At 73.2% G+C, this 54,365-nt stretch carries 60 protein-coding genes (2 of these 60 only partly in view); 22 read left to right on the top strand and 38 right to left on the bottom strand.

What is annotated here, in order from left to right:
- Both ACQPY0_RS12865 and ACQPY0_RS12860 read right to left on the bottom strand, forming a co-directional pair.
- Positions 1–1,192 carry the 5' portion of a right-handed parallel beta-helix repeat-containing protein gene (locus ACQPY0_RS12865; protein WP_432988261.1) on the bottom strand. Its footprint begins 47 nt before the window's first position, so 1,192 of the gene's 1,239 nt are visible here — the first part of the coding sequence; the start codon lies at positions 1,190–1,192; the stop codon falls past the left edge of the window.
- A complete protein-coding gene (locus tag ACQPY0_RS12860; RefSeq protein WP_432988259.1) occupies positions 1,189–3,045 on the bottom strand; it encodes an RNA-guided endonuclease TnpB family protein in 1,857 nt (618 codons plus the stop codon). The genes ACQPY0_RS12865 and ACQPY0_RS12860 overlap by 4 nt, the downstream gene beginning before the upstream one ends.
- Positions 3,046–3,281: 236 nt before the next feature.
- Here ACQPY0_RS12860 and ACQPY0_RS12855 point away from each other — a divergent pair, with 236 nt between their 5' ends.
- On the top strand, positions 3,282–4,994 hold the full coding sequence (locus tag ACQPY0_RS12855) for an ABC transporter ATP-binding protein (RefSeq protein WP_432995210.1): 1,713 nt from the start codon (positions 3,282–3,284) through the stop codon (positions 4,992–4,994).
- A gap of 51 nt (positions 4,995–5,045) precedes the next feature.
- Entirely contained in the window at positions 5,046–5,282 is a 237-nt protein-coding gene (locus ACQPY0_RS12850; RefSeq protein WP_432988257.1) for a hypothetical protein, read from the top strand.
- 403 nt (positions 5,283–5,685) lie between these two features.
- Here ACQPY0_RS12850 and ACQPY0_RS12845 read toward each other — a convergent pair whose 3' ends face one another.
- A complete protein-coding gene (locus tag ACQPY0_RS12845) occupies positions 5,686–5,967 on the bottom strand; it encodes a hypothetical protein (RefSeq protein ID WP_432988255.1) in 282 nt (93 codons plus the stop codon).
- Positions 5,968–6,657: 690 nt separating this feature from the next.
- On the opposite strand from ACQPY0_RS12845, the gene ACQPY0_RS12840 reads away from it, so the two are divergent.
- Positions 6,658–7,134: a MarR family transcriptional regulator gene (locus ACQPY0_RS12840; RefSeq protein WP_432988253.1), complete on the top strand. Its 477-nt coding sequence runs from the start codon at positions 6,658–6,660 to the stop codon at positions 7,132–7,134.
- Between the two features lie 22 nt (positions 7,135–7,156).
- On the opposite strand, the gene ACQPY0_RS12835 is transcribed toward ACQPY0_RS12840, so the two are convergent.
- The 4 genes from ACQPY0_RS12835 to ACQPY0_RS12820 all read right to left on the bottom strand — a co-directional run bounded on the left by ACQPY0_RS12835 (position 7,157) and on the right by ACQPY0_RS12820 (position 10,820).
- Positions 7,157–8,038, bottom strand: coding sequence for a glycoside hydrolase family 88 protein (locus tag ACQPY0_RS12835; protein ID WP_432988251.1), 882 nt, complete (start codon positions 8,036–8,038; stop codon positions 7,157–7,159).
- 3 nt (positions 8,039–8,041) lie between these two features.
- Positions 8,042–8,479, bottom strand: a complete 438-nt coding sequence (locus ACQPY0_RS12830; protein ID WP_432988249.1) for a nitroreductase family deazaflavin-dependent oxidoreductase — start codon at positions 8,477–8,479, stop codon at positions 8,042–8,044.
- Positions 8,480–8,491: 12 nt separating this feature from the next.
- Positions 8,492–9,778, bottom strand: coding sequence for an AI-2E family transporter (locus tag ACQPY0_RS12825; RefSeq protein WP_432988247.1), 1,287 nt, complete (start codon positions 9,776–9,778; stop codon positions 8,492–8,494).
- Positions 9,779–9,839: 61 nt separating this feature from the next.
- Positions 9,840–10,820, bottom strand: coding sequence for a hypothetical protein (locus ACQPY0_RS12820; RefSeq protein ID WP_432988245.1), 981 nt, complete (start codon positions 10,818–10,820; stop codon positions 9,840–9,842).
- Between the two features lie 282 nt (positions 10,821–11,102).
- Between ACQPY0_RS12820 and ACQPY0_RS12815 the strand changes: the two genes are divergently transcribed.
- Positions 11,103–11,402: a DUF3040 domain-containing protein gene (locus ACQPY0_RS12815; RefSeq protein WP_432988243.1), complete on the top strand. Its 300-nt coding sequence runs from the start codon at positions 11,103–11,105 to the stop codon at positions 11,400–11,402.
- 200 nt (positions 11,403–11,602) lie between these two features.
- Positions 11,603–12,349, top strand: coding sequence for a 3-keto-5-aminohexanoate cleavage protein (locus ACQPY0_RS12810; protein WP_432988241.1), 747 nt, complete (start codon positions 11,603–11,605; stop codon positions 12,347–12,349).
- Between the two features lie 10 nt (positions 12,350–12,359).
- Here ACQPY0_RS12810 and ACQPY0_RS12805 read toward each other — a convergent pair whose 3' ends face one another.
- Complete coding sequence (locus ACQPY0_RS12805) at positions 12,360–13,190, bottom strand: NAD-dependent protein deacetylase (RefSeq protein WP_432995208.1); 831 nt, start codon at positions 13,188–13,190, stop codon at positions 12,360–12,362.
- Between the two features lie 707 nt (positions 13,191–13,897).
- On the opposite strand from ACQPY0_RS12805, the gene secA2 reads away from it, so the two are divergent.
- Positions 13,898–16,225 carry an accessory Sec system translocase SecA2 gene (secA2, locus tag ACQPY0_RS12800; protein ID WP_432988239.1) on the top strand — a complete coding sequence of 776 codons (2,328 nt, stop codon included), beginning with the start codon at positions 13,898–13,900 and terminating at the stop codon, positions 16,223–16,225.
- A gap of 137 nt (positions 16,226–16,362) precedes the next feature.
- On the opposite strand, the gene ACQPY0_RS12795 is transcribed toward secA2, so the two are convergent.
- The gene (locus tag ACQPY0_RS12795) at positions 16,363–18,504 is read right to left on the bottom strand and encodes a diguanylate cyclase domain-containing protein (RefSeq protein WP_432988237.1); all 2,142 of its coding nucleotides are present in this window, start codon (positions 18,502–18,504) and stop codon (positions 16,363–16,365) included.
- 86 nt (positions 18,505–18,590) lie between these two features.
- On the opposite strand from ACQPY0_RS12795, the gene ACQPY0_RS12790 reads away from it, so the two are divergent.
- Together ACQPY0_RS12790 and ACQPY0_RS12785 are read left to right on the top strand one after the other, a co-directional pair.
- Positions 18,591–18,941: a hypothetical protein gene (locus ACQPY0_RS12790; protein ID WP_432988235.1), complete on the top strand. Its 351-nt coding sequence runs from the start codon at positions 18,591–18,593 to the stop codon at positions 18,939–18,941.
- An 11-nt stretch (positions 18,942–18,952) separates the two neighbouring features.
- On the top strand, positions 18,953–19,432 hold the full coding sequence (locus tag ACQPY0_RS12785) for a GNAT family N-acetyltransferase (RefSeq protein ID WP_432988233.1): 480 nt from the start codon (positions 18,953–18,955) through the stop codon (positions 19,430–19,432).
- Positions 19,433–19,480: 48 nt separating this feature from the next.
- Here ACQPY0_RS12785 and ACQPY0_RS12780 read toward each other — a convergent pair whose 3' ends face one another.
- The 11 genes from ACQPY0_RS12780 to uraD form a co-directional block, all read right to left on the bottom strand.
- A complete protein-coding gene (locus tag ACQPY0_RS12780; RefSeq protein WP_432988231.1) occupies positions 19,481–19,972 on the bottom strand; it encodes a flavin reductase family protein in 492 nt (163 codons plus the stop codon).
- A 421-nt stretch (positions 19,973–20,393) separates the two neighbouring features.
- Positions 20,394–21,359, bottom strand: a complete 966-nt coding sequence (gene alc / locus ACQPY0_RS12775; protein WP_432988229.1) for an allantoicase — start codon at positions 21,357–21,359, stop codon at positions 20,394–20,396.
- A complete protein-coding gene (gene allB, locus ACQPY0_RS12770; protein ID WP_432988227.1) occupies positions 21,356–22,672 on the bottom strand; it encodes an allantoinase AllB in 1,317 nt (438 codons plus the stop codon). Before allB ends, alc begins: the two co-directional genes overlap by 4 nt.
- Complete coding sequence (locus ACQPY0_RS12765) at positions 22,669–23,832, bottom strand: DUF6986 family protein (protein WP_432988225.1); 1,164 nt, start codon at positions 23,830–23,832, stop codon at positions 22,669–22,671. Before ACQPY0_RS12765 ends, allB begins: the two co-directional genes overlap by 4 nt.
- 1 nt (position 23,833) lies before the next feature.
- On the bottom strand, positions 23,834–26,092 hold the full coding sequence (pucD, locus tag ACQPY0_RS12760; RefSeq protein WP_432988223.1) for a xanthine dehydrogenase subunit D: 2,259 nt from the start codon (positions 26,090–26,092) through the stop codon (positions 23,834–23,836).
- Complete coding sequence (locus tag ACQPY0_RS12755) at positions 26,089–27,426, bottom strand: 8-oxoguanine deaminase (protein WP_432988221.1); 1,338 nt, start codon at positions 27,424–27,426, stop codon at positions 26,089–26,091. Before ACQPY0_RS12755 ends, pucD begins: the two co-directional genes overlap by 4 nt.
- Complete coding sequence (locus tag ACQPY0_RS12750; RefSeq protein WP_432988219.1) at positions 27,423–27,881, bottom strand: (2Fe-2S)-binding protein; 459 nt, start codon at positions 27,879–27,881, stop codon at positions 27,423–27,425. The genes ACQPY0_RS12755 and ACQPY0_RS12750 overlap by 4 nt, the downstream gene beginning before the upstream one ends.
- Positions 27,866–28,723: an FAD binding domain-containing protein gene (locus tag ACQPY0_RS12745; protein WP_432988217.1), complete on the bottom strand. Its 858-nt coding sequence runs from the start codon at positions 28,721–28,723 to the stop codon at positions 27,866–27,868. The genes ACQPY0_RS12750 and ACQPY0_RS12745 overlap by 16 nt, the downstream gene beginning before the upstream one ends.
- Complete coding sequence (pucL, locus tag ACQPY0_RS12740; protein ID WP_432988215.1) at positions 28,711–29,568, bottom strand: factor-independent urate hydroxylase; 858 nt, start codon at positions 29,566–29,568, stop codon at positions 28,711–28,713. Before pucL ends, ACQPY0_RS12745 begins: the two co-directional genes overlap by 13 nt.
- A gap of 4 nt (positions 29,569–29,572) precedes the next feature.
- Positions 29,573–29,875 (bottom strand): hydroxyisourate hydrolase, encoded by a 303-nt coding sequence (gene uraH, locus ACQPY0_RS12735; protein ID WP_432988213.1) that lies wholly within the window; start codon positions 29,873–29,875, stop codon positions 29,573–29,575.
- 169 nt (positions 29,876–30,044) lie between these two features.
- Positions 30,045–30,533 (bottom strand): 2-oxo-4-hydroxy-4-carboxy-5-ureidoimidazoline decarboxylase, encoded by a 489-nt coding sequence (gene uraD / locus ACQPY0_RS12730; RefSeq protein ID WP_432988211.1) that lies wholly within the window; start codon positions 30,531–30,533, stop codon positions 30,045–30,047.
- Between the two features lie 170 nt (positions 30,534–30,703).
- On the opposite strand from uraD, the gene ACQPY0_RS12725 reads away from it, so the two are divergent.
- Positions 30,704–30,985 carry a methylenetetrahydrofolate reductase C-terminal domain-containing protein gene (locus ACQPY0_RS12725; protein ID WP_432988209.1) on the top strand — a complete coding sequence of 94 codons (282 nt, stop codon included), beginning with the start codon at positions 30,704–30,706 and terminating at the stop codon, positions 30,983–30,985.
- 4 nt (positions 30,986–30,989) lie between these two features.
- On the top strand, positions 30,990–31,136 hold the full coding sequence (locus ACQPY0_RS12720; protein ID WP_432988207.1) for a hypothetical protein: 147 nt from the start codon (positions 30,990–30,992) through the stop codon (positions 31,134–31,136).
- A gap of 198 nt (positions 31,137–31,334) precedes the next feature.
- On the opposite strand, the gene ACQPY0_RS12715 is transcribed toward ACQPY0_RS12720, so the two are convergent.
- Positions 31,335–31,547, bottom strand: a complete 213-nt coding sequence (locus tag ACQPY0_RS12715; protein ID WP_432988206.1) for a hypothetical protein — start codon at positions 31,545–31,547, stop codon at positions 31,335–31,337.
- A gap of 98 nt (positions 31,548–31,645) precedes the next feature.
- Between ACQPY0_RS12715 and ACQPY0_RS12710 the strand changes: the two genes are divergently transcribed.
- A complete protein-coding gene (locus tag ACQPY0_RS12710; protein WP_432988204.1) occupies positions 31,646–31,960 on the top strand; it encodes a hypothetical protein in 315 nt (104 codons plus the stop codon).
- 63 nt (positions 31,961–32,023) lie between these two features.
- Here the strand turns inward: ACQPY0_RS12710 and ACQPY0_RS12705 are convergent, their stop codons facing one another.
- Together ACQPY0_RS12705 and ACQPY0_RS12700 are read right to left on the bottom strand one after the other, a co-directional pair.
- Entirely contained in the window at positions 32,024–32,443 is a 420-nt protein-coding gene (locus ACQPY0_RS12705; protein WP_432995206.1) for a PPOX class F420-dependent oxidoreductase, read from the bottom strand.
- Between the two features lie 143 nt (positions 32,444–32,586).
- On the bottom strand, positions 32,587–33,153 hold the full coding sequence (locus ACQPY0_RS12700) for a TetR family transcriptional regulator (RefSeq protein ID WP_432988202.1): 567 nt from the start codon (positions 33,151–33,153) through the stop codon (positions 32,587–32,589).
- 104 nt (positions 33,154–33,257) lie between these two features.
- Between ACQPY0_RS12700 and ACQPY0_RS12695 the strand changes: the two genes are divergently transcribed.
- Positions 33,258–33,659, top strand: coding sequence for an ester cyclase (locus ACQPY0_RS12695; RefSeq protein WP_432988200.1), 402 nt, complete (start codon positions 33,258–33,260; stop codon positions 33,657–33,659).
- A gap of 114 nt (positions 33,660–33,773) precedes the next feature.
- Here ACQPY0_RS12695 and ACQPY0_RS12690 read toward each other — a convergent pair whose 3' ends face one another.
- Both ACQPY0_RS12690 and ACQPY0_RS12685 read right to left on the bottom strand, forming a co-directional pair.
- Positions 33,774–34,418, bottom strand: a complete 645-nt coding sequence (locus ACQPY0_RS12690; RefSeq protein WP_432988198.1) for an NAD(P)-dependent oxidoreductase — start codon at positions 34,416–34,418, stop codon at positions 33,774–33,776.
- A gap of 187 nt (positions 34,419–34,605) precedes the next feature.
- Complete coding sequence (locus tag ACQPY0_RS12685) at positions 34,606–35,610, bottom strand: patatin-like phospholipase family protein (RefSeq protein ID WP_432988196.1); 1,005 nt, start codon at positions 35,608–35,610, stop codon at positions 34,606–34,608.
- A gap of 176 nt (positions 35,611–35,786) precedes the next feature.
- Between ACQPY0_RS12685 and ACQPY0_RS12680 the strand changes: the two genes are divergently transcribed.
- Positions 35,787–36,380 (top strand): TetR family transcriptional regulator, encoded by a 594-nt coding sequence (locus tag ACQPY0_RS12680; RefSeq protein ID WP_432988194.1) that lies wholly within the window; start codon positions 35,787–35,789, stop codon positions 36,378–36,380.
- A gap of 50 nt (positions 36,381–36,430) precedes the next feature.
- On the opposite strand, the gene ACQPY0_RS12675 is transcribed toward ACQPY0_RS12680, so the two are convergent.
- The 5 genes from ACQPY0_RS12675 to ACQPY0_RS12655 form a co-directional block, all read right to left on the bottom strand.
- Positions 36,431–36,898 (bottom strand): ester cyclase, encoded by a 468-nt coding sequence (locus tag ACQPY0_RS12675; RefSeq protein ID WP_432988192.1) that lies wholly within the window; start codon positions 36,896–36,898, stop codon positions 36,431–36,433.
- 34 nt (positions 36,899–36,932) lie between these two features.
- Positions 36,933–38,360, bottom strand: a complete 1,428-nt coding sequence (locus ACQPY0_RS12670; protein ID WP_432988190.1) for an MFS transporter — start codon at positions 38,358–38,360, stop codon at positions 36,933–36,935.
- A gap of 105 nt (positions 38,361–38,465) precedes the next feature.
- Positions 38,466–39,221: an SDR family NAD(P)-dependent oxidoreductase gene (locus ACQPY0_RS12665; protein ID WP_432988188.1), complete on the bottom strand. Its 756-nt coding sequence runs from the start codon at positions 39,219–39,221 to the stop codon at positions 38,466–38,468.
- Between the two features lie 51 nt (positions 39,222–39,272).
- Positions 39,273–40,205: an oxidoreductase gene (locus tag ACQPY0_RS12660; RefSeq protein ID WP_432988186.1), complete on the bottom strand. Its 933-nt coding sequence runs from the start codon at positions 40,203–40,205 to the stop codon at positions 39,273–39,275.
- A 105-nt stretch (positions 40,206–40,310) separates the two neighbouring features.
- On the bottom strand, positions 40,311–41,210 hold the full coding sequence (locus tag ACQPY0_RS12655; RefSeq protein ID WP_432988183.1) for a patatin-like phospholipase family protein: 900 nt from the start codon (positions 41,208–41,210) through the stop codon (positions 40,311–40,313).
- Between the two features lie 199 nt (positions 41,211–41,409).
- On the opposite strand from ACQPY0_RS12655, the gene ACQPY0_RS12650 reads away from it, so the two are divergent.
- Both ACQPY0_RS12650 and ACQPY0_RS12645 read left to right on the top strand, forming a co-directional pair.
- A complete protein-coding gene (locus ACQPY0_RS12650) occupies positions 41,410–42,009 on the top strand; it encodes a TetR family transcriptional regulator (RefSeq protein ID WP_432988181.1) in 600 nt (199 codons plus the stop codon).
- A 488-nt stretch (positions 42,010–42,497) separates the two neighbouring features.
- On the top strand, positions 42,498–43,388 hold the full coding sequence (locus tag ACQPY0_RS12645; protein ID WP_432988179.1) for a CPBP family intramembrane glutamic endopeptidase: 891 nt from the start codon (positions 42,498–42,500) through the stop codon (positions 43,386–43,388).
- Here ACQPY0_RS12645 and ACQPY0_RS12640 read toward each other — a convergent pair.
- On the bottom strand, positions 43,370–44,017 hold the full coding sequence (locus ACQPY0_RS12640) for a response regulator (protein ID WP_432988177.1): 648 nt from the start codon (positions 44,015–44,017) through the stop codon (positions 43,370–43,372). The genes ACQPY0_RS12645 and ACQPY0_RS12640 overlap by 19 nt on opposite strands.
- A complete protein-coding gene (locus ACQPY0_RS12635; protein WP_432988175.1) occupies positions 44,005–45,243 on the bottom strand; it encodes a sensor histidine kinase in 1,239 nt (412 codons plus the stop codon). Before ACQPY0_RS12635 ends, ACQPY0_RS12640 begins: the two co-directional genes overlap by 13 nt.
- A gap of 109 nt (positions 45,244–45,352) precedes the next feature.
- On the opposite strand from ACQPY0_RS12635, the gene ACQPY0_RS12630 reads away from it, so the two are divergent.
- The 3 genes from ACQPY0_RS12630 (at position 45,353) to ACQPY0_RS12620 (ending at position 47,016) form a co-directional block, all read left to right on the top strand.
- Positions 45,353–45,523 carry a hypothetical protein gene (locus ACQPY0_RS12630; protein WP_432988173.1) on the top strand — a complete coding sequence of 57 codons (171 nt, stop codon included), beginning with the start codon at positions 45,353–45,355 and terminating at the stop codon, positions 45,521–45,523.
- 325 nt (positions 45,524–45,848) lie between these two features.
- Positions 45,849–46,253, top strand: a complete 405-nt coding sequence (locus ACQPY0_RS12625; RefSeq protein ID WP_432995204.1) for an ADP-ribosylation/crystallin J1 — start codon at positions 45,849–45,851, stop codon at positions 46,251–46,253.
- A gap of 4 nt (positions 46,254–46,257) precedes the next feature.
- On the top strand, positions 46,258–47,016 hold the full coding sequence (locus ACQPY0_RS12620) for a GNAT family N-acetyltransferase (protein ID WP_432988171.1): 759 nt from the start codon (positions 46,258–46,260) through the stop codon (positions 47,014–47,016).
- A 297-nt stretch (positions 47,017–47,313) separates the two neighbouring features.
- Here ACQPY0_RS12620 and ACQPY0_RS12615 read toward each other — a convergent pair whose 3' ends face one another.
- Positions 47,314–48,717, bottom strand: a complete 1,404-nt coding sequence (locus ACQPY0_RS12615) for an MFS transporter (protein WP_432995202.1) — start codon at positions 48,715–48,717, stop codon at positions 47,314–47,316.
- A 108-nt stretch (positions 48,718–48,825) separates the two neighbouring features.
- On the opposite strand from ACQPY0_RS12615, the gene ACQPY0_RS12610 reads away from it, so the two are divergent.
- Both ACQPY0_RS12610 and ACQPY0_RS12605 read left to right on the top strand, forming a co-directional pair.
- Entirely contained in the window at positions 48,826–49,203 is a 378-nt protein-coding gene (locus tag ACQPY0_RS12610) for a MarR family winged helix-turn-helix transcriptional regulator (RefSeq protein ID WP_432988169.1), read from the top strand.
- Entirely contained in the window at positions 49,203–50,093 is an 891-nt protein-coding gene (locus ACQPY0_RS12605; RefSeq protein WP_432988167.1) for an aldo/keto reductase, read from the top strand. The genes ACQPY0_RS12610 and ACQPY0_RS12605 overlap by 1 nt, the downstream gene beginning before the upstream one ends.
- Here ACQPY0_RS12605 and ACQPY0_RS12600 read toward each other — a convergent pair.
- Positions 50,057–50,554, bottom strand: a complete 498-nt coding sequence (locus ACQPY0_RS12600) for a DUF2306 domain-containing protein (RefSeq protein WP_432988165.1) — start codon at positions 50,552–50,554, stop codon at positions 50,057–50,059. The genes ACQPY0_RS12605 and ACQPY0_RS12600 overlap by 37 nt on opposite strands.
- 21 nt (positions 50,555–50,575) lie before the next feature.
- Between ACQPY0_RS12600 and ACQPY0_RS12595 the strand changes: the two genes are divergently transcribed.
- The gene (locus ACQPY0_RS12595) at positions 50,576–51,124 is read left to right on the top strand and encodes a TetR/AcrR family transcriptional regulator (RefSeq protein ID WP_432988163.1); all 549 of its coding nucleotides are present in this window, start codon (positions 50,576–50,578) and stop codon (positions 51,122–51,124) included.
- Here the strand turns inward: ACQPY0_RS12595 and ACQPY0_RS12590 are convergent.
- The 4 genes from ACQPY0_RS12590 to ACQPY0_RS12575 all read right to left on the bottom strand — a co-directional run bounded on the left by ACQPY0_RS12590 (position 51,094) and on the right by ACQPY0_RS12575 (position 54,236).
- Positions 51,094–51,804, bottom strand: a complete 711-nt coding sequence (locus ACQPY0_RS12590) for a class I SAM-dependent methyltransferase (protein WP_432988161.1) — start codon at positions 51,802–51,804, stop codon at positions 51,094–51,096. The genes ACQPY0_RS12595 and ACQPY0_RS12590 overlap by 31 nt on opposite strands.
- Before the next feature lie 19 nt (positions 51,805–51,823).
- Positions 51,824–52,225 carry a hypothetical protein gene (locus tag ACQPY0_RS12585; protein WP_432988157.1) on the bottom strand — a complete coding sequence of 134 codons (402 nt, stop codon included), beginning with the start codon at positions 52,223–52,225 and terminating at the stop codon, positions 51,824–51,826.
- A gap of 77 nt (positions 52,226–52,302) precedes the next feature.
- Entirely contained in the window at positions 52,303–53,553 is a 1,251-nt protein-coding gene (locus ACQPY0_RS12580) for a HAMP domain-containing protein (RefSeq protein ID WP_432988155.1), read from the bottom strand.
- Complete coding sequence (locus ACQPY0_RS12575) at positions 53,550–54,236, bottom strand: response regulator transcription factor (protein ID WP_432988153.1); 687 nt, start codon at positions 54,234–54,236, stop codon at positions 53,550–53,552. Before ACQPY0_RS12575 ends, ACQPY0_RS12580 begins: the two co-directional genes overlap by 4 nt.
- A gap of 48 nt (positions 54,237–54,284) precedes the next feature.
- Between ACQPY0_RS12575 and ACQPY0_RS12570 the strand changes: the two genes are divergently transcribed.
- On the top strand, positions 54,285–54,365 hold the beginning of the coding sequence (locus tag ACQPY0_RS12570; RefSeq protein ID WP_432988151.1) for a hypothetical protein. Its footprint extends 372 nt past the window's final position; only the first 81 of its 453 coding nucleotides appear in the window; the start codon lies at positions 54,285–54,287; the stop codon falls past the right edge of the window.

Here is a 54,365-nt window from a genome sequence, read left to right as displayed (position 1 = left end):
GCTGGGTCGCTGGGTCGCCGCGGTCCCAGATACGCTGGTTGCGGATCGTCGCCCCGGTGACCCGGGCGTTGACGGTGATGCCCGCGGCCGGGTTGGTGGCGGTGCCGTTGCCCCGGATGCGGTTGTTGACCAGGAACGGGTCGATCAGCGCGCCGTCGATGCGGATGCCGTCGCCGGCGTTGTCCCAGATGTCGTTGCCGTCCACGACCATGTCCGCGGCCGGGATGCGGATCGCGCCCGGGAGGTTGTGCTGGCGGTACCCGTGGCCGCCGTTGCGGCTGATCCGGGTCGCCGACACCGTGTAGCCGCCCGGGGTGTTGCCGATGCTCACGCCGTCGCCGGGGTTGTCGTCGATGAGGCAGCCGGTGACGACACCGTAGCGGCCGGCCACGTGGGTGGTGCCCTGGCCGGAGACGTCGAAGCCCGCGGTGTCGTTGTCGATCATGGTGCAGCCGGAGACCAGCAGCCCGTCGGCGCCCCAGTCGGAGATGCCGTACTTGTTCGCCTCCGCGTGGCACCCCAGGATCCGGATGCCGCGCGGCGGGGTCCAGGCGGCGTCCTGCAGCTCGACGAAGATCCCGTTGGTTCCGTTGTGCCGCGTGACGCACTCGCTGACCGTGAGCCGCTCGATCGCGCCCCACCCGCCCACGCCGATCCCGATGCCCGCGCCGCCCTTCTCCCAGCCGGAGTCCAGCCGGCCGCAGTGCACGGCGACGACCCGCTCCACGGTGCTGTCCTGCAGGAAGTCGCAGCCGAAGCCGGTGGCCGGCGTGTCGTGGATGTAGAGGTCGCGGAAGGAGCCTCTCAGGACGTACTGCATCCCGAGGCCCTTGGCGAGAACGTCGTAGGCGGGGAGGGTGAGCTGCGCCCCGTCGATCTCGAAGCCGGCGAAGGTGACGTCCGCGACCGGGCGCTCCGCGGCGGCGCCGTGCTGCAGGACGGTGCGGAACACCAGCGGCACCGGGGTGGTGGGCGCGCCCGGGTTGGACAGCACGAACCGGGTCGCGGCCGGCCCCTCGCCGATCAGGGAGACCCCGGTGCGCCAGACGGTGCCGGCGTCGCGGATGGCGTAGGTGCCGGCGGGGCAGTAGATGACCTCGCCCGGGCCGCAGGAGTCGACGAGCCGCTGCAGGGCCGGCTGGTCGTTGGTGACACCGTCGCCGGCCAGGCCGTGCTCGCGCGCGTTGATCACGCCGGGTCGGATACCCGCAGCGCGGCGAGTATGCGCGCCAACTCCGCCCGGTCCCGCTGCGGCAGCGCGGCGAAGAAGCGCTCCCCCTGGGCGCCGCGCTCGGCCTTGATGCTCTGCGCCGTGGCGGCGCCGGAGGCGGTCAGCGCCACCAGCGTCGCCCGGCGGTCGGCGGGGTCCGGCAGCCGCTCGACCAGCCCGCGCGACTGCAGCCCATCGACGACCTCGGTCGTCGAGCGCGGCGCGATGCGCAGGTGCTCCGACAACTCGCTCGGGCGCATGGTGCCGTGCTTGGCGACCACACCCAGGGCGCGCGCCTGCCCCGGCGTGATCCCCCACGGCTGCAGCGCCTCGTGGGACTGGTGCCGCAGCCGGCGCGCGACGCTCCAGAACAGCTCCGAGAGGCTCTCCTCCTCCACGGGAAGAACATAGTGCTGTGACCACAAACGTTCCCTGCGTGGGGGTGGTGTTTGCGGTTCCTCGCCGTGTGGTGCAGGCGAGCGACTCCCCGCCACCGGTGTTGGTGGTGGGGCGGGCCTCAGCCGGCCAACGGACCCCGCTGCCGCCACATGGTGTGGTCGGCGGGGGTCACGCCGGGACGGTCCGGCACCGGGCAGGTGCCGTCCCGCTCGACGGTGCGTGACCACGCGCGGCAGCACCGCTACCGCCGTGGTGGTGATCCCGCCACTGTCAGCACCGGTTGGGGTGCGGGTGGCGATGGTGGCCGCCGCGAACAGGTCACGGTGCCCGATCGTGTGGCAGGTGGTGCAGGTCATCGTCCGGCCGGCGGGTTTGCGGACCCGGGCCCGGCAGGCGGGGCAGGTCGAGGAACTGCCACGTTCGTCGACCAACTGGAGGGTGATCCCGGCGAGTTCGGCCTTGTCCCGCAGGATCGCGATGGCCCGGCCGAGCTGCCACTGCCGCAGCCGCAGGTTGTGCCGCCGCCCAGCATCCAGGCTCAGAACACCGCGAGGGTCACCGACCGTCAGGGTCCCGACCCGCTGCTGCACGGCCCACGCGATGACGGTCTTCGCGGCCTCGTGGTGGGCCTGCCGAATTCTTCGCCGGTGCCGGCCCTCGACGAGACGGGTGCGGTGGCGGGACTGCCGCCACCGCCGCGACCCCTTCTGTCCTGGTTTCGGTGCCCGTTTCGCGACCGCGCGCTGGCGGGCTTTGGTGTCGGCCAGGTGCATGCGGTGTTCGGCGCGGACCGCCCGCCCGGACACCAGCAGACCGTGCCCGTCCGGCCCGGCGACGGCGTAGGGGTGGATGATGCCCAGGTCGACCCCCGCCACGCGGCCCGGGTCCGGGCCAACCCCGGGCGGGTAGGTGGTGATCGGGACTTCGGCGGTGACCTCCAGCCACACCCGGCCACCGTCGGCGAGCAGCGTCACGGACCGCACCTGCCCGGCCGGGTACGGTATCGCCCGGTCCAGCCGCAACCACAACGACGGCTTCCCGACGGCGACCGGCAGCCGCAGCCGACGCCCGTCCAGCCGGAACGTCCCGTAATACCAGCGCACCGGCACCAAACCACGCCGCCGCCGCGGAAACCGCGCCGACCCATCCCCAGCCTTGCGGCGCTTCGCCGCCGCGAACCACGCATCCGAAAACCGGTGCAACACCGAGCGGGCCCCGACACTGTCCAGTTCGCCGAACGTGCCCGGCCCGGCCGCGGCCAGCTCCCCGAACAGCTCCCGAATCGACGCCAGCGGCGCGTCACCCCGCCGGCGACGCCACCCGTTGAGCTCCAGGACGCACGACCACACGTCACCGGCCGAGCGCAGCAACCCGAAACACCGCTGCCGCTGCAATCGGGTCAGCCGCAACCCGACCCGGGTGGTGCGATACACCACCTGTGGCGCACCAGCAGCACGACATCGAGGCACGACATCACATTTAGCACACACGTTCCCATCACGGCGACCCCGCGTTTACGGTCGCCGCAATAGCAGGGATTGGTGTCAGTACTTCATAGTGAGGTAACCTCATCATATCCGACCGAGAGGTGTCACCCTTGGAGCCCAACCACCCCACCCGCGCCCGCGGGTCCCGAAAGCTCACCGCCGCCGAGAAGGCGCAGGCCAAGCAGGTGTCGCTGGCCCGCATCGGCCGCCTGTTCACCGCCCACCGCGGCCGCCTGGCCGCGGTGGTGCTCATCATCGTGGTGTCGTCCGTGTTGTCGATGGCCGCGCCGTTCCTGCTGCGCGAGGTCATCGACCACGCACTGCCCGCCCGCGACACGCGGCTGCTGGTCTGGCTGGTCCTCGGCATGGTCGCCGTCGCCGCCGTGACCTCCGCGCTCGGAGTGATCCAGACCTGGCAGTCGACCAAGGTCGGCCAGCTGGTCATGCACCGCCTGCGCGTCGACGTCTTCACGCACCTGCAGCGGCAGTCCGTCGGCTTCTTCACCCGCACCCGCACCGGCGAGGTGCAGTCCCGCATCACCAACGACATCGGCGGGATGGAGACGGTCGTCACCAACACCGCCACGTCCATCGCCTCCAACCTGACCACCGCGGTCGCCACCGCCGTCGCGATGGCGGCGCTGTCCTGGCGGCTGTCGCTGGTCTCCCTCGTCGTGCTGCCGCCCGCGATCTACCTGACCCGCCGGGTCGCGAGCATGCGCCGCGAGATCACCGCCCAGCGCCAGCGCGAGCTCGCCGACCTCAACGTGACGATCGAGGAGGGGCTCTCCGTCAGCGGCGTACGGCTGTCCAAGACCATGGGCGCGGGCGGCGCCGTGGTCCGCCGCTTCACCGAGTCCTCCGAGCGCCTCATCGCCCTGGAGCTGCGCTCCGAGCTGGCCGGCCGCTGGCGGATGGCGTCGATGAGCATCATCTTCGCCGCCATCCCGGCGGTCATCTACCTCAGCGCCGGACTCCCCCTGACCGCCGGCACCCTGAGCATCGGCACGCTGGTCGCGTTCACCTCCCTGCAGGCCGGCCTGTTCCGCCCGCTCATGGGCCTGCTCGGCGTCGGCGTGCAGCTGACCAGCTCGCTGGCCCTGTTCGCGCGCATCTTCGAATACCTGGACCTGCCCGTCGAGGTCGCCGAGCCCGCCCACCCGGTCCGCCTGGACAACGTCCGCGGCCACCTGCGCTTCGAGGACGTCACGTTCACCTATCCGGGCAGCGAGACGGCCGCGGTCGCCGGGGTCACCCTCGACGTGCCGGCCGGGACGTCGCTCGCTCTCGTCGGCGAGACGGGCTCGGGCAAGAGCACGATCGCCGCGCTCATCGCCCGCCTGCACGACCCCACCGCCGGCCGGATCACCATCGACGGCGTCGACCTGCGCGACCTGCGGCTGGACGACCTGGCCGCCATCGTCGGGGTGGTGAGCCAGGAGACGTACCTGCTGCACACCACGGTCCGCGAGAACCTCCGATACGCGCAGCCGTCCGCCACCGACGCCGAGATCGAGTCCGCGGCCCGCGCGGCCCAGATCCACGACCTGATCGCTGCACTGCCGGACGGCTACGACACGGTCGTCGGCTCGCGCGGCTACCGCTTCTCCGGCGGAGAGCAGCAGCGCATCGCGATCGCCCGCACCCTCCTGCGCGACCCGCGCGTCCTGGTCCTCGACGAGGCGACCAGCGCCCTGGACACCGAGACCGAGCGGGCGGTGCAGAAGGCGTTCGAGGACCTGGCCCGCGGCCGGACGACGATCACGATCGCCCACCGCCTGTCCACGGTCCGCGACGCCGACCAGATCGCGGTGGTGGACCACGGCCGCGTCATCGAGCGCGGCACGCACGCCACCCTCCTGTCCGCCGCCGGCACCTACGCCACCCTGGCCTCATGATTCCGGGAACTCCCTGATGACGGGGTGGCGCGGCAGGAGCATGCTTGGGGCATGGGTCGTTTCCTGGTTGGTGCCGTCGCGGTGGTCGTCGGCCTGTTCGTCGTCGGCGCGATCGCTGCGTGGGTCTTCCACGCCTTGCTGAGCGTGCTCGGCTACCTCATCGTCGGTGCCCTGGTGGTGGGCGGCGGCCTCTGGCTCTACGGCCGCGCCAAGCGGGGCCTGGGCAGCACCCGCAACCAGCGCCGCCTGGAGGCCGGCCTGACCACCTGGCGCCAGCGCAACCGCTGACCTGCTGAGCCCTTCCAGCGCCCAGGTCATGCTGAGGGGGCGGCATCGCTTCACGCCGAGTCACGCGATTTCACGCTGAGTCACGCGGAAAGCGGAGATTTGAATACGGATGGTAAGGTGCTTGACAGCGGAACGGCACCTCACCGGCCTCGTGCCATGTCTCCTCCCTGATCCCGCGCGCCACCCCTGCCACCCCTGCCACGACGGCTTCTCCAGGCGGCGAAACCAGCGGTCGTCGCGGTCACGGCGGCGGTCGTCCGGAGCGGGGCGGGCCCGTGCGTGCGTGCCCATCGCTCGTGCCCGATTTCCGCGCCCGTTCGCCTTCGGCGCCCGGCCACGTTCCGCCGCCGGTCACCCTTTCGGCTCCCGGGGCACGTTCGGCGCCTCATCCGCCGGTCACCTCTCAGCGGTCGATGACCTCGAGAACCCGCGCCGCCGGGGCCGTGTCGCCGTAGCGGTCGCGCAGCGCCAAGCGTTCCGGGTCGCCCATGAAGGCGTCCAGGCCGGCCCGCGACTCGAAGCGGATGACCTGCACTTCGGTCTCGCCCGTGGTCAGCCGCCGTTCGAGGACCCCGCCGTGGCGCGGCAGCAGGGCCAGCACCTCGTCCTCGTATCGCGCCGAGTCCGCCTCCGCCCCGGGCACGAGATCCACCAGCGCCACCAGCAGCAGCTTCCCATCCGTCACCGAACCAGCCAACCACACCCGCCCATCCGGGCGGCCGACGTGATTCGCTCCCGCCCATGCAGGGCTCCTCGCTGCCCCTGCTCGACGATCAGCTTCGGGAGGGCGGGGCCGGCGCGTCGCGGGGGAGATCCTCGAACTGGCTCGGAAGTGCGGGGCGCGGTCGTCCTCTCCGCGATGAACGTCGACGAACCGCTCGTCCCGCTTCGCCGGGGACCGCAATAAGGAGGTCGAGGCGGCAGCGGGCTGTCGTGGGTCAGCCTCCGCGCGAGCTCGTTCGCCGGCAGCACGGCCCGCGCGTTCGGGCCGCGGTTGCGGGCCGGCGACGTCGTGCGGTACAGCTTCTGGAGGTTTGAAGAGACGATCGTCGATCTCGCCGCGCGGGCCCCACCGGCCTGCAGCAGGGCGCCCAGCGGATCGGCCGGGCCGAGGGCGCCGCGGGCGGGTCACCGAAGGCGCCGGCCGCGGCCAGGCCGTCCGGGGCGATGGTCGCGATCTTGGCATGGCCGGTGACGGCTGGCGCGGAGCGCCCCCTCGACGGTGGGTCCCACCGGCGCGACTCACGGCCCTGACCGCCTCCCCGGCGGCGGTGAGCGTGGCGACGAGATGGCGCCCGCGACCAGGATCATGACGACCCCTTCCCGGTACGCTGTCTTCGACGGCGATATCTTACGAATCTCGAAACAAGATCATATGAGTTCCGTACCACCTTCGCGCCGGCGGTCGACCAGCGCCATCAAGGAGTCGCTGCGCGCGCTGAGCACCCAGCTGTCGCTGCTCAACCACCGGGTGGGCGCCCAGCTGGAGCTCAAGGACGTCGACTTCGACTGCCTGGACCTGATCAACCGCCACGGCCCGCTGTCGCCGACCGCCCTGGCCCGCCGCGCCGGCCTGCACCCGGCCACGATGACCGGCATCCTGGACCGCCTGGAGCGCGGCGGCTGGGTCGCCCGCGACCGCGACCCGTCCGACCGCCGGGCGGTGATGGTCCGCGCCCTGCGTGAGCGCGACGCCGAGATCTCCGCGCTCTTCGCCGGCATGAACGGCCGCATGGACGCTCTCTGCGCCGACTACGACGAGGCCGAGCTGGCCCTGCTGGCCGCCTTCCTGGACCGCGTCACCGAGGCCGGCCGCGCTGCCACCGATGAGCTCAAACCCGGCGAGTCCTGACGGCCCACAGCGCCTGCCGGCGTCACGGGCCGCCGGAGCGGCTCGCCGCCTCCGCCAGCAGGTAGAACGCCTGGGCCTCGGCGGAGGTGCCCGGGCGGTCGAACGTCGGGGCGCCGCAGACCGAGGTGACGAGCCCGTCGCGCACGTGCGGCTCGACGGCCGCGCGCAGGGAGTCGGCGACGCTCGCGTAGGAGCCGGGCAGCCAGCCGGATTTCACGCCGGTGTACGCCGCACAGGCCAGCATCTGCGCGAGGTTCGCCTCCCGGAACGAGCCGGGGTCGTCGAGCACGTCGCCGAAGAGCCCGTCGGGGCGGCGCCGGGCCAGGCAGGCGTCGATGACCTCGCGGGCGTGCCCGGCCAGCGGGGCCGCGAGTGCCGGGTCGTGGCGGATCGCGCGGGCCAGCCCGGCCGCGACCCAGCCGCTGCCGGTGCCCCAGAGCTTCGGGCGATTGTCGGCGGCCAGGTAGAGGCCGTCGCGGCACAGCCGGGCGCGGTGGCCCTCGGCCTGGGCGACGGCCAGGTCGCCGCGGCCGGCGAAGGCGAGCATCGGCACGACCATGTAGACCGTGTCGGCCCAGACCTCCGGCGCGTCCAGCACGTGATAGAGGGTGCCGTCCGCGGCCCGGGGCGCCCGCTCGGCGATCCATTCGAGCTGGCGGTCCGCGGCGTCGGCGAGCCCGAGGAGTACGACTCCCTCGTAGTTGGCGGCGGAGTTGACCGAACCCAGCTCCCCGCCGATCGTGCCCAGCCGGCCGTCGGGGCTCTGGTGCACCGCGGCGTCGCGGGCGAGGCGGCCGGCCAGGCCGGTGAGGCCGAGATCGAGCAGGGCGTGGACGGCCACGCCCTGCTCCCAGTTCTGCCGCTGCATGGCCAGCAGCGTCAGCAGGACCGGATGATCGAGCAATGCTCAGTCTCGCGGGCTGAGCACGAAGACGGGGATGGCCCGGTCCGTCTTCTTCTGGTACTCCGCGTAGTCCGGCCAGGTCGCGACGGCCCGCTCCCACCAGGCGTCCTTCTCCGCGCCGGTCACCTCGCGCGCGGTGTAGTCGCGCCTGACCGCGCCGTCCTGCAGCTCGACGTGCGGGTTGGCGACGAGGTTGTGATACCACACGGGGTGCTTCGGCGCGCCGCCCAGTGACGCGACGACGGCGTACTGCCCGTCGTGCTCGACCCGCATCAGCGGCGTCTTGCGGATCTTGCCCGACCTGGCGCCCAGCGACGTCAGGAGGATGACCGGCCGGCCCCGCATGGTGTTGCCCTCGGCTCCGTCGGTGCGCTCGAACAGTTCGGCCTGCTCGCGCGACCATTCGCTGGGGCTCGGCTCGTACTCACCGCTCAACGGCATGAAGAAAGCTCCTTACTTGTCCGTGACCTCCTTTGCGACGCTACCCTCCTCGCGAGCCGGCTTCGCCTCGTTCTGTTGCTCCTCCGTCTGCTTCTCGTCCTCGTCGGCCGGTTCGGTGCCCGGCGGTTCGTGGTCGTCGGTCGGCTCGCCCAGCGGGTGCTCGGCGAGGTACCGCACGGCGGTGTTGCCCACCGCGAGCAGCGGCACGGCGACCAGCCCGCCCACGATCCCGGCGGCCACGACACCGGTGGTGATCGCGAGGATGACCGCGAGGGGGTGCAGGGCGACCGCCCGTCCCATGATCAACGGCTGCAGGACATGACCCTCCAGCTGTTGTACGGCGATGACGACGCCCAGCACCAGCAGCGCGCTGACCGGCCCGTTGGTGACGAGCGCGACGAGCACCGCGACCGTGCCCGACAGCGTCGCGCCGACGACGGGGATGAACGCGCCGAGGAACACCAGCGCGGCCAGCGGCAGGGCGAGCGGCACCTGGATGACCACCAGGCCGATGCCGATGCCGACCGCGTCGACGAAGGCGACCAGCACGGTGGCGCGGACGTAGGACACGAGCGTGTACCACGAGTAGTGCCCGGCCCGCGCGACCGGCAGCCGCGCCTGCTGCGGCAGCAGCCGGCACAGGAACGACCAGATCTGCCCGCCGTCGCGCAGGAGGAAGAACAGCGTGAAGAGCACCAGGAAGAAGCCGGCGGCGACCTCGCCGATCGTCGTCGCGGTGGTCAGCGCGCCGGAGGTCAGGGCGCCCCGGTTGGCGGTGACCTGCCTGCGCAGCGAGGACCAGGCGTTGTCGAGCTGCCGTTCGGAGATGTGGAACGGGCCGGAGGCGAGCCAGCCGCGGATCTCGTTGAGGCCGCCGGCGACGCGGGTGGAGAGGTTGTCGAACTGGTTGATGAACGTGTAGATGATCAGGCCCAGGCCGCCGAAGACCACCACGAGGCCGCCGACGAGGACGATCGCGGCGGCGAGGGAGCGGTGCACACCGTGGCAGCGCAGCCAGCCGGCGGCGGGCTCGAGCAGCGCGGCGAGCAGGATCGCCACGACCACCGGGATGACCATCAGGCGCAGCGCGGCGATGAGGTGCAGCAGCAGATACGCGGCCAGGATGAACAGCACGATCCGCCAGGCCCAGGCGCCCGCGACCTTGATGCCGCGGGGAATGCCGTCTTCCACAGTGGACGCGGGCCGCACCTCGATCTGCCCGGCGAACGGCGGGACGCTGCGCGCGGTGCTCAGCCGCGTCCGCGCCCGCTCGCCGACCTGCGAAATCCACTGTGTCATGCCATGGCAGTACCCCTATCGCAGCGCCGCCAACCCGCTGTTACCGCGGCCGGCCGGACCGCTACTTCTGCCGGTCGTACCGCGCGAAGTCGTCCGGATTGTCCGTGCGCGAGGTGCGCCAGATGTCGCCGTTGCAGGTGTACGTCGTCGGGTCGAGATTCGGCTGCAGCTCGATGCGGCCCTTGTCCACGCCGTCGACGCTGATCGTGACGACCGTGGTGGCCTCGCCGCCGGCGAACGACATGACGCCGTCCTTGGTGGTGATCTTCCACTCGGTGCGCCCGGCCCAGCGGGCGTTGACGGTGCGGCCGTCGTCGGTCTTGCCGCTGTACACCGTGTTGGTGTCGTCCTCGATGGCGTTGCCGTCCTCGCGGATCTCCCAGATCTTCCCGCCGCCGCTGAACTTGACCTTCGTCAGGTTGGCGCGGGCGGCGAGGTCGGTGCTGGTGAGGTCGACGACCTTCTGGTACGTCGTCTGCTTCCACTTGCCGACCAGGCACTTGTCGAGGCCGGCCGGCGACGCGGAGGCCGGGGGCCCGGCGGCGGGGTGGTCCGGTTCGCGGTTGAGCGCGACCACGACGATCGCAATCACCACGACGACGAGCAGCACCGAGCTGATGATCAGCGCCGGGAACCAGCGGTTGCGCCGGCCGGAGGGCGGGGCGGAGTCGAGTGGCGGGGCCGAGGTCTGATACGCGGGCGGCTGCGGGTAGGCCGGCTGCGCGGGGGGCGCGCTGTAGGGCTGGGCGGCGTACGGCACCGCGGAGTACGGCTGGGCCGGCGGCGGCTGCTGGTACTGCGGCTGGGCCGGCTGCTGGGGATACTGCGGATACTGGGGCTGGGGTTGCTGGTGATGCTGGGGTTGCTGGTGATGCTGGGGTTGCTGCGGATACTGGGGGTACTGCGGCTGGGCCGGCGGCGGATACGGCTGGCCGTAGGGCGGCTGGGGCTGCTGCGGCGGCTGGGGTGGGTAGCCGCCCGGGGGCGTCTGACCGTAGCCGCCGCTCGGGTCGGGCTGCTGCCACTGCCTGCTTGGGTCCACGTTCCCTATTCCTCCCCCGTGCCGCCGCACGGACGTCCCGCGACAAGTCGCCTCGCGATGTTCACACGCGGATTCCGCGCCATTCGCCGTCGAGAATGGCATATGTCGACATCTTTCGCAGGTCGCCTGATACGACAAATGCCGCGTATCGCCACGCCGCTGACCAGCGAAATGACACTCGGCGCCAACCGGCGGACCCACGGGGCCGGTTTGTGTGTGACGATCGATCGCAGCGGGTACACGTCGCGCACCGGGCAGGCCCGTCGGAGGAGGTTGGGCGTCATGCTCAGCGAGAGCGAGCAGAAGCGGCTCGCAGACATCGAAGCCGCACTGCGGCACGACACGCGCTTCGTCAATGGTTTCAACCGGGCCATGACTCGCCGGATCACGCCCCGCCGCGTGACCTCGGTGATCATTGCCATAGCCGCGATCGTCGGCGTCATCATCGGCCTGGCCACCGGCAGCGTCTTCGGAGCGGTGCTGGCGATCTGCGCCCTCGGTGTCGCCGGCGGTGTCTGGACCTACCGGCCGGCCCACCCCGAGCCACCGGCCCCCGCGGCACACCCCGACATGGAGCAGTAACCACCCGCCAGCGGCGCTTCCCCCGCGCCGAGCGGCGACCTCCGCGTTCCCCGGCACCGGCCATCGGCGCCGGGGAATCGCACTTTCGCGGCCTTCCCCCGCCGGCGCGGGCCCGCCCGTCCTCGTGAGTCCGATTCGCGACGGCTTCCTTTCGTGTGCTGATCTTGCGGGACCGCCGGTCGGGACGAGACAGTTGTGCCGTGCTGCCCCCGATCGCCCGGCTCAAGGTGGCGCTGAACGGCGGTCGGCCGCCCGGCGCACACCCCGGGCTGCCCTGCTCGCCCGACGAGCTCGCCGCGGCCGCCCAGGCTGCCGTGGCGGCGGGGGCGGAGGCCGTACACCTGCACCCACGCGCCGAGTCCGGGGCCGAGTCGCTCGCGGCGGCCGACGTCGGGGCGGCGGTGGCGGCCGTGCGCCGCAAGTGCCCGGCCACCCCCGTCGGGGTCACGACCGGGCTGTGGATCACCGGCGGGGACGCCGGGGCGCGCCAGGCGGCGGTTGCGGGGTGGGCGGGGCTCTCGCCGTACGAGATGCCGGATTTCGCCTCGGTGAACGTCTCCGAGGCCGGATTCACGGCCCTCGCCGCCACGCTGGGCGAGCTCGGCATCGCCGTCGAGGCGGGCGTGTGGAGCCTGCAGGACGCCGGGGCGCTGTCGATCGCGGCGGACGTCCCGCGGGTCCTCGTCGAGATCATGGGGCCCGGCGACGATCCCGAGACCATCCTGGCCCGCCTCGACGAGGTGGGGGTGGCCGGCGAGCGGCTCCTGCACGGCGAGGGCGCGCGGTGCTGGCCGATCGTGGCCCTGGCCGGCCGGCTGGGCCTGCCGACCCGCATCGGGCTGGAGGACACGCTCGCGGGCCCGGACGGCGCGCCCGTCGCGGACAACGCCGGGCTGGTCCGCCTCGCGTTGAACGTCTGGTCGCGTTCGCGCGCGTCAGCCGGTTAGGGTTCGCGCTTCAGCGCAGGTCCCAGGCGATCTTCGACAGGACCGTGCCGAGCGGGGCGTCCACCAGGATCGAGGCGAGGGCGTCGCTGCGCGTGGGCCCCTGGTTGACGATGGCGATCGGCAGCCCGAGCTTGGCCGCGCGAACCACGAACCGCCGGCCCGACATGACGGTCAGCGAGGAGCCGAGCACCAGCACGGAAGCGGAGCGCTCGACGAGCTCGAAGCACTCCCCCACGCGCGGGGCGGGCACACTCTCGCCGAAGAACACCACGTCGGGCTTGAGCATCCCGCCGCAGTCGGTGCAGTCCACGACCACGAACCCGGCGGCCTGCTCGTCGGTGAGGTCCACGTCGCCGTCGGGGTTGACGCCGCCGGCCACGGCGTCGTAGCCGGCGTTGGCCGTCGCGAGGCGCCGGTCGAGCTCGTCGCGCCCGGAGAGCTCGCCGCAGTCCAGGCAGATCACGCGGTCGAGCGCCCCGTGCAGCTCGACGACCCCGCCTGCCCCACCGGCCTGGTGCAGCCCGTCGACGTTCTGCGTGATGATGCCGGTGAGCAGCCCTCGCGCCTGCAGCCGCCCGACGGCGTGGTGCCCGGCGTTGGGCGCGGCCCGCGCGATGGTGCGCCAGCCGAGGTGGCTGCGGGCCCAGTATCGCCGGCGCGCGACGGGGTCGCGCGTGAAAGTCTGGTACGTCATGGGCTGCGCGTTGCGCTTCTGCCCGCTCCGCCCCCGGTAGTCGGGGATGCCCGACTCGGTCGAGATCCCGGCCCCGCTGAGGACGAGCACGCCCCCCTTGCCGACGAGCGCACTGAGCCCCGCCACTGACTGCTCCACGGCACCAATCTTGCCTCGCCGCCGCCCGCGCCGGACTCGGCGCATGCTCGCCGATCTCGCACCGCAGCATCCCGACCACGCCGCGACACCGGCACAATTCGGGTCATCGACCGCATCACCGTCCACAGTGGTCAGCACCCGGCGGAGCTCGCACCCTGACCAGCCCTCGCACACGGCGATTCCCGACGCGACCCGGCGATACGGAACAACGCCGGGGCCCTGGCATTCCCGGACTTCGGTCAACCCAGGTAGCTCTGGTTCAGCCAGCCACCATTGCCCTGGAAGGTGAACTCGATTCGCGGGTGGAACGGCCATCGAGTGCTACCAGCGCGCCCTTGTCCTGAGTCGCGAACTCGGCAGAGGCGGACATCCTCCACAACATCGGCGCTGCCACCGGAAACGTCACCACCGCCGAAGCCGCGTGGCGGGAGGCCCTCGCCATCCTCGACGACCTCAATCATCCCGACGCCGAACCGCCCGTCGGGCGGCCACCACGTAGCGCCGCCGGCCTTCTGTCAGCCGCCGCGACGGCAGGCGGCGGGTAGGTAAGCGGCACGGGCGCCGATAGGGGATATACCCCGAAATGTAGCTTATTCCCGACTTTTGGGAAAGTTCCGCGGGCGCGGGGGTGGAGATCTGCTGAATGGGAGCGCGGCGCTGGGAAGACGCGTGACGGGGCGCACAGTTCGTCCGGCGGGGGACGTATCGTGTTCGACATGGGTTTGGTGAGCAAATTCAACGCGTGGCGCCGGAAGCTGCAGGAGCAGCCGGGCACCACGATCGACCTCGAACCGATGCGCGCCCTGCTGCCGGAGATCGAGGAGCGCGAGGCCGAGCTGTCCGAGCTCACCGACGACGAGCTGCGCGCCGCCGCCAGGGCACTGCATCAGCGGGAAGACCCCAAGGACTTCGTCGAGGCGTGCGCGCTCGGGCGGGAGGCGGCCAAGCGGGCGCTCGACGAGCGGCCGTATGACGTGCAGCTCCTCGGCGCCCAGGTGCTGCTCGCCGGGCACGTCGTCGAGATGGCGACCGGTGAGGGCAAGACGCTGACGGCCGCCATCGCCGCGGCGGGGTATGCCGCCCAGGGGCCCGTGCACGTGATCACGGTCAACGACTACCTGGCCCGCCGCGACGCGGAGTGGATGCGGCCGGTGTACGAGCTGCTCGATCTCACCGTGGGGTGGGTCAACGAGTCCTCGACGCCGGAGGAGCGCCGTAGCGCCTACGCGCAGGACATCACCTACGTGTCGGTCAGCGAGGCGGGCTTCGACCTGCTGCGCGACTCGATCGTCACGGACACGGCCGACCGGGTGCACCGGGAGTTGGGCACGGTCATCATCGACGAGGCGGACTCGATCCTCATCGACGAGGCCCGGGTGCCGCTGGTGCTGGCCGGCTCCACCATCGCCACCGAGGACCAGCCGCTCGCGATCGCCGAGATCATCGGCGGGCTGCACCGCGACCACGACTACGAGGTGGTCGACGAGGGGCGCACCGCGCACCTGAGCACGCAGGGCCTGGCCAAGGTCGAGTCGGCGTTGGACCTGGACCTCTACGCGGAGGAGAACGTCGACACGCTGACCGCCGTCAACCTGGCGCTGCACGCCGAGTCGCTGCTGGTCCGCGACGTCGACTACATCGTGCGCGAGGAGCGCGTCGAGCTCATCGACGAGTTCCGCGGCCGGGTGGCGCAGCGGCGCCGGTGGCCCGACGGGCTGCAGGCGGCGGTCGAGGCCAAGGAGAAGATCCGCTCCAGCGGCGGCGGCACCGTGCTGCAGACGATCACGGTGCAGGCGTTCCTCACGCAGTACAAGAAAATCTGCGGCATGACGGGCACGGCCATGCCGGTCGGCGAGCAGCTGCGGGAGTTCTACAAGCTCGAGGTGGCGGTCATCCCGCCGCACCTGCCGAACATCCGCAAGGACTGGCCCGACCGCGTCTACGCCTCGGCCGAGGAGCGCGACATCGCCGTGGTCGCCGAGATCGCCGCGATGCACGCCACCGGGCGCCCGGTGCTGGTCGGCACGCTGAGCGTCGCCGAGTCCGAGCGGCTGGCCGCCACCCTCGCCGAGGAGGGCGTGGAGTGCGTGGTCCTCAACGCCAAGAACGACGAGGCCGAGGCGGTGATCGTGGCCGAGGCCGGCGCGGTCGGCTCGGTGACGGTCTCCACCCAGATGACCGGCCGCGGCGTCGACATCCGCCTCGGCGGCTCCGATGAGAAGGAGCGCGACCGGGTCGCCGACCTCGGCGGGCTGTTCGTGATCGGCACCGCCCGCAACGACTCGCGCCGCATCGACGACCAGCTCCGCGGCCGCGCCGGCCGGCAGGGCGACCCGGGCGAGTCGATGTTCTTCGTCTCGCTCGAGGACGAGCTCGTCGAGCGCTACGGCCCGGAGCCGATGCCGATGGGGCGCGCGGACGCCGACGGGGCGATCGACGACGAGGACGTGCGGTGGGCGATCGGCTCGGCCCAGCGGGTCGCCGAGACCGTCAACCTGGAGATCCACCGCAACACGTGGCGATACAACTACCTACTCGACCAGCACCGCCAGCTGCACGGCAAGCGCCGGGAGGAGCTGCTGACCACCGACTCGGCCGGCGAGCTGCTCGCGGAGCGGGCGCCGGACGACTACAACGAGCTGTCCGAGGAGCTCGGCGAGGACACGGTCCTGCGCATCGCGCGCCAGATCGCGCTCTTCCACGCGGACAAGGCCTGGTCGGAGCACCTGGCCGACATGAGCGAGCTGCGCGAGGGCATCCACCTGCGGGTGCTGGGCTCGCAGGACCCGCTCGACGAATTCCACCGCGAGGCGATCCCGGCCTTCCGCGGCCTGCTGGCCGAGATCGACGACCGCACGGTCGGGCAGTTCGAGGAGCTGGAGATCGAGGGGCCGGACTGGCAGCCGGACGACGCGGGCCTGGTCCGGCCGAGCGCCACGTGGACGTATGTGGTCAGCGACAACCCGTTCGGCTCGGAGATGGAGCGGTTCTTCGCCGGCATGGTGAAGCTGTTCCGCAGCGGCAAGGGCGTCAAGAAGGGCTGATCGAGCGGGCCCCGGGCCGGCCCACCGGCCCGGGGCCTGACGATCACTTCGCCGCTCTCCTTGCAGAACGCCGGCAGGTCGTCCGGCTTGCGGCTGCCGTCCACGACGAGCTCCTCGTCGACACGATCCGCACCCCGTTATCGCGCGCCTTTCACGCGGTACATGGCCGCGTCCGCCTCGTGCAGCAGCTGCTCGGCCGTCGGGTGGCGGCTGCTGGTCGTGGCGCCGATGCTCACGCCGATCTCGACCGTGGCCGCCTCGAGGTGGAACGGGGCGCGGATCGCGGCGGTGAGCCGGGCGGTGATCGCCGCCAGGACCGGGCCGTCGGTGACGCCCGGCAGCAGGACCAGGAACTCGTCGCCGCCGAAGCGGGCCGGCACGTCGCTCGGGCGCAGGCAGGCGCGGATACGCTGGGCGACGCGGACGAGCAGCTGGTCGCCGGCGGCGTGGCCGAGGGTGTCGTTGACCCGCTTGAAGCCGTCGAGGTCGAGGAAGAGCAGGGCGAACGGCTCGCCGCCGCCGGCCGCGGCGTGGACCGCGGAGTCCAGCGTGGCCAGGAACGACGTCCGGTTGGGCAGCGTGGTGAGCCGGTCGGACAGGGCGCTGCGGCGCAGGCGCTCCTCCTGCTCGCGCAGGTCCAGGGCGACCGTGAGCAGCGCGGCGCACTGGTTGGGCAGCTCCCGGCCGTCCTCGACCTCGCACTCGACGGTGTCGACGAGCGCGAGCCAGCCGTGGTCGCTGCCGTTGGTCCTGGCCGGGACCAGGAAGATCGTCTGGCCGGGCTCCGCGGCGGCGATCAGCTCGGCCGGCGGGAACCGTTCGACCGTCGTTGGGCCGGACGGGATCGGCGGGCCCGGGGTGCGCCGCCAGCCGGGGGTGCGGGCCAGCTCGCCGTCCGGGCCGCGCAGGGCGATCGCGGCGGCGCTCGCCGGGGTCGCGGCCAGCCAGGACGGGTCACGCGGGTCGGTGTCGCGGGTGTAGAGCAGGGCGGTGTTCAGGGCGTACTGCGTGCTGATGAGCGACCGCAGGTGCCGCCGGTCGGCGAACTGCGCGCGGTTTTCGGCGCGCCCGAGCACCATCATGAGCTCTTGGACGCACTCGCCGACCCGGCGGGCGCCGGGCACGTCGAGGTCCGGCAGCGTTTGGGCGTACTCCTGGATCGCCCGGAAGATCAGCCGCAGGATCTCGGGCGCCGGGTGCAGCGCGAACAGCTCCCCCACCGCGCCCGCCAGCGCCGTGATGCCGACCGGGCCGCCGGTGGCCGCCGCTGTGAGCGCCTCGACGGTGGCGGCGACGGCCCGCTCGGCGAGCGCGTCGGCGCCCGCGGGCCGGATGCCGGTCGGCGGCAGGGTGGCTCCGAGGCGCTCGGCGAGCCGCTCCCGCGCGCCCGCGGTGCCGGACGGGGGCAGGGCGGTGGCGAAGTCGGTGCAGCCGCACGAGGCACGCGGGACGAGGACCGCCGGCAGCCGATGCGGCCCGGGCGCGACCGCCTCGCCGGAGAGCGCGCGCAGCAGCAGCTCGACCGCGCGGTCGCCCATCGCGTCGAGCGGCTGCGCGGCGCTGGTCAGCTCCGGCCGCAGGAAAGCGGCGACTTCGATGTTGTCGAACCCGGTCAGCGCGTAGTCGTCCGGGCAGGCCAGCCCCGCGGCGGAGAGGACCTGCTGCGCGCCGATGGCGTTGCGGTCGGTGGCGGCGACCAGCGCGTCCGCGCCGAGGCGGCGCCACTCGTCCGCGGTCCAGGTGATGCCGCCCTCGAGGTTGTCGGTGGCGGTCAGGAACAGCGCCGGATCGTCGTCGAGGCCCAGCGCGGCGACCGCGGACCGGTAGGCGTGGTAGCGCTCGGCGACGTCAGTGGCGGCGAGGTACCCCGTGAACGCGATGCGCCGGTGCCCGTGCCCGGCCAGGTGGGCCATGATCTGGCGGATACCGGCGCCGTTGTCGGGCAGCACCGAAGGGCAGGCGACCTCGGGGACCTCGTGCCCGATGAGCACGACGGGCTTGCCGGCGGCGATGAGGCGCACGAGGTACGTCGGCGTGACGGCCTCGGCAAGCACGACGAACCCGGCGGCGTGGCGCCAGGCGACCGGCTCGTCGAACGCCGGGTTGCCCCCGGTGACGGTCACGTCGGCGGCGGCGTCGAGCGCCTGCACGGCGATCGTACGCACGCCCCGGCTCGCGCCCGCGGCCGTCACGCCGGCCACGAGGCGGCCGTAGTACGTGCCGCCGACGAACGGGGACAGCACACCGATGACCAGGCCATCGCCCCAGCCGCTGTCCATGCACCACCTCCGCAGCCGACATCGGCCGATGCGCGGCCGAGTTGAGCGGCCCGGGTCAGCGGGGCGCGTATACCACCGGCACGACGATGCCGAGCACCGCGAGCACCACGCCGACGAGCTCCCAGCGCCGCTCGACCGCCGGCTCGCGCACGCTGGGGGTACGGGCTCGTGCGCAGCGCCGGCGCGGCCTCGGCGTTGATGATCACCTGCGAGACCACGGTCTCACGCGGCGCTCCGATGCGGCGCTGCTCATCGTCACGGCCTCGGTCCCCGGGCCGTTCACGCGGACCGGCGAGGACTTGGGCGACGTCGGGCAGCGGATCACCGACCGGCCGGCCCGGGAGCGGTCGCTCACGCCGGACGTCGCCTCGGCGCTGGGCCGGCTGCGGCAGCGGCGGCACTGCATTCCGCGGGACGCGGCGACGCCCGAGGGGTAGGTTGCCGCTCCGTGGAGATCACTGTGCGGCGCGCCGGTGCCGCTGACGCGGATGAGCTGGTTCGGCTGCGGATCGTCATGCTGGAGGCGATGGAGGACGGCCCGGTGACGCCGGGCGAGTGGTCGCGGCGCACGGCCGAGTCGCTGCGGCGGCGGCTGCCCTCGCCGGACGCCACGATCGCCGGGTTCGTCGTCGATCGGCCGGACGGGTCCGGGCTCGCGGCGTGCGCGGTCGGGACGATCGACGAGCGGCTCGGGTCGCCGGGCAATCCGGGCGGGCTCACGGGGTACGTCTTCAATGTGGCGACCGACGAGGCGTTCCGGCGGCGCGGCCTGTCCACGGCATGCCTGACCGCGCTCCTGGAGTGGTTCACCACCGGCGGTGTGTCGCTGGCGCGGCTGTTCGCGACGGCCGACGGGCTGCCGATGTACGAGCGCCTCGGCTTCACCAGGGAGGACACCCCCGCGCTGCGGCTGCGGCTGCCGCGGTGAGGGTGCTCGCAGGAAAATGTCGTACCCCCGGGCTAGAGTTCGGGGCGTTCAGAGGGCGGTGTAGCGGCCCTCGTGGTAGACGAGCGGGGTGGCCTCGGCGTCGTCGTGGTGTTCGGCGTGGACCGGGGACGCCACGACGATGATGTGGTCGCCGGCCTCGATCTGGTTGACCGGGTGGCAGACGAGGACGGCCAGGGGATCGTGCAGGAGGGGGACGCCATCGGGGGATTCGTGCCAGGTGCCGCCGCGCGACTCGTAGGCGGCGAAGCGGTCGATGCCGCCGGTGGCGAACACCCGGGCCACCGGTTCCTGGGCCGCGGTCAGGACGTGCACGGCCAGGGCCGGGGCGGTGCTCACGTTCGGCCACGCGGAGCCGGCCGTGGCCACGCAGAAGGAGACGAGCGGAGGGTCCAGTGAGACGGATGTGAACGACGTCGCCGTGAACCCGGTCGGTCCCGGGGCCGTCACCACCACGACGGCCGCCGCGTGCCGGCGCAGGACGCGGCGGAAGAGGCCCGCATCGATGGCGGCGATGGTCACGGCTCCACCCTACCCGCGGGTATCACCGCCGGACCCCGCTGCGCGGGCGAGATCACACGGCCGCCGGCGCCACGCGGAACGAGACCGCAGCGGCGCGCCTGGGCCGGGGCGCCAGCGCGGCAGGCCGGGCCGGGGCCGCCGGTGCGGCAGGCCGGGCCGCCGGCACGCCTGGGCCGGGGCCGCCGGTGCGGCAGGTCGGACTTGAGCAAGGCGGAGAACGACTCGGCGACCGCGTTGTCCTGGCGCCGGTGTGTTGCGGGAGGTCGCCCGTGGGCCGGGAGGTCTTCATCGGCCGCGCAGAAGGCCACTGCCGGCTGCAAAATCTCGATGTCTTCGTGCACTCGCCGGGATCAGCCCGCTCGACCCGTCACTGCCGCACGCCGGCCGGTCCGGCCGAAGTCCCTGGTCATCCGGGGCGGGGTCACGGGGAGGTGGGGGTGGTCTCGCCCCAGAGGCGGAGGCGGGCCATGCCGCCGTCGGGGTAGATGTCCAGGCGGACGTGGGTGGCCTCGTGGGGGCTGTCCAGGCGGAAGCGGTGTCTCGTGTCCGGTTGCAGGCGGGTTCTCGGCAGGAGATCGAACCAGGCCGAGTCGTCGGACGGGTCGGGCGTCGCGCGCAGGGACGCCTCGCCCGGGGCGTTGCCCTTGAAGTGGGTGGTGTCCAGCTCCGCCAGGCGGATGCGGCCGGGCGCGGCCAGGTGGACCAGGGCCCACTCGTTGCCGTCCTCGCGGCGGCGGGCCGTCTCCCAGCCCTCGCTCATCTGCCGGGGCCGGTCGGGCAGGAGGAGGTTGCCCGGGGAACCGTAGAACATGTTGCTGCAGCCGGCGATCACGGCGCCGAGCTCCATCGCGGCCAGGTCCACCGTGAGGCCGTGGAGGAGGGCCGGGTCGGGGATCACGGTGCCGTGGACCCGCAGGCGGGCCACGCCGCCGTCGGGGTAGATGTTGAGGCGGACGTGGGTGTAGCGGGCGGGGGCGGTCACCGGGAAGTGGTTGCGGGTGTCGCCCTTGACCGGGGACCTCGGGATCAGCTCGGTCCACGGGGAGTCGGCCAGCTCGGCCGGGGAGGGGTGGCCGGGCAGCTCGCAGGCGTCGACCGAGACGTAGGGCGGGTAGTTGCCGGTGAAGTGGGCGGTGTCGATCACCACACCGCGGATGACGCCCGGGGCGCCCAGGCGGACCACGGCCCAGTCGTGGCCGGGGGTGCGGCGCCGGCGCGTCTCCCAGCCGTCGTAGACCTTGCCCTTCGGGCCGTACGTCCACGTTTCGAACTGCGACGGCTCCGGGTTGACGAGGTTGTCCATCGCCGCGAAGAACTCGTCGTTGGCGGCGACCACGCCGCCGCCCAGGGCGCGGGAGGCCAGGTCCGTCAGGTCGGTGAAGGTCACGGGGCGTCCTGCGGCGTCGGGCGGGTCAGGAAACGGCCCCGCGGGGCCTCGTCGACCGGGGTGCCGCGCAGCCACGTGGTGTGGACCACGCCCGACAGCTCGCGGGCGGCGTACGGCGTCACCGGGTGGCGGTGGTGCAGGGCCGCCGGGTCGACCACGAAGGTCGCGTCCGGGTCGAAGGCGACGAGGTCGGCGTCGGCGCCCGCGGCGATGCGGCCCTTGCCGCGCAGGCCGGCCAGGTCGGCCGGGCCCGCCGACATCCAGCGCACCACGTCGGCCAGGGTGAAGCCGCGCTCGCGGGCGGCGCTCCACACCGCCGGCAGGCCCAGCTGCAGCGAGGCGATGCCGCCCCAGGCCGCGGCGAAGTCGCCCGTGTCGCGGCGCTTGAGCTGCGGGGCCGACGGGGAGTGGTCGGAGACGACGATCGAGATGGTGCCGTCGGCCAGACCGCCCCACAGACGGTCCTGGTTGGCCGCGTCGCGGATCGGGGGGCAGCACTTGTACTCCGTGGCGCCGTCCGGCACCGCTCGCGCGTCCAGCGTCAGGTAGTGCGGGCACGTCTCCGCCGTGACGCGGACGCCCTCCGCGTGGGCCCGGCGCAGCGCCGGCAGGGCGTCGGCGGCGGACAGGTGCAGGATGTGGACCCGCGCGCCGGCCTCCCGGGCGAGCGACAGGGCCAGGTCGACGGCCGAGACCTCGGCGGCGGGCGGGCGCGAGGCCAGGAAGTCGGCGTAGGCGCGCGACGGCCGGGCGGGGTGCAGCCGCGCCGGGTCCTCGGCGTGGACGACGAACAGGGCGTCGACCGCGGCGAAGGCCTCGGCCAGGCCGGCCCCGTCCAGCGGCGGGAACTCCGGGACGCCGGAGTCGGCCAGGAAGCTCTTGAAGCCGAAGACGCCGGCCTCGTGCAAGGGGCGCAGGTCGGCCGCGTTGCCGGGGACCGCGCCGCCCCAGAAGCCGACGTCGACGAAGCACTGGCCCGCGGCCGCGGCCTGCTTCTCGCGCAGGGCGGCCACCGAGGTCGTCGGCGGCAGCGAGTTCAGCGGCATGTCCACGATGGACGTTACCCCGCCGGCCGCGGCGGCGCGGGTGGCGGTGGCGAAGCCCTCCCATTCGGTACGGCCGGGCTCGTTGACGTGCACGTGGGTGTCGACGAGCCCGGGCAGCAGGCTCAGCCCGCCGAGATCCGTCACCAGGCCGTCCACAGTGGACTCATAGTCCCCGACCGCGGTGATGACGCCGCCGTCGACGGTGACCGTGGCGGCTCGGGGGCCGCCGGGCAGGTACACCTGGCGGGAACGCAGCGAGAAGGTCACAGGGCCTCCAGCACCTCGATGGGGTGGCGCACGTCGCCGGGGCGCAGGGCGCCGCAGTGCAGGCCGCGCAGCAGGAAGCGGGCCATCGCCCGCGCCGTGGCCGGCTCGTCCAGGTGGCCGCGGACCCGGCGCCCGAGGTAGTGACCGAGGCGGATGCGGGCCTCGTCGACGCCGTCGCGGAAGAACTCGAACGTGGCGCCCCAGCGGGTCACCAGGTGGCCCGGGTGCAGGTCCCAGCCGCGGTAGATGCCGCGTTCGAGGCTGCGGCGCACCAGCCGGGCGTGCAGGGCCCAGGCGCGGTGGACCTGCTCGGTGTCGCCGGTGGGCAGGACGTTGGTGGAGCCGTCGCTGACGTGGACGCCGGTGCCGGCCGCGGCCACCAGCATCACCGCCTTGGCGTGGTCGGCGACCGGGTGCTCCAGGCTCTGCAGGCCCGGCGCGATGCCGAGGGCGGTGCTGTAGTCGTAGGTGCCGTAGTGCAGGCCGGCCAGGCGGCCCGCGGAGCGGACGATCATCTCCGGCAGCGGGCTGCGCCCGTCGGGGCCGAGGATCGCCTGCGGGGTCTCGATCTGCAGCTCGAAGCGCAGCGTGCCCTCGGGCAGGCCGTGGGCGTGCTCCAGCTGGTGGCACAGCAGCACGGCGGCGTCGGCGTGGGCGGCCGAGGTGGCCTTCGGAAACGTGATGACGAACCCGGGCGGCGGCGTACCCAGGGCGGTGAGGAACGCATCGACGGTGCGCGCTGCCCGCAGTACGGTATCCGGCTCCAGGCTCTTGCAGCGCAGGCCGGAGAACGGCGGCGGGTCCGTGCGCAACGCCTCGCCGGCGGCGGTGGCGTGCGCGTCCTCCTCGTCGTCGGGGCGGCGGCCGTAGCCGTCCTCGAAGTCGACCCGCAGGTCCTCGATCGGCTGGGTGACGAGCTTGCCCAGGACCAGCTCCACGATGTCGTCGGGGAACGGCGGGCGGCCGTGGTCGCGGACCAGGAACCGGGCCTCGCTCGCCCACTCCCCCACGGTCGCGGCCGAGAACCGGTCGGCGGGGACGTAGACGGTGTGGATCGGCTCGCGCACGAGTGGGGTCTCGGCCTGGCCGGGCAGCCGCAGGCGGTCGAGGTGCTCGGCGCGGGCGGCGAGCTCCTCCAGGTCGCGCTCGGTGAGGGCCATCTCAGGTTCCCGTCAGGTGCTCGGGGCGGACCGGGACCCGCTTGAGCGGCAGGCCGGTGGCGGCGCGGATCGCGGCGACGATCGCCGGGGTGGAGGAGATGGTCGGGGGCTCGCCGATGCCGCGCAGGCCGTACGGGGCCTCGGGGTCGCCGAGCTCCAGCACGTCGATGCGCATCGGCGGCACGTCGAGGATCGTGGGGATGAGATAGTCGGTGAAGGACGGGTTGCGGATGCGGCCCTCGACGACCTGGATCTCCTCCATGACCGCCAGGCCCAGGCCCTGCGCGGTGCCGCCGGCGATCTGGCCGCGGACCGACTGCGGGTGCAGGGCGCGGCCGACGTCCTGGGCGGTGGCGATCTCGACGACCCGCACCAGGCCCAGCTCGACGTCGACGTCGACGGTGGCGCGGTGGGCGGCGAAGGCGTACTGCACGTGCGCGTCGCCCTGCCCGGTGCGTGGATCGATCGGGAACGTGGGCTTGTGCCGCCACTCGACGGTCTCCTCGACCGGCTCCTCGCCGAGCACGGTGACGAGGTCGGCGACCACCTCGCCGGCGGCGTCGATCAGCTTGCCGCCCGCGAGCCGGCCGTCGCTGACCCCGGCACGGCGCAGCACCTCCCGGCGCACGGCCTCGCAGGCGGCCTTGACCGCGCCGCCGGTGACGTACGTCTGCCGCGACGCCGACGACGACCCGGCGCTGCCGACCGAGGTGTCGGCGGTGGCGACGGTGACCTGGTCGACGCCGAGCTCGGTGCGGGCGATCTGGGCCTGGATCGTGACGAGGCCCTGGCCGACCTCGGCGGCGGCGGTGTGTACGACCGCCGCGGGCTCGCCGCCGACGACCTCGAGCCGGACCCGGGCGGTGGAGTAGTCGTCGAAGCCCTCGGAGAAGCCGACGTTCTTGATGCCGACGCCGTAGCCGACGCCGCGGCGCACGCCCTCGCCGTGCGTGGTGTTGGCGACGCCGCCCGGCAGCTCACGAGGGTCGCTGCGCGAAACGGGGGCCGGGGGCAGGTCGCGGACCCGGCGCAGCAGCTCGGCGACGGGGGCCGGGCCGGTGACGACCTGACCGGTGGGCATGGTGTCGCCGGGCTCCAGGGCGTTGCGGGCGCGAAGCTCCACCGGGTCCAGGCCGAGCGCGGCGGCCAGCCGGTCCATCTGGGACTCGTACGCGAAGCAGGCCTGCACGGCCCCGAAGCCGCGCATCGCCCCGCACGGCGGGTTGTTGGTGTAGACCGCGTAGCCGTCCATGGTGACGCTGGGGACGCGGTACGGGCCGATGCCGAGCGTGGTGGCGTTGGCGACGACGGCCATGGACGTGGACGCGTACGCGCCGCCGTCGAGCACGATCCGGGCCCTGACGTAGAGCAGCCGTCCGGTCTCGTCGGCGCCGTGCTCGTAGCGCAGCCGCGCCGGATGCCGGTGCACGTGGCCGAAGAAGGATTCCTCGCGCGAGTACACCATCTTGACCGGCCGCCCGGTGTGCAGCGCCAGCATGCACGCGTGGACCTGCATCGACACGTCCTCGCGACCACCGAAGGCGCCGCCGACGCCGGCGAGGCTCAGGCGCACCTTCTCCCGCGCCAGCCCCAGGCAGTCGGCGACCTGGGCGAGGTCGCCGTGCAGCCATTGGGTGGCGATGAACAGCTCGACGCCGCCGTCCTCGGCCGGGATGGCCAGGCCCGACTCGGGGCCGAGGAACGCCTGGTCCTGCATGCCGACCTCGTACTCGCCGGTGACGACCACCGGCGCGGTCGCGTCCTGCGGGCCCTTGCGGATCGGCACGTGCCGCAGCAGGTTGCCGGGCTCGTGGACGTGTTGCGCGCCCGGCTCCAGCGCCGCCTCGCTGTCCACGACGGGCGTCAGCACCTCGTACTCGACGCCGATGCGGGCGGCGGCGCGCCGGGCGGTCTCGGGGTGGTCGGCGGCGACGATCGCGACCGGCTCGCCGGCGTAGCGGACCTGGCCCATGGCGAGCACCGGCTGGTCGCGGTGCTCCAGGCCGTAGTGCTTGGCGCCGGGGACGTCCTCGGCGGTGAGCACCGCGTGCACGCCGGGCAGGGCGAGGGCCCCGGTCAGGTCGACGCGCACGATCCGGGCCCGCGGGTGGGGGCTGCGCAGGGTCGCGCCCCACAGCATGCGGTCGGCCCACAGGTCCGAGGAGAACGCGAACTCCCCGGTCACCTTCAGCGTGCCGTCGGGTCGCACGGGCGAGGTGCCGATGCCGTTCGAGGTCCGGGTCTCCACCCGGGTCGTCATCGCAGCCTCCCGGCGGCCCGGGCCAGCGAGGCGGCGAGCGCCGGTTCGTCCACGGTGGACAGCGCGCCGTCCTGGACCACGGCGCGGCCGCCGACGAGCAGCAGCCGCAGCGGCGCGGCCGGGCCGAAGACCAGCGCGGCGACCGGGTCCTCGATGCCGGCGTGGCCGAGGCCGTCGAGGCGCCACAGCGCGATGTCGGCGAGCTTGCCGGCCTCCAGCGAGCCGAGCTCGTCGGCGCGGCCGAGGCAGCGGGCGCCGCCGATCGTGCCCAGGGCCAGGGATTCGCGGGCGGTCAGGGCGGCCGGGCCGCCGCGCAGCCGGGCGAGGTAGAGCGCCTGGCGCAGCTCCGCCCCGAGCTGCCCGGCCTCCTGGGAGGCGGCGCCGTCGACGCCGAGGCCGACCGGCACGCGGGCGTCGAGCAGGTCGCGGACCCGGGCGATGCCGGCCCCGAGGCGGCCGTTGGAGCTGGGGCAGTGCGCGACGCCGGTGCCGGTCGCCCCGAGCCTGGCAATCGCTGAGTCGTCGAGGTGGACGGCGTGGGCGAGCCACACGTCGTCGCCGAGCCAGCCGAGGCGCTCGGCGTACTCCACCGGCGTGCACCCGTGCACGTCCCGGCAGTACGCCTCCTCCTCCACCGTCTCGGCCAGGTGCGTGTGCAGCCGTACGCCCTCGGCGCGGGCCAGGCCGGCCGCCTCCCGCATCAGCCGCGGGGTGACCGAGAACGGGCTGCACGGCGCGACCGCGATGCGCACCATGGAGCCCGGCGACGGGTCGTGGAAGCGGTCGATCGCGTCCTTCGTGGCGTCCAGGGCCGCGTCGGTGTCCTCGACGACGGAGTCGGGCGGCAGGCCGCCGTCCTTCTCCGACAGGTCCATCGAGCCGCGGCCGGGGTGGAAGCGCAGCCCGACCGCACCGGCGGCGGCGATCTCGGCGGCGAGCAGGTCCCCGCCGTCGCGGGGGAACACGTAATGGTGGTCGGTGCTCGTCGTGCAGCCCGACAGCGCCAGCTGGGCCAGGCCCGCGGCCGCCGCGGCGTGCACGGTCTCGGCGTCGATGCGGGCCCAGACCGGGTACAGCTCCTTGAGCCAGCCGAAGAGGATCTCCTGCTGGGCGTAGCCGCGGGTGGCCCACTGGTACAGGTGGTGGTGGGTGTTGACCAGCCCCGGCGTGGCCAGGCAGCCGCGGCCGTCGACGCGGGTGACGCTCTCGTCGCCGCGAAAGCTCCCCGCGCCGACCGCGACGATCCGGTCGCCGGCGACGACGATGTGCCCGTCGGCGTGCTCGGTGCCGGCCGCGTCGACGGTCGCGACCGCGCAGCCCTCGATGACGATCATCGCGCGGCCGCCAGCTTCACGGCCGCGACGATGTGCTCGTAGCCGGTGCAGCGGCACAGGTTGCCGGCCAGTGCCTCGCGGATGTCCGGGTCGCTCGGGGCCGGGTTACGCTCCAGCAGGTCGTGCACGGCGACGACGAGGCCCGGGGTGCAGAACCCGCACTGGACGGCCCCGGCCCGCAGGAACGCCTGCTGGATCGGGTGCAGCCCGTCGGCGCCGGCGAGCCCCTCGACCGTGCGCACCTCGCGCCCCTCGGCCTGACCGGCGGCGACGAGGCAGGCGCAGACCGGGGTGCCGTCGAGATACACGGTGCAGGAGCCGCACTCGCCCTGCTCGCAGGCGTTCTTGGCGCCTGGCAGGCCGAGCCGCTCGCGCAGGACGAACAGGAGGCTCTCGCCCTCCCACACGTCGTCGGCGGCGACCGGTTCGCCGTTGACGGTCACGTTGACGCGCATCGGTACTCCTCCCAGGCCCAGCGCAGCGTCCGTCCACCGAGGACGGACAGGGCGTGCCGGCGGTACGCGGCGCTGCCGCGCACGTCGTCGATCGGGCGGGCCGCGGCCGCGACGAGCTCGCCGAAGCGCGCGACCGCCGAGTCCGGCAGCGGGTCGCGGGACTCCCACGGCAGTTCGGAGGCGAACGACTCGGCGTCGGGGGCGCGCAGCGGGGTCGGGCCGGCCGAGCCGATCCCGGTGCCGGCGGTCCGGTTGACGGGGTCGAGCGCGAGGGCGAACGAGCACACGGCGATGACCATCGCGTTGCGGGTGCCGACCTTGGCGAACTGCTGCGCGCCGGCCGCCGGCGGGACGAGGAACGCGGCGATCAGCTCGTCCGGGGCCAGGGCGCTACGCTTTGGGCCGGCGAAGAACTCGGCGACCGGGATGCGCCGGGTGCCGCGCACCGAGGCGACCTCGACCCGCGCGCCGGCGGCCAGCAGCGGCGGGTGGGCGTCGCCGGCCGGGGACGCGGAGCCGAGGTTGCCCCCGACGGTGCCGCGGTTGCGGATCTGCGGCGAGCCGACCGTGCGGGCCGCCATGGCCAGGCCCGGCAGGCTCCCGCCGAGCTCGTCGATGATGCGGCGATACGTCACCCCCGCCCCGACCCGCAGCACCACCCCGTCGGGGCCCCATTCGGTGATCTCGTGCAGCCGTGACAGGTCCAGCAACGCGGACGGCCGGCGCCGGTCGAAGTTCAGCTCGACCATGACGTCCGTGCCGCCCGCGATCGGCACCGCATCCGGGTGCGCGGCCTTGGCCCCCAGGGCCTCGTCCCAGGTGGACGGTCTCAGATACTCCACACGACCTCCTGCGGGATCGGCGCGCCGTCGCGGCGTACGACGCCCTCGATCAGGCCGTAGGGCCGGTCCGCGGCGTAGTAGACCTCGTTGGGGTTGTCCAGGCCGAACGGGGCCAGGTCGACCAGGAAGTGGTGCCGGTTGGGCAGGGAGAGCCTCACCTCGACGACGTCGGGGCAGCGCTCCAGCACCCGGGACCCCATCGCGAACAGGGTCTGCTGCAGGGCGTAGCTGTAGGTGTCGGCGAAGGCCTCGACGAGCGCGGCGCGGGCCGGCTCGGGGTCCGCGGGCGGCCCGGCGGTGCGCCAGGTGGCGTCGACCGAGGTGGCGAGGATGCGGTCGCGGGCCTCGGGCAGGGTCGTGTACTTGTCCTTCGCGAATCCGTGGAACTCGGACTCGGTAGTCTTGAGCAGCACGAGGCCGGTGACGCCGGAGACGGTCTGGGTGCCGTATGGTCCATGGTGGACGGTCGCCGTGCGGACCTCGCTGCCGTCCCGGCGGAAGGCGTGCCGGCCGTCGACGCTCTGCCACGGGTGCTGCTGGATGGAGACCCTCGCCTCGTGAATGGTCGGCTGCGTGGCGACGAAGTGCTCGGCGAGCCGGGCCGCGAAGGTCTCGATGCTCGCGATGCCGAACTCGCGGGCGAAGGCGTAGACGGTGTTCTTCTGCGTGTCGGTCGGCAGCACGGCGGTGTTGTCGCCGGTGAGGTGGCTGGCTGCGAGGTCGCCGCGCAGCGCCACGCTCACGTTGAGGTCGGTGAGGCGATCGCCGCCGGCCTGGCGCTCGACACGCACGAGGCGGATCTCGGCCTTGCCGTACTGGTTCGGGCCCAGCTCGAAGGTCGGCACGTGCTCAGCTCCCCCGGTAGGTCGAGTATCCGAACGGGCTCAGCAGCAGCGGCACGTGATGGTGCCGGGCCTCGGTGATCGTGAACACGATCGAGACCTCGGGGAAGAAGGCATCGGGTCCCAGATACGCGGCGGTGTCGATCACCATCCGGTAGCGCCCGGTGCCCACCTCCTCCCACCGCAGCCGCCCGTCCGAGTCGGTGAGCCCGTCGCCGACGAACACCTGCTCGGCCGTCTCCAGCCGGATCGGCACCCCGGCGGCCGGGATGCCACGAGCCGTGTCGAGCACATGCGTCGACAAACTCATGCCAGCCCCTCCGCAACGCCGCGAGACAGGCCTGAAACCCCGCACTTGCGACGAGCGGCCACTCCGCTTCGCTTCGTACCGCTCAGACCAGCCCCTCCGCTGCGCTCCGGTGCAGGCCTGAAACCCCTGCGCCACTGATGAGCGGCCACTCCGCTTCGCTTCGTACCGCTCATGCCGCGGCCTCGGCCAGCCGCTCCAGCCGCAGCTCGACGATCTTGCGCAGCTCGCCGCGGACCACGGTTTGCTCGGTATCGTCGTCGTTGCGCATGCGTCCGCGGGCGGCGGCGAGGACCTCGTCGGCCGACTTGCCGCTGGCGAAGATCAAAAACAGGTGGCCGAAGCGGCGCTCATATGCCTCGTTGACCTGCGCCAACTCCTCGGTGGCACCCTCGACCCCCGACTGCTCGCGGCGGGACCAGGCGGCCTCGGTGCTCTCCCCGGCCGGGCGCTGCCCGATGCGCGGATGGGCCTGCAGCACCTGCCACAACTCCGCCCAGCCCAGCTCGTCGAACGCGGTCACGCCGGCCACGACCAGGTCGGCGGGGGTCTGATACGGCCTCGCCGCGACCACGCGGGCGGCCCAGCCGGGCGACGCGCAGCAGGCGAGCAGGGCCTCCTCGGCGGCCTCGGGCGCGAGGCCGTTGAACCGGTCGAGCATGACACCCCTCTCGTATCCTCGGCACAGTACTCCGGGGATGTTTCATGTCCAGACCTTCGCAGTCATGTCCAGTATCCGCGTTTTGTCCGAACCCGCGAGGCCAGAGCGCGGAAACGCCAGCGCCATGTACGTGAAACCGACGATGACGGCGGGAAGCCAAGATCGTTGGCGTGGCCAACATCGCCGCCTGCCCGAAGCACATGACGCACGGTCCGTGCGCCGGTGTGGCGGCCGGCGGCGGGTGCGAGGTCCCGGCCGCCGGCCCGTGCGCCTTCCCCGGCCCGACCTGGCCGTTTCCCACCGCGAAGGGAGCCGATCGGCTCCGGCTGCCCAAGCCGTTCGTGCTCACCGACCTGCCGGCCGCCCCGCTGGACACCGTCGCGCTGCGGGCCTCGCCCCGGCTGCTGGCCGGCACCGCGGACGCGCTCCTGCTCGGCGACCACGCCGAGTGAGCGGGTGCAGTTTCCGCCGTCGTACCCCGCCCGCGTCCTCGCCGACGAGGGGCTCGCCGCCTGGCCGGGCATCAACTGCCGGGACCGCAACCGGGCCGCACTCAACGCCGAGCTGGCCGCGACGCCAGGGCGGCCAGGGTCCACTGCGTGACCGGCGACCAACCCGCGCTCGGGCACCGCCCGGACGCGGCCACCGTCTTCGACCTCGACTCCGTCGAGCTGACCGCGCTCGCCCGCCGGCTCGACCTGGTGGCGTCCGTCGCGCACGCGCCGGCGGCGCCGCCACTGCAGGTACGGCTGCCGGGGGTGTTGACGAAAGTTGCCGCCGGGGCGGACGTGGTCGTGATCGTCACTGCGGCGGGCCCGGTCGCGCGGCGCTGCGGGTGGCCGGGTTCGCCGGAACCGTGCGGGTCGCCACCGACACGTTCTCCGCCACCGTGCTCGCGGGTTCGCCGGGGACCGGCTGCCGTCCGGTTACCTGGCGGGGCTGCACGAGGCGCCGGACCCGCGCGCGGCCGGGATCGCCGCCGCCGTCGACCTCGCGCGGACGCTGCTCGCACATCCGGGCATCGACGGGGTCAACCTGTCCGCGGGCACGCGGGCCGGGCACGAGCTCGCCATCGCGCGGGACCTGGCCACCATCGGACGGGAGCTGCGGGCGTGACGGTTCTGGGCACCCTCGCCAACGGCCGCATGGCCGCCGTCTCCATCCACGATGGACGCATCGCCGCGGACACCGTCCTTCGTGGAGCGCCCCTCGACAAGGCGCTCACCGCATCCACGGTGGACGACCCGCTCGGCGCGCTCGTGGCCAAGGCCGGCACCGACACCGGCGTTGCCGGCGGCCCGGCGACAGGCTTGCAGAACGTCGCGCCGCAGATGTACGCCGACACCAAGGTGATGCACTTCCAGGGCGCGACCGGCATGGGCATCCTGAAGCCACCGAGCGGGTGCGGTCGTTCGGCGGCACGGTGACGGCAGGTGCCCGGCGCTTCGGCCCCGCGGGCCTGCTCAACCCCGGGAAGCTGCCACGGGTGATCAGATGAGCGAGATGTCCCGTTCCCCGGTCAGGTGATCCATGCGCAGCCGGCACAGCAGGTTGCCCGGGCCGCTGTTGACCTCGCCGTAGCGCTCCGCCTCACCCTCGGGCACATAGCGCTCGGCGATGCGGCTCGCCCAATCCTGCAGATCGGGCGGGTCCTCGGTGACTTCGACGGCCCCGCGGGCGGCGACGAAGTGGTACGGGAACCGCTCGATGTCGACGGTGAGCGCCGCCTGCGGATTGGCCCGCAGGTGGCGCCCCTTCACCGACTCGCGGCCGGTGCTGAAGACGAGATCGCGCCCCTCGACGAGGAACCAGACCGGCGCGACGTGCGGCTCCCCGTTCACCCCTGCGGTCGCGAGCTTGCCGGTGTGCGTGCCGTCGGCGAGAAACTCGATCGCCTCGGCCTCGGTCATCGTGGTCACCCCTGAACCGTGCCTCGCGCCCCTCCCGGCCGCATGACCCGCGAGTGGCATTCCGAGGGGGCTCGCCGGCCGGCCGGGACGGGCTCAGCGGGGACGAGTTCCCGTGACCGCGGCCGCATGGGCACTGCCGGACGTCAGTAAGTCAGGACCCGGCGGACCGCCGCGACGAGCGCGGCCCGGCGTTGGGTCCGGGAGAGCCGGGGGATGAAGACGTCGAACTCGGGCGAGGCCGACGACCAGATCTGCGCCAGGTGGAGCACGAGCCCGAGGATTGTGACAGGGTCATCGTTGGCCGGCAGGTCACCGCGGGCCTGGGCGGCGGCGATCGCGTCGAGCTTGTCACGGATGTTGTCGACGACCGGTTCCAGCGGCGAGGTGGTGCCGCCGCGTTCCAGCCGGTACCAGGTCGCCATGCGCAGCAGTTCCGGCCGGGCTTCGTAGCCGTCGAACAGCCGGCCGGCATACTCCGGCAGGTCCAAGGGGTCGATCGGAGCGTCCTGGATCGACGCGACGACGAGCGCGTTGAACGCGGCGTTGAACATGCCGTCTTTGCTGCCGAAGTACTGGTATATCTGGGCTTTGTTGGACTGGGCGGAGGCGGCGATGCGGTCGACCCGAGCACCAGCGATGCCGTAGGCCGCAAACTCGGTGATGGCCGCCTCGATCAGGCGCCGGCGGGTGGCTTCGGAATCACCTGGCATGCGGTCGCTCTCTTCCCTGGGTTCGGGTCACTCTACGTCAGCGCCGCGACACGTAGTAGTTCATATGTGCTGACCGACAAATCTCTAACCAACTGGTTGATAACATGGTGGGAGTCAACGGCGGCGATCTCGACCTGATCGACCATGCGGAGCTCGTCTGGGAGGGTGGCAGCCTCGGCGAGCGGCGCGGCATCGAGGCGTACAAGGCGATGATGGGCGCCGGCACCGGCACGAGTCGCTGGGTCGGTCTGCACCTGCACGTGCTCAACGTCTTCGAACAGGGCGACATGGTGGTTGTGCAGTTCACCAACAGCGGCCGGCGGGCCGGGCGGCTGTTCGGTGTCCTGCCGTTCCGCAGCCGTCGCGGCGTGTGGAACGGCGTGGGCATCTACACCCTGCGCGACGGCAAGATCGCCCACTCCTGGTTCGTCGAGGATGTCGTGGCCATGCTGCGCAGTCTCGGACCTCGCGGCGCGATCAACCTGATGACCTCCGGCCGCAGCTAACCGCACTCGCCACGGCATCGATGGGCCGCCACGGCCCCCGGCGGCGATGCCGGGCCGCGCGTCCTGGCCGACCGGTGACCGACCGCAGGCGACGCCTTGGGGTCGATGCGCCGGTTACGGGTAAAGGTTGCCCCCGAATGTGCGTGGTTCGGCCACGATGTCCAGGATCAGCCGGGCCAGGTCCGCATACGTCGTGGTGGTGAGGGAGCGGGGCGGGACGTCGAGGTTTGGGCGCAGGCCGCGAGCGGGTGCCTCGACGACGCGGGCCGGCCGGACGACGGTCCAGTCCAGGCCGCTGGAGGCCAGCAGACGGTCCTGCAGCCGCCGTTGCCGGATGGCCGCAGCGGCCACGGTGCGGTATGCCGCGGCCGTGATCCGCGGTACGAGCCCGGCGGTGTGCGGCGGGTAGACGGCTTCGGACAGCACGATCAGGCGCCGGACGTGCTGGGCGCGCATCGCCTCGATCGTGATGGTGGTGCCGGTGGTGAACACCGGGGCCTGCCGGTCACGTCCCAGCCCGACGGCCAGGATGGCGGCGTCGGCGCCGGTGAGCGCGTCGTGCACGCTGGCCGGGTCGAGGATCGAGCCCCCGACGATCCGCTCGGCGGGCGATCCGCTCAGCCGGCCAGGGTTGCGCCCGTGCGCGGTGACGGCGAGCCCAGCCTCGCCCGCGCGCTCGAGCAGCGCATGGCCGGTGCGGCCGGTGGCGCCGAAGACGGTGATGCGCGACGGTGCTGCCGCCGCACGGGGATCGGTCATGACGTTGTCTCCTGTCGGATGCGGATCGGGGTTGCCGGAGCCAGCTGTCGTGGCCGCAGCGGCGCCGTGCCGCCACCTGTTGCAACCGAGCTGGTGGCTGGGCGCCGGCCGCGCTCGGGGATGCGCCCGGGGTGAGGCAGCGAACCTCGCGCAGCGGACCGGGTCGGCCCGGTCCGCTGCGGTGCCGTCAGTGCCGCAGGAGCTTGCCGACGCCGTCGGCTGCGGCGGCGCCGTCGCTCAGGCCGAGTTCCACGGCCTTGGGCCGGACCTTCGGGTCGAGAGCGCCCTTGATGACCTCGTCGGAGCCGGGACCGCCGGTGATCCGCACGACCCGCAGGCCGCCCGCTTCGAGCCGCTTGAGGGCATCCTCCTCGACGGTGTTGGACAGGTTCGGCGTCGGCATCCCGATGTAGATGATCGCATCGAGGTGCTTCTCGGCGACCAAGGCGGCCGAGAACGAGGTACGCGGCGCGTCGGTGTAGTGCTGGCCGTTGATCTCCACCGTGGGCAGGAAACCGGGCACGGCCGCGGAGGACGCGACCGCGGCCGCCAGCGGGACGCCGTCCGCGCTCTTCCACAGCACGGTCTTGCCGGTCTCGGCGTTGACCGACGTGGCCCGGAAGTCCAAGGCTGGCCACTGGGTGGCCGGCAGCATGGTGGCGACATAGCCGACCAGGTCGGCGCTGGAGATCGGCAGCTTCATGCTCATCGCCAGCGCGCCGATCCGCTTGTCGCGCTCCTCGATGGTGCCCTCAGTGGAGCCGAGGGCGGCGAGCATCTCGGGCGGGATGGCGCCGCCGGCACCGGGAGTGACCGGCGCGGACTTGACGCTGCCGGTCTTCTCGTTGCTGACGAGCCGGTGCAGGTCAGCCTTGGAGCTGAAAGCCACGCCGGCGAACGCGCCGGCGGAGGTGCCGACGACGACGTCCACGACGTCGGGGGTGAGCCCGGCCTTGTCCCGCAGGGCGGCGAGCACGCCGGTCTGCCAGGCGATGCCGGTCTCGCCGCCGCCGCCGAGGATGATCCCGACCCGGGGGCGCGCCGACGCGGGCGACGCGGCGGCGCTACGCCCGGCGGGTTGGGCGGTGCTACTGGGCGATCCGCACGCTGCCAGCAGCGGCAGGCCGGTCGCGACAACGGCCGATACGGCGAGGAGTCGGCGACCGAGTCGAGAGCTGGATTGGGTAGGCATGAACGTCCTTTCGGGTTGACCCACACTTCTGACTGACCGGTTAGTTAGATAGAAGCAGCGCAGGTTTCGCTTGTCAACTATCTGGTTAGTCGACACGTCAAGGGCGAGCGCTCAAGGGCGCGGCAGGACCGTTCGCCGGGTTTTCATCTATCCGGTTAGTCGGTTAGGCTCAGGGGATGATGCGAGACGCGCAGGCGACCCAGCAGCGGCTGCTCGAGGCGGCTGCGGACGAGTTCTCGGCGTACGGGATCGCGGGTGCGCGGGTCGACCGGATCGCGGACGCCGCGAAGAGCAACAAGGCGCAGATCTACCACTACTTCGGCAGCAAGGACCGGCTGTTCGACGCGGTGATGAACGACATCGTCAGCCGCACGGCGGGCAAGGTGCCGATCACGGTCGACGACCTGCCCGGCTACGCCGGGCGGCTGTTCGACGTCTACGAGGACGACCCGCGGATCGCGCGGCTGGCGACGTGGTACCGGCTGGAGCGGGTGGGTGATCCGCGGCAGCTGGAGGTGCTGTCCGAGACGATCGCCGACGAGCTCACCCAGATCCGCCGGGCGCAGCGGGCCGGTCTGCTGGCCTCCCGGTACCGTCCGGCGGATCTGCTCAATCTGGTCCTGCACATGACGTTCCTCTGGGCGTTTGTCTTCCCGGAGCTGCAGGCACAGTTCGTGCGCACGACTCGCGGTCACCGCCGCCGGGTGCTGGTCGAGTCGGTCGAGGCAATGCTGCGGCCCGATCCGGCCGCCGATCCCGAACCGAGCTGAAACCGGGCGATGCGGGCCGCGACGCGGCTTCGGTGGCGTACCCGCCGGGCTCAGCCGGGCTGGTCGACCGCGCCCAGCTGTTGCAGCATGCCGAGGATGTCCTCGGCGAACCAGGCTTCGCTGATCCGGCCGTCCCGCACGGTGTAGATGCCGATGCCGAGCCATTCGGCGTGTCTGCCGGTTGCGGGGTGGCCGCGGAAGGTGCCGGTGTGGGTGCCGCTGTTGGTGAACCGGACGACGACCTTGTCGCCGTGGCTGATCACCTCATGGATGGTGAGGTGCATGCCGGTGAACGCGGCGCCGGCGTCAGCGCCCAGCATCTGCCGATAGGCGTCGATGCCGTAGACGTCGCCGAGGCTGCCGCCGTGCCAGGCCAGGTCCGCCGCCCACAGGTCGGCGACCAGATCGAGGTGGCCGCCATTGATCACCTGGTCCAGGAAGCGGCGCACAACGATCTCGTTCCCGTCGGTCTCGTCCGCGGCGGGCTCACGCACACGGGCTCCGGTCGTGTCGGTCATGATGTCTCCTTGAGCGTGCGACTGGCGTATCCGGTCAAAGGGTCGGGGGCCGGCGGCTGGTATTGGCTCGGGAGCCGGTCGGGCGGCCGCGGCTGACGCTGGACCCGGTGGTGGATCTGGCGAGGCAGGCCGCCAGCACGATGCCGGCCAGAGACAGCACGGCCGCGGTGCGGAATCCGGCCTGGACGCTGCCGCTGCCGATCGCGACGAGGAGGCCACCGCCGGCTGCACTGGCGATCTGCTGGACGGTGTTGAGCACCGCACCGGCATCGGCCGCCTGGTCGGGTGCGGTGGCGTTGAGTCCGAGCGTGAACAGGGGGGTGGTCAGAAACGCGATGCTGGCGCTGAGCAGTAGGTGCGCGGCGATCGTCCAGCCGGTATTGGTGTGCGGGCCGAGGAGGGCGAGGGTCCACAATGCTGCGGCGAGGCCGAGGGCGCCGGTGGGCAGGACCGCTGCTGGGCCGTGCCGGTCGTAGAGTCGCCCGACGAGCGGGGCGAGGATGCCGGTGACGAGGCCGCCAGGCAGCAGGAGAAGACCGGTCTGGCCGGCGCTGTGGCCGTGGATGTGCTGCAGGTCGATCGGTAGTAGCAGGAGGGACCCCGCCAGGCCGACCATGGTTACGGCGAGCATGCCGACGGCGCCGGTGAACTGCGGCACGCGGAACGGGTGGAGGTTGACCAGGGCCAGCGGGCCGAGCCGGCGTTGCCGGGCGACAAACCCGACAAGAGCCGCGCCACCGCCGGTGAGTGCGGCGATCGTGGCCAGCGGGCCGCAGCCGCCGGCCACGCCGAGGACGATCCCGCTGAGTCCGGCGGCGGCCAGGAATGCGGAGCGCAGGTCGAAGCGGACCGGTCCGGTGGTGGTGATGTCCCGCACGGTGGCCAGTCCCAGGGCAAGGGCCGCGGCGGCGGCGGACAGGGTGAGCCAGAACAGGGCCCGCCAGCCGAGGCAGTCGACGACGAGCCCGGCCAGGACCGGAGCGAGCGCGGGTGCACCGGCCATCACGAGCGTGATCAGGCCCATCGTCCGGCCGCGCCGCTGCGGCGGGACGAGCACGGCGACGACGGTGAGCAGCAGCGGGGTGATGACCGCGCCACCGGCGGCCTGGGTCATCCGTCCCGCCAGCAGCACGGTGAAGCCGGGGGCGGTGGCGGCCAGCACGGTGCCGGCGAGGAAGACCGTCATGGCCGTCAGGTACAGCGGGCGGAGCCGGAAGCGGCGGGTCAGCACCGGCGTGGCCGGGATGACCGCGGCCATGGCGAGCATGTAGCCGGTGGTCAGCCACTGCACGGTGGTGCCGGGGACGCCGAGGTCGCGGCTGAGCGCCGGGCCGGCCACCGTGGTGAGGGTGGCGCTGATGACGGTCAGGAACGTTGCGGTGAGCATTGCGGCCAGGATCGCGGCGTCGCGGCGCGGGGTTCTGGCCTCGGCCGCCGTCGGGCGGAGGGCGAGGAGGGTCATGGCGCGTCCTTTCCGCGGCCAGGGCCGGTCGCGGTGGCGGCGGCGTCGCGCCGCCACCGGCGCTGGGATGGGCTGTTCGGAGGTGGGGCGGGTGGTTCACGCGGTTCAGGCCAGAAACCCGCCGTCGACGCGGAAGAAGGTGCCGGTGATGTACGAGGCCCGGTCCGACAGCAGGAAGCAGATGGCCTCCGCGGTCTCGCTGGGCTGCCCGGAGCGGCCCATCGGCACCTTCGCCTCAGCCGACGCTGTGGCCTGCGGGTCGGTACGCGACAGCGGGGTCGCGATCACGCCCGGCTGCAGCTCGTTGATCCGCACGCCGGTAGTCGCGTGTTCCAGCGCGGCAGCGCGGGTCAGGCCGCGCACGGCGTGCTTGGTGGCGGTGTAGGCGGCGTAGCCGACGTGGCCGCGGTCGGCGTCGACGCTGGAGACGTTGACGATCGCGCCGCCACCGGCGGCGATGATCGCGGGGATCTGGTACTTCAGGCCGTAGAAGACCGCGTCCAGATTGACGCCCATGACCTGCCGGTAGGCGTCGACGTCCAGGTCGACCAGGCGGCTGGCGCCGCCGGACACCCCGGCGTTGTTGACCGCGAGGTGCAGCGCCCCGCCACGGCGGACGGCGAAGTCGACCGCGGCGGCCACCTGGCCCTGGTCGCTCACGTCGGCCGGGAAGGGATACGCGATGCCGCCGGTGGCGCGGATGCTGTCGGCTGCCTCCTCCAGCGGAGCGGGCCGCCGTCCGACGAGGATGACCGCGGCACCCTCCCGGGCGAGCTGCTCGGCGGTGGCCAGCCCGATGCCCGTCCCGGCGCCGGTCACCAGCGCGACCTTCCCGGCGAACGGCTTGAGCGGGTCGATCATGTTCGTGCTCCTTTCAGCTGCGGATCGGAAGAACCCGAGGTCGGATCGGCGTCAGGGCTGCAAGTGGACGCCGGTGAGCCGCTCGCTCTCGGACCACAGCCGGGCGCCCTCGGCCGGGTCGCCGGCCCCGGCGGGCAGGTTGAGGCGCTTCGGGGTACCCGAGGTCTGGTCCCGGCCCGCCGGCCCGTAGAAGCCGCCGCTGACCACATCGGGGCTGGTCGCCGCGAACAGCGACGGCCAGGCCGCGCCCTGCGGCGAGCCCATGGCGATGTGCCGGGTGATGCCGATGACCGCCCGGGTGAGCGGGCCCTGGTTGTGCTGCTGGAGATTCGTCATGGCCGAACCGGGGTGCACCACGACCGGGGTGATGCTTGTCCCGGCCAGCCGTCGGGCCAGCTCGGCGGTGAACACGACGTTGGCCCGCTTCGACTTCGCGTACGCACGCATCGGGCCGTACCGGCGCTCGCTCATCAGGTCGTCCAGCCGGCCGACCCGCCACGTCGCCGCGACCGCGCTGACCGTGACGATCCGCGCGGCCGGCGCGCGCAGCAACGCGGGCAGCAGCCCGGCCGTAAGGGCGAAGTGCCCGAGATGGTTGGTGCCGAACGTGAGCTCGAACCCGTCGGTGGTGGTGCGCCGCTCGGGGATGTTCATCACCCCGGCGTTGTTGACCAGCAGGTCGACCGGCCTGGTCCCGGCCAGCCCGGCGGCCGCCGCCGACACCGACGCCAGCGATCCCAGGTCCAGCACCGTGGTCTCGACGGCCGCGCCCGGCCACTCGACGCGCAGCGCGTCGGCGGCCTCGTCCAGCTTGCGCTGGTCGCGGCCGGCCAGGATAACCGTTGCGCCGTGACGGACCAGCACGCGGGCGGTCTCCAGCCCGATGCCACTGTTCCCTCCCGTGATGAACGCAGTACGGCCGGACAGGTCGGGAATCTGCTCGGGCGTCCAGTGCGACGCCGGACGTGACGAGACCGTTCTCATGATCAACTCCAGGGTGGGAATGTGGCATGTGAGCGATGGGACGGCAGGGTGGTGCGGTTTGGGGAGCGCCCCGGCGAGGCCGGAACCTGGACTTGAGCCGGCCGGCTAGACGGCGCGGAACGCGGCCACGGCGGACGCGGCGGCCGCACCGTCACGTAGACCGAGCTCAACCGCGTGCGGACGCAGCTTCGGGTCGAGTGCCTCGCGGATCAGCTCCTCCGAGCCCTCACCGCCGGTGATCCGCACGACCTGCAGCCCGTCGGCTTCGAGCCGGTCGAGGGCGTCTTCCTCGACCGTGTTCGACAGGCTCGGCGTCGGCATCCCGATGTAGACGATCGCGTCGAGCTGCAGCTCAGCGACCAGGCCGGCCGAGAAGGAGGTCCGGGGCGCGTCGGTGTAGTGCTCGCCGTTGATCTCGACCACCGGCAGGAAGCCGGGGACGGCGGCCGAGGATGCCACCGCCGCAGCCAGTGGCACCTCGTCGGTTCGCCGCCACAACACCGTCCGCCCCGTCGCCGCATTCACCGACGTCGGACGAAAGTCGACCGCCGGCCAACTGGGGCCGGGCAGCATCGTCGCCACGTACGCGACGAAGTCGGCGGTGGAGATCGACAAGGGCGTCTGCAGTGCCAGCGCGCCGACCCGCCGCCCGCGCTCCTCGATGGTTCCCTCGGTGGAATTCAGCGCCGCGATGATCTCGGGCGGGATCGCGGTCATCCCGCCGCCGGCCGGCAGCGGCGCGGTCGCCACCTCACCACGCCGCTCCCGCTCGACCAGGTCCTGCAAGTCGAGCCCGGCGCTGAAATACAGCCCGGAGAACGCCCCGGCCGACGTGCCGACGACCACGTCGACCGTCGCCGGCGTGAGCCCGGCCCGCTCACCGAGGGCGGCGAGCACCCCGGCCTGCCAGGCTATGCCGGTCTCGCCGCCGCCGCCGAGCACGACGCCGACTCGGGGACGCCTCGACGCGACATCGCGGTGCGCTGCGGCGTGGCTGATTTGCATGGGATCGCTCCTCACAGTTGCTGCCACCCGGTTTCATCTGACCGGTTAGTTAGAAGATAGCGATAGACACTGACTCCAGTCAACTATCTGGTTAGTTGCACGCGTCGGTGGGCACGCGTGGAGATGGCGGTTCCTGGTTCCCCGCCAGCCAGGCCGGCGCGCCTGTCATCTATCCGGTTAGTCGATTACGCTGGGCGCTATGGCCAGAGACGCGCAGGCAACCCGGAGGCGATTGCTCGCTGCGGCGGCCGACGAGTTCGCCGCGCACGGCATCGCCGGCGGTCGGGTCGATCGGATCGCGGCCGCCGCGGGCAGCAACAAGGCGCAGATCTACCACTACTTCGGCAGCAAGGAGCGCCTCTTCGACGCGGTGCTGGACGACGTCGTCCGCCGTGTCGCCGCCGAGGTGCCGATCGACGTCCGCGACCTGGCCGCCTATGCCGGCCGACTGTTCGACCGCTATGAAACCGACCCGCGCATCGCTCGGCTCGCCATCTGGTATCGCCTGGAGCGGCCCGCGCCACACCCGCACAACGGCGCACTCGCCGCGACCATCGACGACGAGCTGATCCGCATCGGCCAAGCCCAGGCCGACGGCATGCTTCCCGCCGCGCGCCGCCCGGTCGACCTGCTCACCCTCGTGCTGCACCTGTCGTTTCTCTGGGCGGCCGGGTTCCCGGAGCTCGAAAGCCGGATCGCCGCCACGTCCCGGGAGCATCGTCGTCTCGTGCTGACCGACGCCGTCCGCGCGCTGACGACACCGCAATCCCCGGTAGGCGTCATACCCCAACCCGCGTAATCCGCGGGGCGCACACCGAGATCGTCCGCGACTGATGGAATGGGAGCCGGGGGCGGCTCGACCGTCGCGACGGCCACGTTCGCGCGGACGGCAGTTCCTTTGCGGTCGACGTTCATCCTGCTGCGCGGAGATCGACTGGGCCGGCCCGCTGCTCGGCGACGAGGAGACCGCTGTAGCTGCTTGCCGTCGCGGCGGGCGCCCGGGGGGCGGCGGACGCGACGCGGGTCCGCGCGGCCGCCACGACGGTGGCTCGTCCAGCCTCGGGATCGAATGCTCTTGCGCGGCTGCGGACCCGGTGATCCGGCAGCGCAGCGCGGCCGGTGCCCGCGAAGCGGGCATGGGGGGTGCGGGGTGGGAACCCCCGCCCGCGCCGAAGGCGCGAGCAGTACAGCCTGCTGTACCGGCGTCCGGCAGCTGCTGGGAGTGACCTTCACCGATGGGGCTGGTGTGCTCGGGGCATACGTTCACCGTCCCTTGTGGAGGATGTCATGCGCCGCCTTGTGCAACGATTTCCCGTTGCCACGTTCTTCGTGCTCGCCTTCGGGGTGAGCTGGCTGGCCTGGGTGCCGTACGTGCTGTCCCAGAGCGGGCTCGGGCTCGTGCCGCTGCGGATTCCGTCGCTGCTGGGCAGCACGCAGCTGGTCGGGTTGCTGCCGGGGGCCTACCTGGGGCCGTTGACCGCCGCGTTCGTCGTCACCGTCCTCACGGAGGGGCGGGAGGGGCTGCGGCGCTGGTCGCGGCGGCTCATCCGGTGGCGGGTCGGCTGGAAGTGGTACGCGCTGGTGCTCCTCGCCGTTCCCGCCGGAATCCTGCTCGCGACGTGCGCGCTGCCGGGCGCCTGGGGGCACATCGCGCGGCCGTCGGCGGCGATCGTCGTGGCGTACGTTCCCGTGCTGCTGATGCAGATCGTCACCACGGCCATGGCCGAGGAGCCCGGGTGGCGGGACTTCGCGCTGCCCCGCCTGCAGAGCCGCTTCGGCGCCCTGGCCGGGACCGTTGTCCTCGGTGTGCTGTGGGGCTGCTGGCACCTGCCGCTGTTCCTCACCGAATGGGGCGGCTGGCCCGACGTGTGGTGGGTCTCGCCGATCGAGTTCGTCGCCTGCTGCGTCCCGCTGAGCCTGGTGATGACGTGGGTGTTCAACCGCACCGGCGAGAGCCTGCCGGTCGTGATGGTGCTGCACGCCGGGATCAACACGACGTACTCGCTGATCTGGAGCGAGGTCTTCCCGACGCTCAACCCGGTCCGCGACACTCCGCACGCCACGCTGATCGGCTCGACCGCCGTGGCCCTGATCCTGATCGCGGCGACGCGCGGGCGCCTCGGGCTGAAGACCCGCGCCGCCCACGAGGTACGACAGCTTCAGGAGGCCTCAAGGTAGTGCAGAACGGCGGCGACCCGGCGATCGGTGCGGTCGTCGGGTGCCAGTTCGAGCTTGGCGAAGATGCTGCGGATGTGCTTGTGGACGGCGCCCTCGGTGACGAAGAGGCGCTCGGCTATCGCTGTGTTGCCCAGGCCCTCGGCCATCAGGGCCAGGACCTCGCGCTCGCGGGCGCTCAGGCGCTCCAGGCGCGCGTCCGGGCGGCTGCGGCTCAGCAGTTGGGCGACCACGTCCGGGTCGATCGCGGTGCCGCCGCCGGCGACGCGGTGCAGGGCGGCCAGGAACTCCTCGACGCGGCCGACGCGCTCCTTGAGCAGGTAGCCCAGGCGGGCGCCGCCGGCCGCCAGCAGGTCGGTGGCGAAGGCCTGCTCGACGTACGCCGAAAGGACGAGGACCGCGAGCTCCGGCCGGCGGCGGCGGGCCTCGACGGCGGCCACGATGCCCTCGTCCGTGTGGGTCGGGGGCATGCGCACGTCGACGATGGCCACGTCCGGGCCGTGCTCGTCGACGGCGGCGAGGAACGTCGTGGGGTTGTCGGTGGTGGCCACGACGTCGAGGGACTCGGCGCGCAGCAGCAGCGCGAGGCCCTCGCGCAGCAGGGCGTCGTCCTCGGCGATCACGATCCGCACGGCAGGCTCACCTTCAGGATGGTCGGACCGCCCGGCGGGCTGGTCAGGTCAACGGTTCCGTCGTGGGCCTCGGCGCGCTGACGGATGCCGGCCAGGCCGGAGCCGCCGCCCGCGTCGGCGCCGCCGCGGCCGTCGTCGGTCACGGTCAGTTCAAGACGTCCATCGACACGCCGCAGTCGCAGCTCGGCATGCTCGGCGCCGCTGTGCTTGGCGACGTTGGTCAGCGCCTCGGCGGCGACGAAGTACGCGGTCGCCTCGACCGACGCGGCGCAGCGCACCGGCAGTTCGGCGTCGACGGCGACCGGGGTCGGGCAGGTGGCGGCGAGCGAGCGCAGCGCGTCCGGGAGGCTGCGGTCGGTGAGCACCGGCGGCAGGATGGTGCGCACGACGGCGCGCAGGTCGGCCAGGGCCGCCTCGGCCGCGCCCTGCGCCCGCTCCAGGATCTCGTCGGCGGTCGCCGGGTCGCGCGCCACGGCCCGCCGTGCGGCGCCGAGCAGCACGTTGACGGCGACGATCCGGTTCTGGGTGCCGTCGTGCAGGGCGCGCTCGATGCGGCGCAGCTCGGTGGCGTGGGCGTCGAGGGCGGCGGCGCGGGTCGCGGTCAGCTCGGCGACCCGCAGCATCAGGTCGGTGCCGGGCGCGGGCGCGAGCAGCCGCCGCCCCGGCCATTCCTGCAGCCGCGCGAGACAGGGCGTGGCGAAGAAGACCAGGGCCAGCCAGACCAGGCCGAGGGCGGAGACGACGAGGGCGCCGGTTTGATCGTGTACTACGGGAAAGCCGATCGACGACGTCGCACCCGACTCGGGCAGCAGCCGCCACCACAGCGCGAACGTCCCGTCGCGCAGCACGTTGACGGGCAGCGAGATCGCGAGGATGCCCAGGAACAGCCCGGCGCTGCCGTGCACCGCCGCCCAGGCGACCTCGCGCCGCACGGCCGGATCGGTGACCGCGTCGCGCACCCGGGTCGGCGCGGGCAGGTGGCCGAGGATCTCCGGCCCGGTCCGGGACAGCCGGTCGCGCTCCCGGTCGGCGACGACCCGCAGCAGCCGCAGCGCGAACGGCGCGATGAGCAGCCCGACGCCGATCAGGCAGGCGGCCATCGTCACCACCACGGTCAGCAGCGCGACGAGCGCGAGGATGCCCGTGCCGAGCCCGCCGACGAGCCGCTCCAGCGCGTCGAGCGCGATACGGGTCCGCGCGGACGCGTGCCATCGCGGTAGAGCCATGCGCCGAAAGTACAGCCTGCTGTACCCGCCCCGTGCAGCGCACGCCATCGACCGCCCCGGGCCGGCGTCATAGCGTCGAAGACGACACCGATTGACGAAGGAGCACGTGATGTCGAACGAACGCCGCACCACCGTCCTGCTGTGGACCGCCCTCGCGATCGCCGCGGTACTCAACGTAACCCTGTCCGCCGTGAACCCGTTGCTCGGCGCCGGCTTCGGCGTCGTGGTCCTCGCCTGCGCGGGCGCGCTGATCATGCGCCACCGCCGGGCCCGCTCCTGAACCGCCAGAGCGTTGCAGACCTTGGCGTTGCGGCGGTACCGGTTGACGTACTGCTGGGATGATGCTGCCCATGCTGTACGGGCTGGGGCGGGGCGACGAGGTCAAGGTGCTACGGCTGGACGGCGACCGGGCCGGGGAGTTGCTCGCCGCGGCCGTCGGGCACCCCGGCGGCACGGCCGCCTACCCGCTGGACGAGGCCGCCCTGCTCGACGTGGCCGAGCGCGCCCCCGAGGCGACCTGGCGCTGGCTGGCCGGCGACGTGGAGTTCGTGGCGTTCGCCGACTCCGCGGCCGTACACCATGGGGATCCGCGAGTCGCAGCGCTGCTGGCGGCCGCCTGCGCCGGGCGGGTCGAGGAGCCCGGGGGCGCGACGCTGCTGTGGCGCCCCGTCGGCCCCGGCGAGCTGAACCTGATCGAGGCGTCCGGCTGGGGCGCGTTCCCGCCCCGGCTCGCGGACCAGCCGATCTTCTACCCGGTGCTCAACCGCGCCTACGCCGAGCGGATCGCCCGCGACTGGAACGTCCCGGCGAGCGGGCGCGGCTACGTGACCGAGTTCCGGGTCGACACGGCGTTCGCCCGGCGATACCCGAGCCGGCGGGCCGGTGGCGCCGGCGTCGACGAGCTGTGGGTGCCGGCCGGGGAGCTCGACGAGTTCAACGCGCACATCCGCGGGCCGATCGCCGTGGTCGCGGAATTCGGTTGCGAGCCGCGGCGACCGGGTGTCGGGTGAGTCCATGGACGTCAATGAGATCCTCGCCCGCTTCGACCGGGACGTCCGGCAGCGGCCGCAGGAGGGCCCCGGCGCCGTGGTCGAGCGCGAGCCCGGCGTCGTGCGGGTCGTCGCCGGGGACGACGGCTGGACCGGCATCACCTGGTCCGGCCTCGACGGCCTGGACGCCGACGCGGTCATCGCGGCCCAGGTCCGCCGGTTCGCAGTGGCGGGAATGCCCTGGGAATGGAAGCTGTACTCGCACGACGCCCCGCCCGACCTCGCCGCCCGCCTCCTGGCCGCCGGCTTCGAGCCCGGTCCGCCCGAGTCGCTGCTGGTGGCGGAGGTCGCCGCCCTGCCCCGGCGCCCCGAGCTCCCGGCGGGCGTGCGCCTGGAGCCGGTCACCGGCCCCGAGGGCGCCGAGCTGCTGGTCCGGGTCCACGACGAGGTCTTCGGCGGCGACCACTCGGCCGTCGGCCGCGCCGTGCTGGCCCGCCCCGACGAGGTGAAGGCGGTCGTCGCCATGGCCGGCGACCGCCCGATCTGCGCCGGCCGCCTGGAGTTGCACCCCGGCACCGAGTTCGCCGGCCTGTGGGGCGGCGGAACCGCGGCGGACTGGCGGGGCCGGGGCGTCTTCCGCGCGGTGGTCGCGTACCGCGCCGCCCAGGCCGCCGCGGCCGGCTACCGCTACCTGCAGGTCGACGCGAGCGACGACAGCCGCCCGATCCTGCGGCGCCTGGGCTTCACCCGCCTGGCCACGACCACCCCGTACGTGCACGCCTGAAACTCCTACCGCACCCGGTCAGCTCCTCCGGCACTGGGCCACGAGCAGAACGCCGGCTCCCGCCAACCCGATCGGCATGCCGTGACCGGGCCGCCACGCGGCGGCGACGCCGCACAACTCGGCCGGCGCCAGCATCGGGCGGGCCCGGGCCAGGTCGAGCCGCGCGGGCCGCGGTGTCAAGGGCGGTCAGGCCAGCGGGTCGGTGAGGGCAGGCCCCGACCGCCCCAGCGGGCCCCGCGGCGCGCCGTACGAGCGACCGGCCCCGTTCCGGGTGGCCGGTCGCTCGGACGACTGGAGTCAGGCCTTGCGGGACAGCAGCGGGACCAGGCTCAGCAGCAGGCCCGCCACGGCCACCCCGGTGACCAGGTCGACGCCCGGCTGGAACTGGGTGAAGTCGAGCCTCGCGGCCGGGCTCGCCGCGGCGACGAGGGCCGTCACGACCGCCAGGACCAGGGCCGCGCCGACCTGGCCCGAGGTTTGGACCAGGCCCGAGGCCAGGCCCTGCTCCTCGTCGGCGATGCCGTCGGTGGCCTGGGCCATGATGGAGCTGAAGCCGAACGCGAAGCCCCCTCCCAGTAGCAGCATCGTCGGCAGGGTGGTGACCGCGTAGTGCGGGGCGTTGCCCGCCGTGAGCAGGAACCAGCCGTAGCCGAGGACCAGCGAGAGCATGGACCCGGTGATGAGCGGCGCGGTGCCGAACCGCGTGATGAGCCGCCCCACGAACGGCGAGCCGAACGCGACCAGCAGGCCCGCCGGCAGCAGCGCCAGGGCCATGCGCAGCGGCGACCAGTGCAGGACGTCCTGCAGGTACAGCGTCATCATGAACTGGAAGCTCAGGTAGGAGCCGAACAGGGCCATCATGCCCAGGTTCGCCCGCACGATCGAGCCGATGCGCAGGATGCCGAGCCGGACCAGCGGGTGGGCCACGCGGCGCTCGACGGCGACGAAGGCGGCCAGGAGCGCCACGGCGGCGAAGGCCATCGCCAGGGTCAGCGGGTGGAGCCAGCCGCGGTCCGGGGCGGACACCACGGTGTACACCGTGAGCAGCATGCCGCCGACGAGCGTCGCGGCGCCGGCAATGTCGTGGCCTCCTTCGGCCGCCGGGCGGTCGCGCGGGATCAGGGCGATGCCGGCGGCGAGCGCGGCGACCGCGAGCGGGACGGGGATGAGGAACGTCCAGCGCCAGCCGACGCTGGTCAGCAGGCCGCCGAGGATCAGTCCGGAGGAGTAGCCGCTGGCGCCGAAGACCGAGAAGACCGACAGCGCGCGGTTGCGGGCCGGGCCCTCGTGGAAGGTGGTGGTGAGGATGGACAACGCCGTGGGTGCGGTGAACGCGGCGGCCAGGCCCTTCACGAACCGGGTGGCGATCAGCAGCGTTCCGTCGTCGACCAGGCCGCCGATCAGGCTCGCGACCGCGAAGACCGCCAGGGCGATCAGGAAGACGCGGCGGCGGCCGAGCAGGTCGGCGGTGCGGCCGCCGAGCAGCAGCAGCCCGCCGTAGCCCAGGACGTAGCCGTTGACGATCCACTGCAGGGAGGTGGTGGACAGACCGAGCTCGGAGCCGATCGACGGCAGCGCCACGCCGACCATGGAGACGTCCAGGCCGTCCAGGAACAGCACGGCACACAGCACTGCCAGCACACCCCAGAGCCGTGGTGTCCAGACCTGCTCTGCCGCCCGTGGCGCCTTGGTGAGTGTCATAGTCACGGGTCGTGACACTAAATGCGCGTGCATTCAATGTCCATGCACTAAATCTTCGAGCATTTAATGCAAGTGCATCCTGATGTGGTGGGGAGTAGGATGCCGCCCATGAGGTCCGACGGAGTCCTGGTCGAGCGCTGGCGGTCGCTGCTGACCAGCTACAACGAGATCGCGGGGCACCTGGAGCGGGCGCTGTCGGAGCGGCACGGGCTGACGCTGAGCGAGTTCGAGATCCTCGATCGTCTCGTGGCGCAGGATTGTGAGAAGCGCCGCATGCAGGACCTCGCCGCGGACATGTATCTGAGCCAGAGCGCCCTGTCCCGCGCGGTGGCCCGGCTGGAGAAGCACGGCCTGGTCGCCCGCGCGCTGTGCGAGGCCGACCGGCGCGGGGTGTTCGTCAACCTCACCGAGGAGGGGCTGACCCGGCACACGGCCGCGCGCCGGACGCACCTGTCCATCCTCGCCGAGCACCTGCAGCCCGCCTGATGAGCTTCGAGCGCCTCGACCTGACGGTGCCCGTGCACCGGATCGGGCTCGGGCTCGCCGCCGTGGGCCGACCCGGATACATCAACCTCGGCCGCGACCACGACCTGCCCGCCGACCGCTCGATCGCCGCGCTGCGCCGCCGCAGCCACGAACTGCTCGACGCCGCCTACGCGGCCGGGGTTCGCTACGTGGACGTGGCGCGCTCCTACGGCCGGGCCGAGGAGTTCGTCGCCGGCTGGCTCGACGGGCACCAGGACGTGGTCGTCGGGTCGAAGTGGGGATACACGTACACCGCCGGCTGGCGGGTCGACGCGGCCGTCCACGAGGCCAAGGACCACTCCCCCGCCACGTTCGCGCGGCAGCTCGCGCAGTCGCGGGCGCTGCTGGGCGGGCGCCTGGACCTGTACCAGATCCACTCCGTCACCCCCGACAGCCCGGCGCTCACCGACCGGGAGCTGCACCACGGCCTCGCGGAGCTCGCCGCGACGGGGGTCACGATCGGGCTGTCGGTCAGCGGGCCGCGCCAGGGCGAGGCGATCCGCGCGGCGCTGCGCGTCGAGGTGGACGGCGAGCCGCTGTTCCGCACGGTGCAGGCGACCTGGAACCTGCTGGAGCGCTCGGCCGGGCCCGCGCTCGCCGAGGCGCACGCGGACGGGCGGCGCGTCATCGTCAAGGAGGCCATGGCCAACGGCCGCCTGGCGGGCCGCGACGCGCAGGCCCTCGCGGCCGTGCTCGACCAGCCCTTCGCCGATGTCGTACTGTCCGGTGCCGCGACACTCGCCCAGCTCGCGAGCAACCTGCGGGCACTTCGCACCGAGGCGGGGCCGGTGCCCGACGCCGAGGCGCCGGACGACTACTGGCGCACCCGCTCGGGGCTCGCCTGGTCATAGGGCGCGGCCCCGCGGCGCGCCGCCAGCACCACGAGCCCAGCGACCGCCACGCAGCCCAGCGCGCCCAGGGTCAGCCCGCCGGGGCGGTGGACGATCCACTGTGGAATGTCGCGCTGCGGCACCACGACGGCACCGGCGAACGCGCCGAGCAGGCCGAGATACGAGCCGGTCATGAACCGGCGGTGGGTCCGCACGCGGCCGGTCACCGCCGCCCACAGCCCGATGCTCAGCGTCACGAACGTGAACACCGACAGGCCGTGAATCCAGCTGAAGTGCCCCGGGTTCAGGGCGCGGATGGCGAATGAGCTCAGGATCGTGCAGTACATGGCCGCGACCCAGACCCGGCCGGCGAGCCGGTGCGCGCGGTCGCCGCGGGCGCGGCGCAGCAGGTTGTAGGCGCCGAGCAGCAGCGAGATCGTCGCGGCCGCGGCATGGAGCGGAATAACAACGTTATCGCTCATAACACTGTTATAGTCCTGGTCGTGGCGGTCGTCAACACCGAACTGACCGCGCGGCTGGTCGACGCGGCAGCCGCGATCCTGGTCTGCGATGGGCCCGGCGGGCTGTCACTGCGCAAGGTCGCGGCGGCCGCGGGGGTGTCGACGATGCCGGTGTACACCCTCTTCGGCGACAAGCAGGGGCTGCTCGACGCGATGCACCGCGAGGGGTTCCGGCGCCTGGGGCTGGCGCTCGCGGCCGTGCCGCGCACGGACGAGCCGCTGGCGGACCTGGCGGCGCTCGGCCTCGCCTACCGGGAGGCGGCGCTGGCCAGCCCGCACCTGTACGGCCTGATGTTCACCGGCGGCTTCGGGCACACGGAGGCGGCCGAGGCCACCTACCGGCCGCTGGTCGATGCGGTGGCCCGCTGCCAGGCCGACGGCGTCTTCGACGGCACCGACCCGGAGCCGATCGCGCTGCATCTGTGGGCGCTCGCGCACGGCCTGGTGAGCCTGGAGCTGGCCGGCAAGGTGAGCGGGGAGTCCTATGCCGAGCAACTCGGCTATGCCGCCTTGGCGTTCCTGCGCCGATAGTGGGAGTGCACCGCGTCCTGGCCCGTGTAGTTCGGGCCGGCCCGGTCGTCGGCGCCCAGGTAGTCGTAGGGCAGGTCCACGTCGCCGCGGTCGTCGCGGCCGATGCGGCGGCGGCGCCCGTCGTAGCTGAAGCCGGCCTCGCGCAGGTCCGCGGCGAGGCGACGGCCCGCGGGGACACCGTCCGCCAGCCGCACCGAGGCGAGGTCCAGGTCGGCGACCAGCCGCCCGCCGTCGGTGAGCCAGCCCGCCGCGCGGGCCAGCAGGCCGAGCTTGTCGCCCACGTAGTGCAGGCCGTGGACGCTGGTGATGAGGTCGTAGCGCCGGTGCGGCGCCCAGGTCAGCACCGGCGCGGCGGTCAGGCGCAGCCACGGCACGTCAGGGGCCGGGTCGAAGGCGTCGACGAGGTCGACACCCTCGACCAGGACCCGTCCGGCCACGCCCTGCTCGTCGAGGCGCGCGGCCGCCTGGATCAGCGCGCGGCCGGAGCCGCAGCACAGGTCGAGCCAGGCGACCGTGTCCGGCGCGCCGGTGACCCGCAGCAGGGCCGCGATCACCTCGACCGGGTTGAAGCCGAGCTCGCGCTCGTAGCTGTCGACCCCGTCGAGCTGGCGCTCACGGTTCATCGCGGAGTTCGCCACCACTGCCGATCCGGCGAGGGCGTCGTCGTCGAGCAGGGGCACGGCGACATGATCGCAGCTCTTACCGGCGGCCGGAACCCCCATGATCGTCGCCGCCGCGGTCGTCGCCCCCGTGGCCGTGGCCGCCACGGTCGTCGCCCGGCCCGTCGTCGGCCCCGTGACCGCCGCCGCCGTGGTTGTCGTTGCGGAGTCCGCCGTGGTCATCGACGGTCCGGGTCGGTGCCGGGGTGCCCGCCGGGACGCTCGTCGCGCGCTCGTGCGGGGTCGGGTTGTCGTCCACCCCTCGGGACGGGTGGTCTTCCACTGGGCTCTGCGAAGCACCCGGACTGACCACGATCTGGGACGGGTGGTCGTCGTGGCGCCCCGGACCGCGCGAGCCCGAGCCGCCCGAGGCCGCGAGGGCCGTGCCGCCGATCGCCATCGCCGCGACGGTCGTGGCGCCGATGATGAGGAGTCTGCGCATTGGAGGTACACCTTCCTGGTCTTGGCTTGTGCGACCAACGCTCCCGTGCGCTTCGTCAAGGCGGTCCTGGCGCGAGGCTAAGGATCGGTTAAGAGCTCCAGGGTCACCCGGGAACCCGCGACGGTGAGGCGGCCGCCGGTGGACTCCGCGGTGCGGCGCGCGATGTCCAGGCCGAGCCCGGTCGAGCCGCCGCCGCTGACCCCGCGGGCGCCCGCCGCCGGGTCGAAGCCGGGCCCCTCGTCCGCGACGACCAGCAGCGTGCGCCCCGGCTCGGCGCGCAGCGTCACCGCGAAGCCGATCCCCTCCTCGGTCTGCGCGAAGACGTTGCCCAGCAACGCGTCGACGGCCGCGGCGAGGTCGGCGGCGGCCACCGGCACCGGCAGCGGCCCGGCCTCGAGCTCGTCGCGCGCGGCCCGGCCCTGGTCCTCGGCGAGCACCGCCCAGAACGCGACCCGCTCGGCGACGACGGCCGCGGCGTCGCAGGCGGGCGCGCCGCGCTCGCGCCGGGCGTCCTCGATGACGGCGGTGAGCGCGCGGTCGAGCGCGTCGACGTGCCCGAGCATCCGGGCCGCCTCGGCCGGGTCGGCGAGCCCCTCGGCGTCCAGGCGCAGCGCGGTCATCGGGGTGCGCATGCGGTGCGACAGGTCGGCGGCGGCCTCGCGCTCCTGGCGCAGCAGGTCGCGGATCCGGGCGGCGAGCCGGTTGAGCGCGGCCGCGACCGCGCGCACCTCGGGCGGGCCGTCCCCGGCCGGGGCGCGCCGGTCCAGGTCGCCGCCGGAGAGCCCCTCGGAGACCGCGGCGAGACTGCGGATCGGGCGCACGACGGCGACCGCGAGCCGGTCGGCGACGGCGAGGCCGAGCAGCAGCAGGCCGGCGCCGACGACGGCGAGCACCAGCCAGGAGCGGGCCACGCCCCGGCGCAGGTCGGCCTCGGGCACGAACGAGCGCACGACGGCGGTGCCGCCGGGCAGCCCCTGCACGGCGATGACGACCTCCCGGCCGTCGGCGTGGGCGACGCTGAGGCTGCCGTGCTGGGCCGCGAAGCGCACCGCCGGGCTCGCCGCGACCTGGGCGCCGACGACGGTACCGCCGGGAAGGTAGACCGACACCGGATGCGCACCGTCCACATTGGCCTGTTCGACGCTGAGCCGCAGCGACTGCGCGTCGGCGGTCGCGACCAGCGCACCGAGCGCCTGCGCCCGCGCGGTCGCCGCGGCCACGGCCCGGTCCTCGGCGGCGGCCCGCAGCAGCAGCGCCAGCGGCACCAGGAACGCGACCAGCACCAGGGCCATCGCCGCGCTGACCAGCAGTGCCAGCCGGCGTCTCACGGCAGCGGCCCGAAGCGCACCCCGACCCGGCGCACGGTGTGGATGCGCCGCGGCTCCTGCGCGGTCTCCCCGAGCTTGCGCCGCAGCCAGGAAAGATGGACGTCGACGGTCTTGTCGGCGGCCGCGTACGGCACCTGCCACACCTCGGTCAGCAGTTGCCGCTTCGAGACCACCTCCCCGGCCCGCGCGACCAGGTAGTGCAGCAGGTCGAACTCCCGCGGCGTGAGCTCCAGCGCCGCCCCGTCGAGCGTCGCCGTGCGCGCCCGCGGGTCGACCCGCACCCCGTCGGCCTCCACCGCCGGGTCCCGCACCCGCTCCACCGGCGCCGAACGGCGCAGCACCGCCCGGATCCGGGCGTCGATCTGCTCGGCCCCGTAAGGCTTGACGACGTAGTCGTCGGCACCGGCGTCCAGCGCCCGGACCATCTCCCCCTCGGTGCGCCGGGCCGTGACGACGATCACGGGCACCTGACTGACCGCCCGCAGCATCCGCAGCGCCTCCCGCCCGTCGAGGTCGGGCAGCCCGAGATCGAGCAGCACCACGTCGGGCGGCTCGGCCACGACCAGCTTGAGCCCGTCGAGCGCGGTCCCGGCCGGCACGACGACATGCCCGCGCCCGGTCAGCGCCCGCACGATCCCGGTGCGGATCGTCGCGTCGTCCTCCACGATCAGCACCTTCGCCATATCGCGAGGTTAACCGCTTCTTATCCATCGACCGCGCAGACTGGTGGCATGAGGATGCGCTGGCCGATCGCGATCGCCGCCTGGCTCACGGCGGCGGCCCTGGCCACGGCGGCGTCGCTGGGCGCGGTG

This window comes from Dactylosporangium sp. CA-233914, assembly GCF_050942935.1.
GTDB lineage: Bacteria > Actinomycetota > Actinomycetes > Mycobacteriales > Micromonosporaceae > Dactylosporangium.
Note: the sequence above shows the minus strand (reverse complement) of the source record. Positions and strands in the feature narration are given on the sequence as shown.

Bases quoted from the DNA above. Each gene is read 5' to 3' on its own strand.
- ACQPY0_RS12585 (WP_432988157.1), bottom strand. From the start codon at position 52,225: ATGCGCAGACTCCTCATCATCGGCGCCACGACCGTCGCGGCGATGGCG.
- secA2 (WP_432988239.1), top strand. From the start codon at position 13,898: ATGGGTTTGGTGAGCAAATTCAACGCGTGGCGCCGGAAGCTGCAGGAG.
- ACQPY0_RS12630 (WP_432988173.1), top strand. From the start codon at position 45,353: ATGTCGAACGAACGCCGCACCACCGTCCTGCTGTGGACCGCCCTCGCG.
- ACQPY0_RS12675 (WP_432988192.1), bottom strand. From the start codon at position 36,898: ATGACCGACACGACCGGAGCCCGTGTGCGTGAGCCCGCCGCGGACGAG.
- ACQPY0_RS12840 (WP_432988253.1), top strand. From the start codon at position 6,658: ATGAGTTCCGTACCACCTTCGCGCCGGCGGTCGACCAGCGCCATCAAG.
- ACQPY0_RS12815 (WP_432988243.1), top strand. From the start codon at position 11,103: ATGCTCAGCGAGAGCGAGCAGAAGCGGCTCGCAGACATCGAAGCCGCA.
- ACQPY0_RS12680 (WP_432988194.1), top strand. From the start codon at position 35,787: ATGATGCGAGACGCGCAGGCGACCCAGCAGCGGCTGCTCGAGGCGGCT.
- pucD (WP_432988223.1), bottom strand. From the start codon at position 26,092: ATGACGACCCGGGTGGAGACCCGGACCTCGAACGGCATCGGCACCTCG.
- ACQPY0_RS12660 (WP_432988186.1), bottom strand. From the start codon at position 40,205: ATGAGAACGGTCTCGTCACGTCCGGCGTCGCACTGGACGCCCGAGCAG.
- ACQPY0_RS12700 (WP_432988202.1), bottom strand. From the start codon at position 33,153: ATGCCAGGTGATTCCGAAGCCACCCGCCGGCGCCTGATCGAGGCGGCC.
- ACQPY0_RS12690 (WP_432988198.1), bottom strand. From the start codon at position 34,418: ATGACCGATCCCCGTGCGGCGGCAGCACCGTCGCGCATCACCGTCTTC.
- ACQPY0_RS12600 (WP_432988165.1), bottom strand. From the start codon at position 50,554: ATGAGCGATAACGTTGTTATTCCGCTCCATGCCGCGGCCGCGACGATC.
- uraD (WP_432988211.1), bottom strand. From the start codon at position 30,533: ATGCTCGACCGGTTCAACGGCCTCGCGCCCGAGGCCGCCGAGGAGGCC.
- ACQPY0_RS12615 (WP_432995202.1), bottom strand. From the start codon at position 48,717: ATGACACTCACCAAGGCGCCACGGGCGGCAGAGCAGGTCTGGACACCA.
- ACQPY0_RS12655 (WP_432988183.1), bottom strand. From the start codon at position 41,210: ATGCAAATCAGCCACGCCGCAGCGCACCGCGATGTCGCGTCGAGGCGT.
- ACQPY0_RS12620 (WP_432988171.1), top strand. From the start codon at position 46,258: ATGGACGTCAATGAGATCCTCGCCCGCTTCGACCGGGACGTCCGGCAG.
- ACQPY0_RS12635 (WP_432988175.1), bottom strand. From the start codon at position 45,243: ATGGCTCTACCGCGATGGCACGCGTCCGCGCGGACCCGTATCGCGCTC.
- ACQPY0_RS12830 (WP_432988249.1), bottom strand. From the start codon at position 8,479: ATGCCGTTGAGCGGTGAGTACGAGCCGAGCCCCAGCGAATGGTCGCGC.
- ACQPY0_RS12850 (WP_432988257.1), top strand. From the start codon at position 5,046: ATGGGTCGTTTCCTGGTTGGTGCCGTCGCGGTGGTCGTCGGCCTGTTC.
- ACQPY0_RS12705 (WP_432995206.1), bottom strand. From the start codon at position 32,443: ATGACCGAGGCCGAGGCGATCGAGTTTCTCGCCGACGGCACGCACACC.
- ACQPY0_RS12825 (WP_432988247.1), bottom strand. From the start codon at position 9,778: ATGACACAGTGGATTTCGCAGGTCGGCGAGCGGGCGCGGACGCGGCTG.
- ACQPY0_RS12695 (WP_432988200.1), top strand. From the start codon at position 33,258: ATGGTGGGAGTCAACGGCGGCGATCTCGACCTGATCGACCATGCGGAG.
- ACQPY0_RS12650 (WP_432988181.1), top strand. From the start codon at position 41,410: ATGGCCAGAGACGCGCAGGCAACCCGGAGGCGATTGCTCGCTGCGGCG.
- ACQPY0_RS12665 (WP_432988188.1), bottom strand. From the start codon at position 39,221: ATGATCGACCCGCTCAAGCCGTTCGCCGGGAAGGTCGCGCTGGTGACC.
- ACQPY0_RS12670 (WP_432988190.1), bottom strand. From the start codon at position 38,360: ATGACCCTCCTCGCCCTCCGCCCGACGGCGGCCGAGGCCAGAACCCCG.
- ACQPY0_RS12765 (WP_432988225.1), bottom strand. From the start codon at position 23,832: ATGGCCCTCACCGAGCGCGACCTGGAGGAGCTCGCCGCCCGCGCCGAG.
- ACQPY0_RS12755 (WP_432988221.1), bottom strand. From the start codon at position 27,426: ATGATCGTCATCGAGGGCTGCGCGGTCGCGACCGTCGACGCGGCCGGC.
- uraH (WP_432988213.1), bottom strand. From the start codon at position 29,875: ATGAGTTTGTCGACGCATGTGCTCGACACGGCTCGTGGCATCCCGGCC.
- ACQPY0_RS12790 (WP_432988235.1), top strand. From the start codon at position 18,591: ATGCCGAGCACCGCGAGCACCACGCCGACGAGCTCCCAGCGCCGCTCG.
- ACQPY0_RS12795 (WP_432988237.1), bottom strand. From the start codon at position 18,504: ATGGACAGCGGCTGGGGCGATGGCCTGGTCATCGGTGTGCTGTCCCCG.
- ACQPY0_RS12685 (WP_432988196.1), bottom strand. From the start codon at position 35,610: ATGCCTACCCAATCCAGCTCTCGACTCGGTCGCCGACTCCTCGCCGTA.
- ACQPY0_RS12645 (WP_432988179.1), top strand. From the start codon at position 42,498: ATGCGCCGCCTTGTGCAACGATTTCCCGTTGCCACGTTCTTCGTGCTC.
- ACQPY0_RS12575 (WP_432988153.1), bottom strand. From the start codon at position 54,236: ATGGCGAAGGTGCTGATCGTGGAGGACGACGCGACGATCCGCACCGGG.
- ACQPY0_RS12750 (WP_432988219.1), bottom strand. From the start codon at position 27,881: ATGCGCGTCAACGTGACCGTCAACGGCGAACCGGTCGCCGCCGACGAC.
- ACQPY0_RS12605 (WP_432988167.1), top strand. From the start codon at position 49,203: ATGAGCTTCGAGCGCCTCGACCTGACGGTGCCCGTGCACCGGATCGGG.
- ACQPY0_RS12610 (WP_432988169.1), top strand. From the start codon at position 48,826: ATGAGGTCCGACGGAGTCCTGGTCGAGCGCTGGCGGTCGCTGCTGACC.
- ACQPY0_RS12715 (WP_432988206.1), bottom strand. From the start codon at position 31,547: ATGTGCGAGCAGCGTCCGCGCGAGGTCGACGGCGGCGGCGATCCCGGC.